We start from the raw sequence: 57,671 nt of genomic DNA on the forward strand, positions 1-57,671 counted from the left end.
GATTGGCCTTTCACCCCTAGCCACAAGTCATCCGCTAATTTTTCAACATTAGTCGGTTCGGTCCTCCAGTAAGTGTTACCTCACCTTCAACCTGCCCATGGCTAGATCACCTGGTTTCGGGTCTAATCCTAGCAACTGTACGCCCAGTTAAGACTCGGTTTCCCTACGGCTCCCCTAATCGGTTAACCTTGCTACTAAAATTAAGTCGCTGACCCATTATACAAAAGGTACGCAGTCACCCCATCACTAAGCCACCTCTGCTTGATTTTGTGTGTTGATCAACGCTACGCGTTGTTAACCACAGTCAAACTGAAGTACTTGTTACCACTAAACGACAATAGCTTAGTGATGGGGCTCCTACTGCTTGTACGTACACGGTTTCAGGTTCTATTTCACTCCCCTCACAGGGGTTCTTTTCGCCTTTCCCTCACGGTACTGGTTCACTATCGGTCAGTCAGGAGTATTTAGCCTTGGAGGATGGTCCCCCCATGTTCAGACAGGATATCACGTGTCCCGTCCTACTCGATTTCACGGTAAAAGCGTTGTCGGCTACGGGGCTATCACCCTGTTCCGCTGTGCTTTCCAGCACATTCACCTGACGCTAATGCCGCTTAAGGGCTAATCCGGGGTCGCTCGCCGCTACTGCCGGAATCTCAATTGATTTCTCTTCCTCGGGGTACTTAGATGTTTCAGTTCCCCCGGTTCGCCTCGCTACGCTATGTATTCACGYAGCGATAACTGCTTATGCAGCTGGGTTTCCCCATTCGGAAATCGCAGACTCAAGTGGCTTTTACTGCCTAATCTACGCTTATCGCAAGTTAATACGTCCTTCATCGCCTCTGACTGCCAAGGCATCCACCGTGTACGCTTAGTCACTTAACCATACAACCCCAAGAGGTTTCGTATGGCAACAACCAAGGTTTCTCTCTAAAAGAGAGGATTTGTTTTCGCCGGACTCTACACAAGACACTTGAATGTGTTTGTTTTGAGAACTCGTTTTTTATCCCTTCTTTAAATAAGAAGTCATAAAAAACATTTGTAATTGAATTCGAAAATTCAATTTACTAGTCAGCTTTCCAGATTGTTAAAGAGCATAACGCAAAAAGCGTTAATCAATAACCGAGGTCATTCATTAGCGCTTTCGCKATTTCTTTTACATTTTAACCAAGCAATCTGTGTGGACACTGCATAAAACARRMAGTCTTTAGGTAAGGAGGTGATCCAGCCCCAGGTTCCCCTAGGGCTACCTTGTTACGACTTCACCCCAGTCATGAACCACACCGTGGTAAACGCCCTCCCGAAGGTTAAGCTATCTACTTCTGGTGCAGCCCACTCCCATGGTGTGACGGGCGGTGTGTACAAGGCCCGGGAACGTATTCACCGTGACATTCTGATTCACGATTACTAGCGATTCCGACTTCACGGAGTCGAGTTGCAGACTCCGATCCGGACTACGACGTACTTTGTGGGATTCGCTCACCATCGCTGGTTGGCAGCCCTCTGTATACGCCATTGTAGCACGTGTGTAGCCCTACTCGTAAGGGCCATGATGACTTGACGTCGTCCCCACCTTCCTCCGGTTTATCACCGGCAGTCTCCCTGGAGTTCCCACCATTACGTGCTGGCAAACAAGGATAAGGGTTGCGCTCGTTGCGGGACTTAACCCAACATTTCACAACACGAGCTGACGACAGCCATGCAGCACCTGTCTCAGAGYTCCCGAAGGCACACCTGCGTCTCCGCTGGCTTCTCTGGATGTCAAGAGTAGGTAAGGTTCTTCGCGTTGCATCGAATTAAACCACATGCTCCACCGCTTGTGCGGGCCCCCGTCAATTCATTTGAGTTTTAATCTTGCGACCGTACTCCCCAGGCGGTCTACTTAACGCGTTAGCTCCGAAAGCCACGGCTCAAGGCCACAACCTCCAAGTAGACATCGTTTACGGCGTGGACTACCAGGGTATCTAATCCTGTTTGCTCCCCACGCTTTCGCATCTGAGCGTCAGTCTTTGTCCAGGGGGCCGCCTTCGCCACCGGTATTCCTTCAGATCTCTACGCATTTCACCGCTACACCTGAAATTCTACCCCCCTCTACAAGACTCTAGTTAGCCAGTTCGAAATGCTGTTCCGAGGTTGAGCCCCGGGCTTTCACATCTCGCTTAACTAACCGCCTGCATGCGCTTTACGCCCAGTAATTCCGATTAACGCTCGCACCCTCCGTATTACCGCGGCTGCTGGCACGGAGTTAGCCGGTGCTTCTTCTGTCGCTAACGTCAAGATGRACAGCTATTAACTATCCACCCTTCCTCACGACTGAAAGTACTTTACAACCCGAAGGCCTTCTTCATACACGCGGCATGGCTGCATCAGGGTTTCCCCCATTGTGCAATATTCCCCACTGCTGCCTCCCGTAGGAGTCTGGACCGTGTCTCAGTTCCAGTGTGGCTGATCATCCTCTCAGACCAGCTAGGGATCGTTGCCTTGGTGAGCCTTTACCCCACCAACTAGCTAATCCCACCTGGGCTAATCTTGACGCGAGAGGCCCGAAGGTCCCCCTCTTTGGTCCGAAGACGTTATGCGGTATTAGCTATCGTTTCCAATAGTTATCCCCCACATCAAGGCATATTCCCAGGCATTACTCACCCGTCCGCCGCTCGTCAGCAAAGAAGCAAGCTTCTYYCTGTTACCGCTCGACTTGCATGTGTTAGGCCTGCCGCCAGCGTTCAATCTGAGCCATGATCAAACTCTTCAATTAAAGTTTTGTTGTTCCTTTCGGAACGGCTCAATGATTTTTACTGATTTTCTTGTTTCGTTACTTCTAAAAGAAGTAATGAAGCATAAATTGACTGTGTCATCTTGCGATGATTAAGGTCACTCAGTTCATTGATAAATCTTTCGACGAATCATTTYACGAGTGCCCACACAGATTGCATGGTCAAATTGTTAAAGAACATTGACTCAACACCTTGTGTTGGTCAGGCTGCGTATCTTACGCAGCTTTACTTTTAAGTCAAGAAGTTTTTAATTTAATTAAAACCGCTTCCTGACTGACTTCGACAATGCAAAAGGTTAATTTTTAACGCTTTCGTCTTACTCATCAAAGAGGCTGGCCATTCTATGCAATTAAAACCTGGTGTCAAGCACCTATTTTTGATAGCTTTCTTTGCCAAACCACTTACCTACAAGTTATGCACAGCTTATATATAACTTGCTAAGCTCGCCCACTCCCTGCTGGTGTGGCGGCATTATAGGGAGCCAGTCCAGCATGGCAACTCTTTTTTGTTATTTATATCCTACTTGATGATATTTCCAGCCAAACAGGCCAAAATCAACAAAAAACCATCAAAGTTAGAGTCAGGTGTCCTGGAGCTCAGGACAATCGTCGTTAATACCCGATTTAACTACGTGGATTATGGTACCCAAGCTCAGAACAGCACTTAAGCTTAGTCTATTATCGGCAGGTTGTTTCTTAATAAAGAGACATGCAAGAAGAAGTAGTAGTCAGAAAGTTTTCTGACTACCTAAAGAAGATCAGTCAATGGCGACAATAAAGTAAGGATTCAGTAAATCTTCGCGCTGATAGTATAGCGGCTCACCCGTTAATTGATTAACAGTCGCTCCCGCACTTTCAGCCACGCATTGGCCCGCAGCGGTATCCCACATCATTGTTGGACCTAAACGAGGGTAGTATTGAGCTCGACCTTCAGCAACCAGACAGAATTTCAATGATGAACCGACTTCTGTCATTTTGTGTTCACCCAGTTGTTCTAGATAGCTTGCCATATCCGGACTTGGGTGAGAGCGGCTACCCACGACCGTTGGTACTGTTGCTGGCCGTACTTTAATCTGATCTCGACCCGCTTTAGTTTGGAGCCATGCCTTGTCACCATCGGCCAACCAACTCTTGTCTAGCGCTGGAGCATGAACAACCGCCAGAACCGGCTTACCTTCTTTTATTAAGGCAATATTAACGGTGAACTCACCATTCTGACGTAAGAACTCTTTTGTGCCATCTAATGGATCCACCAACCAGAATGACGACCAGTGTTGCCTTTCCGGCCAAGGAGTATGCGCTGACTCTTCTGATAATATAGGGATCTCAGGGGTTAGCGACATTAGTCGCTCTACTATAATAGTATTGGCCGCAATATCAGCTTCAGTCACTGGACTGCTATCCGCTTTTTCTTCAACCTGAACATTTGCATGGTAACGATCCATAATCGCTTTGCCTGCATCTAAAGCAATGTCATAGATAGATTCGAGTAGTGCACTCACCAGCGGCTCCTTTTATTAGCGGATAATTTGACGTTCTTTCAATGAACACAAGGACAATTCAACCAACTCTGCTACCGATTTATCACCCGCCTGCAAATGAATTTCCGGATGTTCTGGTGCCTGATATTCAGAATCAATCCCCGTGAACTGCTTAATTTCACCTGCTCGGGCTTTTTTATACAAGCCTTTGGGATCACGCTTCTCACATTCACCTAATGGAGTATCAACAAAGACTTCAAGAAACTCCCCTTCAGGTAGTAATTCACGCACTAACTGACGCTCTTCTCTATGAGGTGAAATAAAAGCGGTCAGTACAATCAATCCCGCATCAGCCATTAATTTAGCGACTTCGCCAATCCGGCGGATATTTTCACGGCGATCTTCCGATGAGAATCCGAGATCACGGCACAAACCATGACGTACATTATCACCGTCTAATAGATAGGTATGATAACCCAACTCAGCTAAACGGCTCTCTAACGCTCCGGCAACAGTCGACTTACCGGCACCGCTTAAACCGGTAAACCACATCACACAGGGTTTCTGTTTTTTCTGTTCAGAACGATATGCTTTATCAATATTATGGCTGTGCCACACCACATTTTCATTGTCTTGAGGTTGAATAATGGCGGTCATAACAAACTCCGTTCCATGATGTTGTATTTAAAAATAGAATTTAAAAAGGAAATAACAGTGGGATTAACGTGAGAACAACCACGGAGTACACCACTGAAATCGGAAAACCAATACGCAGATAATCTTTCAGTTTGTAATTCCCGACACTGTAAACCAGCAAGTTCGTCTGATAACCATAAGGAGAAATAAAGCTCGCACTGGCACCAAATAAAACAGCCATAATAAAAGGCATCGGATCTGCACCGTACCCCATCGCCAGACTGTAACTAATTGGAAATGACAATGCAGCTGCTGCATTGTTAGTGACCAGCTCAGTTAATACCAGCGTCAACAGATAGACGGCAATTAAAGCCCCATACATCCCCCAGCCATTAAATGAAGTCATCAGCATGTTACCCATACGTTCAGATAACCCACTGGAAATCATTAACTGCGCCAGCGATAACGCAGATCCGACAATAACGACTATATCAATAGGGAATTGACGTCTTAGCTCAGTAAAAGAGATAACACCTGTTGCTAATAAAAGTAAGATGTAAGCTGTCAGGCCTTTAATGATTGGAAGTACATCTGATAAAGCAGCAAGGATCACTGCCATAAACCCTGCCAGCACAGCCAGGCTTTTCGTACTATCAAGCCGTGCACTGGAATCTAAACCGTTAACCAGAACGAACTCACGATTCAGCTTTTGCCTTTTCTCATCAAAGCTCTTTCCCGGCACGATAATTAACGTATCGCCAGCATGTAATTCAATATTTCCCAAACCACCAGCCAGACGTTCATGACCACGGCGAATGGCCACTACGACCGCATCAAACCGTTCTCGAAACTTAACATTCTTTAACGTCTTACCCCGGATGCCAGCAGAATGACTGACTATCACTTCCATCATGGTTTGACCATTAAGGTGGTGCTGACCGAATAATTGCAGTCCATTGATTTCTTGCAATGTTGTCACGCTTTCCACATCACCGCAAAACAACAAAGTATCACCAGCCTGAAGCTTGGTATCCGGACAAACCGGTGCAATCGTCTTCCCGTCTCGCAGTAATTCAGCCAGAAACAGACGACGTAGTGCCCGTAAGCCATTTTCGGTGACGGTTTTACCCACTAATGGGGATCCCCCTTCAACTCTGGCTTCCAGAAAGTAAGGTAATTCATCCTGGGAACTATCATCATAGTTGGGTAAAAAATGGCTGAGTGGGATTAAGATAGCCAACCCAACAACTAATACTGCCAGGCCAATGCCAGTAGGGGCAAAGAACCCTAGGCTTGGTAATCCGACATCTTCTACAAAGCTATTTATGATGAGGTTGGTTGATGTACCAATCAGGGTCAGAGTGCCACCTAAAATAGCGGCATAAGAAAGCGGGATCAGCAACTTAGACGGAGCATGACGCTGATTGCGTTTAACCGCACCAATTAACGACACAACAACGGCGGTATTATTGGTAAACGACGAAAGCAAAGCCGTAGATAAACCTAATTTCGCCACCACCGATGAATGCCCGCCCTCTGAAATCTGCCGCCCGACCCAGCTGATCAGGCGTGTTTTTTCAAGAGCAATGGAAGCAAGGATCAGTAATACCAGCGTTAACAGTGACGAATTTGTAAAATTGCCTGCCAGCGCCGGCAGATCAATCATCCCGGTCTGGAATCCAATAAACGCCGCACCCGCAAACAAATATGCCGGTTTGATCCGTGTGGTTAGTAGACAGGTTACTATCACCATCAACATGGCGAGAACCATCCCTTGCTCCCAGCCCATATTCATTATCCCAGTAATTTACTGATATCGTTCGCATTCCAATGAGGGAAATGCTTACGAATCAAGGCATTAAATTCTAGTTCGAAAGCACTAAAATCACCTTGCTGAGCAGTTGATTCAGCTAATGCTTCACGTACCATGCCAGCACCAACCGTCACATTCGTTAAACGGTCAATAATAATAAATCCGCCGGTATCAATGCAGCTCTTATAAGCATCAACAGCAATGGCTTCATTAAGGACAACTTCACACAAGCCGATACCATTTAACGGTAAAGCCTCAACCGCAAAGGTCTCAAGATTGTTGATATCCACCTGATGGCGAATAGCCTGTACCGATCCTACCGTTTTCTTGCCAGCCACTTTTATATCGTACTGACGTCCGGTTTCTAATGGCGCTTCAGCCATCCAGACAATATCGGCTAACAGATGATTACTCAGCGGTACATCATCATTAACAGCAACGATGGTATCGCCACGACTGATATCAATTTCATCATTCAACGTAAGCGTCACCGCCTGACCAGGATGTGCTTCAGGCAGATCGCCATCAAAAGTAACAATACGATTGATAGTGGATGTTTTTCCTGACGGCAGCGCTTTAATCTCATCACCCACTTTCACCACGCCGGATGCAACAGTGCCAGCAAAACCACGGAAATCTAAGTTAGGACGATTGACATATTGCACAGGGAAACGGAAATCACCGGATTCACGTTCCTGACCGAAATCCACATCTTCTAATAGGGTCAGTAGTGAATCACCTTCGTACCAAGGTGTTTTATCACTCAGGTTTACCACATTGTCGCCATCGAGTGCTGAAAGCGGCACGAATTCAATATCAAGGTCGGCATTAAGCTTATCGGCAAATGCCAGGTATTCCTCTCGGATCTGCTCATAGCGAACCTGATCAAAGCCAACCAGATCCATTTTGTTAATCGCAACAACAAAATGACGGATCCCCAGCAAACTGGCGATATAGGAATGGCGGCGTGTCTGATCCAATACCCCTTTACGCGCATCAATTAAGATCACGGCAACATCACAAGTCGATGCACCCGTTGCCATGTTACGGGTGTACTGCTCATGCCCTGGCGTGTCGGCAATAATGAATTTACGTTTTTTGGTCGAAAAATAACGATAGGCAACATCAATGGTGATGCCCTGCTCGCGCTCCGCCTGTAAGCCATCGACCAGCAAAGCCAGATCCGGCTTATCGCCCGTTGTACCTACTTTCTGGCTGTCCGTATGAATTGCCGCTAACTGATCTTCATAAATTTGATGAGAATCATGCAGCAGACGACCAATCAGGGTGCTTTTACCGTCATCGACTGAGCCACAGGTTAAAAATCTAAGTAGAGATTTGTTATGGTGCTGGTCAAGATAAGCTTCAATGCCTAACTCAGCCACTTGCTGTTCTATAGTACTGTTCATTTGTCTTTCCTTAGAAATAACCCTGACGCTTTTTCAATTCCATCGACCCTGACTGATCATGGTCAATCGCCCGTCCTTGACGCTCACTCGATGTCGCCACCAGCATTTCTTCAATAATGCCCGGTAAGGTCTTCGCTTCTGACTCGATAGCGCCGGTTAGCGGATAACACCCCAGTGTTCTGAAACGAACACTTTTATGCTCTATTTTCTCGCCAGGCTGCAGTGTCATGCGATCATCATCAGCCATGATTAACATGCCATCACGATCGACCACCGGACGCACAGCCGACAAATAAAGCGGTACGATTTCAATACCTTCTAAATAGATGTATTGCCAGATATCCAGCTCGGTCCAGTTCGATAGTGGGAAAACACGAATGCTTTCACCTTTATTGATCTGGCCGTTATAGGTTTTCCATAGCTCCGGACGCTGGTTTTTCGGATCCCAGGAATGATTCTTATCGCGGAAAGAATACACCCGCTCTTTGGCACGAGATTTCTCTTCATCACGACGGGCACCACCAAATGCCGCATCAAAACCATATTTGTCCAGAGCTTGCTTCAACCCCTGGGTTTTCATGATATCGGTATGCTTCGAAGAGCCGTGCTCAAAGGGGCTGATCCCCATTGCCATACCTTCCGGGTTTTTGTGAACCAGCAAGTCAAAGCCATACTTCTTGGCGGCGTAATCGCGAAACTCAATCATTTCGCGAAATTTCCAGTCAGTATCAACATGCAGCAAAGGAAATGGGATCTTCCCCGGATAGAATGCCTTTCGCGCTAAGTGCAACATGACCGATGAGTCTTTCCCGATGGAATACATCATCACAGGGTTATCAAACTCAGCAGCCACTTCACGGATAATATGAATACTTTCCGCTTCAAGTTGCTTGAGGTGAGTTAATCGTTTTGGATCCATTACTCTCTCCATGCTATGCCAACCTCACTACTGCTGATTGCTGTAGTTGCTGTTCCTGCTTTCCGAACCAATGTAATTTTTCTGATAAATTAACCACTTCACCCACAACAATAAGCGCAGGTGATGCGGCATTCTGTGCCAGCTGTTCAAGTTCACTCAGCTGACCTTTGAGGACTTTCTGCGTTTTCTGCGTCCCCCTTTCGATAATCGCAACAGGCGTATCACCGCCCCGGCCATGTTCAAGTAACTGTTGCTGGATATGCCCGGATTTCATCAGCCCCATATAAATGACTAAAGTCTGTTTGCCACGAGCTAACGTCGACCAGTCAAGCTGATCGCTATCAGGTTTAAGATGCCCGGTTATGAACATCGCGGTCTGAGCATGATCACGATGAGTCAGCGGAATACCTGCATATGCTGTCGCTCCGGCTGCAGCAGTAATGCCAGGCACCACCTGGAAAGGAATTCCAGCGTCAAACAACACTTCAAGCTCTTCGCCACCGCGGCCAAAAACAAAAGGATCACCGCCTTTCAGCCGCACAACACGTTTGCCTTGCTGGGCATACTGAACAATCAATTGATTGGTTTCTTCTTGCGGCACACTGTGAAAGCCGGCTTTTTTTCCGACACATACCTGTTCCGCATCACGACGCACTAAGTCCATCACTTCGTCAGAAACTAAGTAGTCGTAAAGCACGACATCTGCCTGCTGCATCAGTTGCAGTGCGCGTAGCGTTAGCAAACTTGCGTCACCGGGACCAGCACCAATCAGTGCCACCTGGCCTTGAGGAGAAGCCGACTGCGAAAGATCAACTAATTCCTGCTCGGCTTCTTGTTCTTGTCCCGCAGCCACTAACTCTGAAAAACGACCATCAAAGGCTTTTTCCCAGAACTGTCTGCGAGCAGAGAAAGAGGTAACGGTCTTAGCGAGTTGGTCACGAAAACGTCCGGCAATGGTTGCCATCTTGCCTAGGTGCTGCGGCAGTAAGGCTTCAAGCTTTTCGCGAATTAAACGCGCAAGCACGGGGGCTTTTCCTGATGAAGAGATCGCCACAATAATGGGCGAACGATCAACAATGGACGGAATAATAAAACTGCAGCGCTGAGTATCGTCCACCACGTTAACTAACACTTGGCGCTGATTGGCCGATTGATAGACCAATGCATTGACCGATTTACGTTCAGTCGCCGCAATAGCCAAAAAAATGCCATCAAGGTGTGACGGTTCAAATTCATCGGCAACGTGGGTAATTTGTTGTTCATCAATAGCTTGCTGAAACTGGCAATTCAATACCGGCGCAATTACGCGAACATCGGCTCCCGCTTTCAATAACATTCGGGTTTTACGCCATGCCACATCATTACCACCTACAACGAGGCAGGGACGACGCTTCAAATCCGCAAAAATTGGCAAGTAATCCATTTCCAGTGCTCTCAATTTATCGACTTAACTGCACTATAGACGGGACTGGATATTACCTGAAATTCTAAAATATCATTTTTTATTCCAAAAAGTTTGAACGCTTGAAAAGTCAGTCAATTGTGAAGGAGGAAAATGAATGGATAGAGAAAATAAGCCAGAATAGCGACTATCGCAGCAGAATGCGGTAAAGGCATAAAATGAACCAGGCTCATCAGGATGAACTCATACGCTGTTCGTTTTAATACCGACAACATCATTGTGTAAATACCCATCAATAACGAATTAAATACAGCTTATGAGCCTAAATACGCGATTTAAAGCACAATAAATTAAGAAGTTACCGCCACTAACCGCATATTTTTGATACCTTGAGCACACTTTCCTGTGTCTATTTCCCCTGGAGAAAATCATGAAATTATCTGCCAAGCCACTGTCGATTGCAGTACTGGGTGGTCTGCTAGCACTGGCGGGTCCGGCCACTGCAGAAACCATCAAACTACGCATTTTAGAAACCACCGATATCCATACCAATGTGATGGATTATGACTACTACAAAAACAAGCCAACGCAAAAAACAGGTCTTGTCCGTACTGCAACGTTAGTAAAAGAAGCCCGAGCGGAAGTTACTAACAGCGTATTAGTAGATAACGGTGATCTGCTCCAGGGTAGTCCGATGGGCGATTACATGGCAGATAAAGGGATCAAGCCAGGTGAGGTTCATCCTGTTTATAAAGCGATGAACTTATTAAACTACGAAGTCGGTAACCTGGGTAACCACGAGTTCAACTATGGTCTGGATTTCTTAAAAGAATCCCTTAATGACGCTGCATTTCCTTACATCAATGCGAACGTGATTGACCTGAAAACAGGCAAAAACATGTTCACGCCTTACATCATCAAACCTCATGCCTTTAAAGACACTGATGGGGTGGAACATGAAGTAAAAATCGGTTATATCGGTTTTGTTCCTCCGCAAATCCTGATTTGGGATAAGAAAAACCTGGAAGGCAAAGTAGAAGCCAGAGATATCAAACAAACGGCTGAGAAATTTGTTCCGCAAATGAAAGCTGAAGGGGCTGATGTCATCATCGCTATTCCGCATTCAGGCGTATCCGCAGACCCATACAAAGTCATGGCCGAAAACTCCGTGTATTACCTCACAGAAGTTGAAGGTATTGATGCCATTGCCTTTGGCCACTCCCACGCCGTATTCCCGAGTAAAAGCTTCGCGAAACTACCCAATGCCGACATTGAAAAAGGCACGATCAATGGTGTAGCCGCCGTCATGCCGGGTCGCTGGGGCGATCATCTGGGTGTGATGGATCTGGTACTGGATAAGCAAGGTGACACTTGGGCGGTAACCAATGCTCAAACTGAAGCTCGTCCTATCTATGATAAATTTGAGAAAAAGCCATTAGTTGAAGCTGATGAAGCGCTGGTTAAAGCGGTAAGCGATGAGCACGCTGCAACCCGTACATTCGTTAATCAGCCAATTGGTAAAGCCAGCGATGTTATGTACAGCTTCCTGGCGCTGGTTCAAGACGATCCAACAGTTCAGATTGTTAACCTTGCACAAAAAGATTATGTAGAACGCTTTATTCAAGGCGATCCTGATCTGGACGGTACTCCGGTACTGTCTGCTGCTGCACCGTTTAAAGCTGGCGGTCGAGGGAACGATCCAAGCAACTTTACTGAAGTAGAAGCAGGTCAGCTGACTTTCCGTAATGCCGCAGATCTCTACCTTTATCCGAATACCTTAGTGGCAATGAAAGTCACCGGTAAAGAAGTGAAAGAATGGCTGGAATGCTCTGCCGCCCAATTTAATCAAATCGACCTGACCAGCACAGCCCAGCAAGGCCTTATTAACTGGGAAGGTTTCCGTACCTACAACTTCGATGTCATGGAGGGAGTTGAGTATGGGATTGATGTCTCACAACCCGCACGTTATGACGGCAACTGTAAGCTCATTAATGGTCAGGCAGAGCGGATCAAAAGCTTAACTTATAACGGTAAGCCCGTTGATCCTAAGCAGCCATTTATCATTGCAACCAACAACTACCGTGCTTATAGCGGTAAGTTTGCAGGTACTGGTGAGCAGTTTGTTGCTTTTGCATCTCCTGATGAAAACCGCACGGTCGTTGCTGATTACATTAGCCGAATCAGCAAAGAGAAAGGTCAGGTTGTACCAAATGCTGATAACAACTGGCACTTCACTCCACTGAAGAGTGATCAGAAGCTGAACATCACTTTTGAAACCTCTCCGAGTGAAAAAGCGGCTAAGTTCATCAAAGAAAAAAGCCTGTATCCAATGGTACAAACCGGTACCGATAAAGTTGGCTTTGCTGTTTATCAACTCGATCTGCAAGCAAAATAACGTTTCATTAGCCTGATAATGAACTGATAAAATACCGCAGCCTAGACTGCGGTATTTTTTTGCTATGATGCCAGTAAGACTAATTAACCAGATATCCAAGATGAAAGACGTACTGAATCATTTTCTGCAGCAGTTAGGGGCCACCAGCGATGTCGCCCAGAGAGTCGTGGATCAAGCCAAATTGCTCGAACTGCCGACTCGTCACATACTACTCAATCAAGGCGAACCCCCCAGCGACTGTTATTTTTTATTAGAGGGTGTTTGTCATGCCTGCTATCTCACTGAGGATGGACGTCAGTACAGCAAGGAATTTTACTGGGATCAGGATGTGCTGCTTGGCTTTGAAAGTCTGATAACCGGCCAGCCTTCCCCCTATTTATTGGAAACACTGTCTGCCTGCCAGCTACTGGCACTCCCTATTGAGTTGCTGCAACAATGGCGCGAGCAGGGGGATCCTCTCTATATCAAATTACTGGAACGTCAGCTGCTACACAAAGAACAAAAAGAACGTTTCATGCTAATGCATTCACCAGAAGAGCGTTTTCAGTTATTTAGCGAAAGTTTTCCCGACTTGCTCAAACGCGTGGCTGATTACCAGGTAGCTTCTTATCTTGGCATTACCCCCATTAGCTTAAGCAGGATCAAAAAACGACTCGGTGAAGAGTAAGATCATCCTTTCTTAACAATGGTTAAGGCGTCCTTCTCTTCGAGCCGTTATTTTAGGCCCAATTATACGAATTGGTTTATACCAAACCCAAGGAGCGATACATCATGCAGTGGCTATGCCTTCCTTTCAGTCAGTTATCAACAGACCAGCTCTACGACCTAATGAAATTGCGTGTCGATATTTTTGTGGTCGAGCAAAACTGCCCGTACCACGAATTGGATAACCATGATCGAAAAGACGGGGTTCATCACCTCTTAGGTTATAAAGACGATAAGCTGACAGCCTATTTACGCCTGTTACCTGCTGGTACGACTTACGATAATGTGAGTCTTGGCCGCGTAGTGATAGCGCCATCAGCCAGAAGCCTTGGTATTGGCCACAGCCTGTTACAACAAGCTTTACAGCAAGCTGAGTTGTTCTGGCCAGGGAAAACGATTGATATTGGCGCGCAGGAGTACTTGCAGGATTATTACAGGCAATATGGCTTTACAGCGATCTCAGAGACCTACCTCGAAGATGACATTCCTCATGTTGATATGCGCTTAACCAAAAGCGTACCGTGAAAAAGATCACACCACTACTCATCGGCGTTATGTTATACCAATCGGGATAACCGTCCCGATTGGCACCACTCAGCAAAAACTGCATATCGAAAAGCAATAAGGCCGCATGATGCGGCCTTATATAAATTTGACTGAAGTCATGAACGCCCGTTACTGGCCACGAGCAAAACTGCCGTCTGATCGGCGGAAGAACATCACCGGATCACCAGAGCTGCTCTCAATCTGCAGGGCATCCAGCTTACCATTCGCGGTTTGCTTATAGCGTAACCACTGGCCTGATTTTATCCGGCTCAACGGCTTCCCTTTTCCTTCAATCGCCGCGACTGCATACAGATCTGACAATGGCAGTGCTTTCTCGCGGAAAATATGCGCTAGCGTTTCCCCCTTCTGCACCTGGTACTTGTACCATTTTTCAGCAGCAACCGCTTTGACCTCAGTCGCTGTCGACTCTGGCTCTGGCTTTGCCGCTGTAACAGGCTTACTCGGGCGCTTCGGAGACATCGGCTCAGCACGCTCCTCTACCGGTTCCGGCGTATTATCAAGATTCAGCTCAATATCACGGCGTACCGTCTGTTCCGGTATCGCGCTATCCGTCTTCTCACTGGCGGGAAGTAACACTAATACCAGCATCAAAGGGATCAGTACCGTCAGAGCACGACGATGTAATTTCGGCAGGTGCTGCCACTTGGCTCTCAATGGTGACAATTTTTCCAGCCATGCTTCCTTACTGATAATAAAGCGGATTTTATTAAAGGAAAAACCCGGCAGTTTAAATCCTTTCTTCTTATTTGAACGGCGTTTGGCCTGTCCCATACACAACACTCCAGAGCTTTTCAAGTCACGCAATCAAGGAATACTATTTACAAAAGTTTACCCCTTGGGGTCGAAACTGTTATCCTGCCTGCTTTAATTCACTCTACATTAAGAGATGACAAAAATGTCTGACGTTAAACTAGATACAGTTGAAACTAAAGCAAGCTACGGTATTGGTCTACAAATGGGCCAACAACTAGCACAAAGCGGTCTTGAAGGCCTAAACGTTGCTGCTATTGCTAAAGGTATCGCAACTTCTCTAACTGGTGACATGCCAGAAATCGAAGTTGATGACATCAACAATGCACTTCGTGAACTTCACACAACTGCTGATGCTGCTCGTCAAGAGCAGGCTAAAGTTGCAGCTGCTGACGGTGAAGCTTTCCTAAAAGATAACGCACTACGTTCAGAAATTACAGTAACTGAATCAGGTCTTCAGTACGAAGTACTTGTTGAAGGTAACGGCGAAATTCCTACTTCTGACAAGCAAGTACGTGTTCACTACCACGGTGAGCTAACTGACGGTACGGTATTCGACAGCTCAGTATCTCGCGGTCAGCCAGCTGAATTCCCAGTAACTGGCGTAATCGCTGGTTGGGTTGAAGCACTACAGATGATGCCTGTTGGTTCTAAGTGGAAACTGTACATCCCTCAGGATCTTGCTTATGGTGAGCGTGGCGCAGGTGCTGCTATCCCTCCATACGCAGCACTAGTCTTCGAAGTAGAACTTCTAGACATCCTGTAAGTTACCTTTAGGTAACTAAAGAAGGCGAAACGGTGCAATCGCGCTGTTTTGCCTTCCTGAAATAACGCTCACACACCGCGCAGTTAATCACATTTCTTCAATTTTATTTGCTACTTACACCACATTCTCCACTACGCTTTATAAACGCATAAAAGGAGAATGACATGGATAAAGTTCAACTAACCCGCCGTTTTTTCAGCCTCTTCACCCTCTTCTGTATCCTAGCAGCCAGCCCTTCAAGTTTCGCCTTCAGTTTTTCAGATCTTTTTGGTGGTGGTGATGATGAGAAAGCGGCAACGGCAACCTCAATCGCAGCCAATCCGCTCACTGATTTACTCAGTGGCCAGCTAGGCGTCTCCCCGGAACAAGCCGCAGGCGGAGCGGGGGCTTTACTGTCTATGGCGACCAGCCAGCTCTCGGGCGATCAAGCCAGTGAGTTAACCAAAATGATCCCAGGCGGAGATGCGTTAACGAATGCGATCCCCCCCGGACTCGGTGGCATGCTTAACACCATGGATGGACTCAATCAGGTCTTCACCGCGCTGGGAATGGATGCCAGCATGGTCAGCCAGTTTATTCCTGTTGTGATGCAATATTTAGGTGATCAGGGAGCCAGTGCCGGATTAATGGAAACATTAGGCCAGGTGTGGAACTCGACAAGCTAAGCTAATCTAATCGGCAACCTCAATGTTGCGGCAAAAGAATACAGGGTAGCCCGTGCTACCCTGTCAGCGTAAGGTAAATTAATGAAAATAATAAAAAAGCCTTATCTTCATCACCCTTGCAGGCCAGATAAGGCTTTCATCTTTTTACGCCACATTGGATACGTTATTTAAGCATTAGATACCGGAACCACCGGACTCGACATCATCTTCATGCAAACCACATTCGCGTTTAAGACCAAAGAAACGGGTTTCTTCTTCCTTCATTCCGGGTTCCCACTTACGTGTGGTATGGGTATCGCCAACGGATAAATAACCTTCTTCCCGTAATGGGTGATAAGGCAATGTATGCTGGGTCAGGTAGTGGTGAATGTCCTTATCACTCCAGTCAATCAGAGGCAAAAATTTGAACACACCATTTTGAATCGCCAGTACCGGCAGCGATGCACGTGAACTCGACTGCTCGCGACGTAAACCCGAGAACCATGCGTTCACATTCAGCTCATCCAGCGCCCGACGCATCGGTTCGACTTTATTGAGCCGGTTATATTGCTTAATACCGTCGACGCCCTGATCCCATAACTGACCATAGCGGGCTTCCTGCCATGCCGCACTGGTTTGTGCACGGTAGACATGCAGATTCAGCGATAAGCGCTCTGTCAGCTGATCGATAAACTGATAGGTTTCCTTAAACAGGTAGCCGGTATCAGTCAGGATCACCGGAACATTGGGCGCTTCCTGAGTCACCAGGTGCAACATCACAGCAGATTGGATACCAAAACTTGATGCAAGAGCAAATTCGCCGCCAAGGTTTTCCAGTGCCCAGCGAACCCTGTCCGGTGCAGAAAGTGCCTCTAAGTCAGCATTAATCTCAGCCAATTGAAGGATCTGCTCAACCTTCGTTTTTTGCAGCAAATCCGCTAATGCATAATTAGGCATAAAAATCCCTCTTTGATACGAGAACAGGTTCAATGATGCCGGCTCGGATAGTGAAATCACCAAAGTCTTCACCGTCTTCACGCTCAGTGGCCCAGCGGCCTACCAGCAGATCGATCTCATCCATAATTTGTGGCACCGTGATATTTTCCCGGTACATTTTCGGTACACGGGTACCATTACGGTTACCGCCTAAATGGACGTTATAACGACCCGGTGCTTTACCGACTAATCCGATTTCGGCCAACATTGCGCGTCCACAACCATTAGGGCAACCCGTTACCCGCAGAATGATATTCTCATCTTTCGTTAAGCCGTGTTTTTCCAGTACCGCCTCAACATCAGTCACAAACTGAGGCAGAAAACGTTCCGCTTCAGCCATTGCCAGAGGGCAGGTCGGGAAAGCGACGCAGGCCATCGAGTTTTTACGTTGCTCGCTGACGCCATCGTCGATCAAGCCATGATCGCGTGCGATCTGCTCGATCCGAGCTTTGTCCTCAGCCGGTACCCCCGCCACAATCAGATTTTGATTGGCGGTCATACGGAAATCGCCTTTATGGACTTTGGCTATCTCAGCGACACCGGTTTTGAGTGGTTTGCCCGGATAATCCAGCAAACGACCATTTTCAATGAACAACGCTAAGTGGTGCTTGCCATCAATGCCTGCAACCCAACCAATACGATCGCCCCTTTCGGTAAATTCGTAAGGGCGGCTTGCTTCAAATTGCACTCCGGCACGGTTTTCAACTTCCGCCTTAAAGACATCAACACCGACACGATCCAGGGTGTATTTCGTTTTAGCATTCTTACGATTAGAGCGGTTACCCCAATCACGCTGCGTAGTAACCACCGCAGCCGCCACATCCAGCGTTTTGTCTAATGGGATAAAACCAAAGTCATCAGCCTTGCGCGGATAGGTCGATGTATCACCATGGGTCATCGCCAGACCACCACCCACCAGCACATTAAAACCAATTAATTTACCGTTGTCAGCAATGGCGACAAAGTTCAGATCATTGGCATGAACATCGATATCGTTCTGTGGCGGAATAACCACCGTGGTTTTAAATTTCCGTGGCAGATAAGTACTGCCTAGAATTGGCTCTTCATCGCCGCCTTCAACCTTTTCACCATCAAGCCAAATTTCAGCATAAGCGCGGGTTTTCGGCAGCAGATGTTCACTGATCTTTTTCGCCCACTCATAGGCTTCCTGGTGCAGCTCTGACTCTACCGGATTGGAGGTACACAGCACGTTACGGTTTACATCACCCGCAGTGGCAATTGAATCAATACCAATCTTATTTAACGTCTGGTGCATCAGTTTAATATCAGGCTTCAACACCCCATGGAATTGAAAAGTCTGACGGGTGGTCAAGCGAATGCTACCGTACAGGCTGTGTTCTTCGGCAAACTTGTCGATCGCCAACCACTGCTTCGGAGTAATAATACCCCCTGGCATACGGGCACGAAGCATCACATTGTGTAAGGGCTCCAGCTTTTGCTTAGCACGCTCGGCACGGATATCACGATCATCCTGCTGGTACATACCATGGAAGCGAATTAACTGGAAATTATCGGCAGTAAACCCCCCGGTTGTACGATCTTGCAAGTCCTTTGCGATCGTACCCCGTAGAAAATTACTTTCGCGCTTCAGGCGTTCGTTATCTGATAATTTTTGCTCAGTCATTAGTACACATCCCTCTGATAACGCTTATTCTTTCGCAGATCATTAAGATACTGCTCTGCCTGTTCCCGGTCTTGGTTACCTTGTTGTTCAATTACAGAGATCAAGGCTTCATGGACATCTTTCGCCATATGGGTGGCATCACCACACACATAGACATGCGCCCCGTCCTGCAACCACTGCCAGACTTGCTCAGCCTGCTCCAGCACCCGATGCTGAACATACACTTTTTCTTTCTGATCGCGACTGAATGCGACATCGAGCTGATTAACCACTCCCGATTTCAGGTACTTCTGCCATTCCACCTGATAGAGAAAATCTTCAGTAAAGGTGCGATCACCAAAGAACAGCCAGTTTTTACCTTCTGCGTCGCGATTTTCACGCTCTTGAATAAAAGCACGGAATGGTGCAATACCGGTACCCGGGCCAATCATGATCACCGGAGTATTATCATCAGCCGGTAATTTAAAGTGATTATTGGATTCAACAAACACCTTGACGCTATCACCTTCTGCAAGGCGATGAGATAAGAAGCTAGATGCGCCACCCAAGCGGCTTTCACCCCCTTTTTCATACTCAACCACACCCACGGTCAGATGAACTTCTTCCCCCACTTCTTCCTGACTGGAAGCAATAGAATACAAGCGTGGCGTCAGGCGACGGAGTAAACCGGTAAGTTGCTCTGCACTGAGCTGAGTTTTCTTTTCTGCCAGCACATCAACAAGCTGAGTATTACCCGCATATTCACGTAACTTGTCTTTGTCTGCGACCAGCTTCTCCAGCTTTTTACTGCCAGACAGTTGAGCAAACTTGGTGACCAACTGCGGATTGGCTGCCGTAATTTCATAATTACTGATCAGGGCTTGCTTTAAGCTCAGCTTGTCACCATCGACTTCTACCGTTTCCTCTCCGCTCAAGCCAGCTTTAGCCAGGATAGCAGCCGCCAAAGCGGCATCATTTTCATACCAAACGCCCAGCGCATCGCCTGGTTGGTAGGTTAAGCCGGAATCTTCCAGATCAATTTCAATATGACGCACATCTTTTCCCGAACGACGACCCGTAATTTTCTGGCTAGTCAGTAAGGTGGCCGCATACGGTTTTTGCTTGGAATAGTGTGATGGAGCCTGCTGAGCCTGGCCAACCGGCAGTTGCACCACTTCAGCATCACCGCTCGATAGCGTTTCCTGAATTTTATCCAGTGCCTTCGCACGCCATTCAGCGACAGGCGCGTCATAGTCAACGTCACAGTCAAGGCGATCTAACATTGGCTTAGCGCCAAGCTTACTCAGGAAACCATCGAAATCTTTTGCAGTCTGGCAAAAGTACTCATAGCTCGAATCACCCAGCCCAATCACTGCATACTGCAGATCAGACAGTTTAGGGGCTTTCTTAGACTGTAAGAATTCGTGCAATTCGATTGCATCATCCGGGGCTTCCCCCTCGCCGTGCGTTGAAGCAACAATGATGACATGGGTGGCTTTCGCCAGATTCTTACCTTTGTAATCACCCGCCGAGAACAGCTCAACTGCAATACCTGCCGTTGTCGCTTCTTCTTTCAGCGTTTCTGCTACCCCTTTGGCATTGCCCGTCTGTGAAGCATAGATAATGGTTAACTTACCAGCAGGGTGTGCAGCAACTGATGTTCCTGGTTGTGTAACAGGCTGAAGATGACCAGCCGTCTGAGTTTGGCTTAACCCCCAGAAGTAACCACTGATCCACGCGAGTTGCTGCGGTGATGATTCAGCGGCTGCTTGCTGTAGTTGATCGATTTGTTGATCATTGAGGGGGCTGGCTATAGCCGAGAGTTCCTTAAGTAACATGACACGACGATCCCTATATATTGCGTCATATTAGATTAGCGACTCAAGGCCATAACAAGAAAGAATAGATAAGAATGTTTTATAACTTTTAGTATGATTGAAGCGCGGGGATGGCTGACCTAACAGACTATTAAGTCAGAAAACAACCATATCAACAGCAAAGTTAACATTAGAAAGTATCGGCGATACGCACCTGATGAAAGCCGACTTCAAATGCCCTTTCAGTGGCAGTATCAATATCGTGATAGCACTTTTCACTGCCGGCACCATCCGTTAAAGGTACCAGCCCGCCACGGCGATGGCGAAATTCAACAATCCATCCATTCGCCTGGATCGAAGGCTCAATGACAGCTTCAACTAAATCGCTGGCAGCATATAAGCGTTGTAATTCAGTTAATGTCATAAGCCCGCTTCCTGATAAATACCTTACTTATTAAAAATGGTACAAAAGCAGGAAAACAGGCAACAAAAAAGCCACGAAAAATCGTGGCTTGTTTGAATACATCGCTCTCGCAGAAGCTTAGATGTCGATTTCGATACCCGCAAACCAACCATCTAGCTTAACTTTGCCATCACTGTTTTTAATGAAGTCAAAGTCATAATCCATCACACGATAGCCTGCACGCAGGTTAAGATCGGCGGCAATTAAAGGCAGTGTCCACTTAACGCCGGCCTGGCCATCAACAGTGCTTGTACTGTCGTAGCTACCAAAGTTCAGATCACCAAACACAGATACAGGCGTCATCGGAAGGCCCACCTCAACATTTCCGTACAGGCTTGGCTGCCACTCGCTGAAGCTCTCGCCTTCAAATTTACCCGCATTGAATTTTGACACTGTCAAACCGATATCAAAAGCGACGGCGTCATTGTCCAAAATTTCATAGTATGCGGTGTAGTCTGTCTGGCCGAACGCGACTGAACCCGTATCAATATCGTTATAACGAATACGTAGATTCGGCACTAGTGGGATAAAATGCTCGACAGCAACGTACAGTGAGGCCGCAGTATCATCGCCATTGTTTACGTTGTTCACTTTTGCATCTGTAAACCATGCATCTGCTCCGACTTTAGCCCCTAACAGGGTTGCTGCTTGCGCAGGAACAGCAAAAGCTACAGCAACCGCTGCAGCGGAAAGAATGAGTTTTTTCATGCCGAGTCTCCGCTCTCATTAGTATTTTAAAAATTGGCGAAGACTATACCAGATGCGATATAAGAAAACCGCACCTCATTCGCATTGCTGAAATATTAAGCACAAAAAAATCAATGCTGTATGTCAACAATGCAACATTGGTACCATTAATAACGGCGTCTGCAACGCGGCTGCGTGCGGTGACACGGTTCTGTTTTTCGTTTCCGGTAAAACCAGACCACAACGGCAATCAAAATGATCCAGGGCAACAACTTAATCACCACACCGATCATGCCTGCCACCGCCATAATGGCAAAGCCGGCCATTACTGCCAACACGACACCCAACATACTGATACCGGTAAAGACCAGCACCACTGCAAAAACGATTAGAAATAGAAACTCAATCATACCCTTTCCTTTATATTGTCAACTCTCTGAGATATTTGCACAAAGCAGGCCAGAAATATAAAACACTCAAATTCCATGTAAATCAGACAGATACAAAAAAAGCGCAACCCTTTATTAAGATCACGCTTCACTTTGTTAGTCAAATTCACCATCCCGAATGGTGTACCAGGCCACTACCACTTACAGTTAGTGCTCTCTGTCAGACATCTAAATGCGCAGGGATTTTATCCATAGCCTGCTGCAGCACTTCTAACCCTGCGCCAGGCTTGTGGGCATTTTCGCTAATATGGCGACGCCATTGGCGGGCACCCGGCATATTCTGGAACAGACCCAGCATATGACGGGAAATGTGATTGAGGTAAGAGCCGTTCGCCAGCTGACGCTCAATATACGGATACATGGCTTCCACCACTTCACGACGTTTTTTCACTGGCTTATTACCGCCAAACAAACGCTGATCAAGCTCGGCCATCATGTATGGGTTCTGATAGGCTTCGCGACCAACCATCACCCCATCAAGATGCTCCAGATGAGCTTCAATCTCTGCCAGTGTTTTTACGCCACCATTAACGGCCATGGTCAGGTGGGGGAAATCTCGCTTGAGCTGATAAACGCGTGGATAGTCCAGCGGTGGGATTTCACGGTTCTCTTTCGGACTCAGGCCCTTCAGCCAAGCTTTACGGGCATGGATGGTGAAATCATCACAACCGCCTTTTTCGCTGACCGTACCGATGAAGTCGGTCAGGAACTGGTAAGAATCCTGCTCGTCAATACCAATACGGGTTTTCACCGTAACAGGAATATCAACCACTTCGCGCATTGCTGACACACACAGAGCCACCAGCTCCGCTTCGCCCATCAGGCAAGCGCCAAAACGGCCGTTCTGTACACGATCAGACGGGCAACCGACATTCAGGTTAACTTCATCATAGCCACGTTGTTGCGCCAGTTTGGCACAATGTGCAAGATCCGCCGGATTAGAGCCACCCAGCTGCAGTGCCAGCGGATGCTCTTCGTCGTTATACGCCAGATAATCCCCTTTACCGTGAATGATCGCGCCGGTTGTCACCATCTCTGTATAAAGCAGCGCGTGCTCACTCAGCAGACGATGAAAATAACGGCAATGGCGATCCGTCCAATCGAGCATTGGAGCGACGGAAAAACGACATGAGGGAAACTCACCCTTAAGTGTTTGTTCTGATTGTAAATCGTCGCAATTTGCAACAGCACTATTTGGCATCGAAAACCTCATTTTGACCCGTTTTACCTATTTGTGACCCCTTGGGCTCACAAAAGTGCCCCAAAAAATCTTCCGTCAGCATCCTATTAAGCGCCGATAATCGTCGCTTAAATCCGCCGAATAACCACCCACCGGTGGTTAACTTTTATCAAAGAGAGCGGATTCTACCCCATTACGGACACAAGCCCAAATAAGGAGAGCAACATAGGGGCAATGACGATGACACATATAAGCATTGAAAATGCATATGAGCAAAACAACGGGAAAACCACATTACACATGTCAAGCGCTCACAAAACGAACAGCGGCAAAGAGTAAAAAGAACATCACCATCTTTTTGCTTTATAACTTAACACGTTGTTATTTAGGTGCTTTTTACATCACCCTTTCCATCCGTACAGCATTTACAGCTTTTGGTCACCAATAGGCCAAAAGCTGATCATTCGATTTAAAATGTAAAAATTCAATACGTTAGAGGTATGACTATGGAGAAGCCATCGATGCCGGGAAGCTTTTAGGTGAATATGGCATCAAAAGATGTACAGGAAGGCTTGTTTGCATATCCGGCCAGCATCACGCACTAACTGTGCCTTTATTATGCAAATATCAAATTTCAACAGAGCTTCAACGACTCATACTAAACTAATTGCGTGATCTAACACTCGAAATGCCCGCCATGTCTTCGTAGAATTTATCGAACCGAGATACGTTTATTGAATGCTATGGTAAACTACTGGACTTACCACCGTTTTTTGAGGTTTTATGACAAATCAAACGCAACTGCTGGATAAAGCGCGACAGCTTTGCGAGCAACGAGGAGTTAGGCTTACCCCTCAGAGGCTAAAAGTACTTGAGCTAATTATTGAACACCACTGCTCTATCAGTGCTTACGAGTTGTTAGATTTGCTCAGAGTCACAGAACCGCAAGCAAAGCCACCAACGGTATATCGCGCACTGGATTTTCTCTTGACCCAAGGGTTTATTCATAAAGTAGAATCAACTAACAGCTATATTGCCTGTTGTGTTTTAGGCCATGCGGATCACTGTTCACAGCTGCTTATCTGCGATGAATGCAGTACTGTAGAAGAGTGCCATGACGATGATTTGGCAAAATTGCTTCGCCAGAAGGCGGAAAAATACGGCTTCAGCATTAATCATCATGTCGTAGAAAGTCACGGTATTTGCCACAAGTGTCAAAACAGCAAATAATCATTTTTTAAATATTCAGATACAGTCATAAAGTAACTATGCGAGCAGAATTCGTAAACCCTTTCTTAGCTTCACTCCTGAATGTACTAAAGACCATGGCGTCTATGGAGTTAGCCCCCCAAAAACCACGCATCAAGAAAGATGAAGTGGCCCGCGGCGACGTATCGGGCTTAATTGGCCTGATTGGACCTCAAACCAAAGGTTCTATGTCGATCACCTTTGATGAGCGCTTAGCGCTGGAAATTATGCAGCGTATGCTGGGTGAACGTCCGAATGGCATCAATGAGGAAGTCACCGATATGGTGGGTGAAATTACCAATATGGTCACCGGTGGAGCGAAACGCACTCTGGCCGATAAAGGTTATGATTTTGACATGGCAACACCCGCAGTTGTTTCTGGCCGGGGCCACACCATCACACATAAATGCGATGGAGCCATCATTATCATGCCTTTCGATTCAGAATACGGTAAAGCATTTATCGAAATCTGTTTCGATTAATACTTTTCTTCATTTCTCTTTGTTATTGCCCCAGTCAGAGTTTCTTCTGACTGGCAATTAATCCTCTTTGCATTCCCCCCTCAGAAGTACCGCTGCAATTTATCACGTCAATAATACCGATCGAGATAAGGTCTACCGACATCAAAAAACGCCAATAAAACACTTCTAACTGTCATATTTTCGATCTAGACTCGATATACGAAATAAGCATCAGCACACTTATGGTTGATTCTTTTTCCGCACCTGATTTTGCTTTTCCACCGGGTAAAGCAAGGATATCCCCTCATTCAAAGGAAAGAACGTAGCATGAGCAAACTGACTGGAACCGTAAAATGGTTTAACGACGACAAAGGCTTTGGTTTTATCTCTGCGGCTAATGGCAAAGATGTTTTTGTTCACTTCAGTGCAATTCAGGCTCAGGGCCGTCGCACTTTACGTGAAGGCCAAAGTGTCGAGTTTATCGTTACTGATGGTCAGAAAGGCCCGCAAGCCACTGAAGTGGTCGCCCTGTCTTAATTCACTATTGCGAAACAAAAATGGTGATGAAAAAAACGCCGCATAGTGCGGCGTTTTTATGCTCTCAGTCACGAAGACTTAGCTGCGCCACTGTTTAAACGCATTGATCAGGCCATTGGTAGAGCTGTCATGGCTTGAAATACCTTCCGCATTATTAAGCTCAGGTAAAATCTGGTTCGCCAGTTGCTTGCCTAGCTCAACGCCCCACTGATCAAAACTGAAGATATTCCAGATAACGCCTTGAGTGAAAATCTTCTGCTCGTACAGTGCAATCAATGAACCCAGTACGTTTGGCGTCACTTGCTTGATCAGGATTGAGTTCGTTGGACGGTTACCGTCAAAGACCTTGAATGGTACAAGCTCTTTCACTTCATCCTGTGACTTACCAGCCGCAACAAATTCCGCTTCCACTTGCTCTTTGGTTTTACCAAATGCCAGTGCTTCAGTCTGCGCAAAGAAGTTCGCCATCAGTTTCGAATGATGATCGCTCAGTGGATTGTGGCTAACAGCCGGTGCAATAAAATCGCAAGGGATCAGCTTAGTACCCTGGTGGATAAGCTGATAGAAAGCGTGCTGACCATTAGTACCAGGCTCACCCCAGATAATAGGACCGGTCTGATAATCAATTGGGTTACCGCCACGGTCAACACACTTACCGTTTGATTCCATATTGCCCTGCTGGAAGTAAGCAGCAAAACGGTGCAGATACTGATCGTAAGGTAAAATAGCTTCTGACTCTGCACCATGGAAGTTGTTGTACCAAATACCGATCAACGCAAGGATGACCGGCAGGTTCTCTTCAAGTGGTGCTTGTGCAAAGTGCTGATCCATTGCGTGTGCACCATCCAGTAGCTCAACAAAGTTGTCGAAACCAACTGACAGGCAAATAGACAGACCGATTGCTGAACATAGCGAATAACGACCACCGACCCAGTCCCAGAACTCGAACATGTTGTCAGTATCAATGCCAAACTCTGACACTGAACCCGCATTAGTTGAAAGCGCAGCAAAGTGCTTAGCTACATGTGCCGGATCTTCGGCTGTCGCCAGGAACCAGTCACGCGCAGAATGTGCATTGGTCATTGTTTCCTGAGTCGTGAACGTCTTCGATGCGATCAGGAACAATGTTGTTTCCGGGTTCAGATCTTTTAGCGTTTCAGCAATGTGCGTACCATCAACGTTCGACACAAAGTGCATGTTAAGGCGTGTTTTATACGCAGCCAATGCTTCAGAGACCATGTAGGGACCAAGATCAGAACCACCAATACCTATGTTCACCACATCCGTAATTTCTTTACCGGTGTAACCTTTCCAGTCGCCATCCACAATGCGTGCAGTGAAGCCTTTCATCTTCTCCAGTACGGCATTGATTTTAGGCATGACATCTTCACCATCAACCATGACGGGTGCGTTGCTGCGATTACGTAGCGCCGAATGCAAAACTGCGCGGCCTTCAGTCTGGTTGATTTTCTCACCACTGAACAGATCAGCAATCGCCGCTTTAAGCTCGGTTTGCTCAGCAAGCGCGAATAACTTGGTTAAGGTTTCTTCAGTGATAAGGTTTTTTGAATAATCAAGCAGGATGTCAGAACCGAATTTAGCAGAGAACTTAGCAAAACGGTCGCTGTCATTGGCAAACAGATCGCTCAGTTGCAGATCTTGTGCTTCTTCATAGTGTGCAGTCAGTGCTTTCCACGCTTGAGTATGCGTTGGGTTGATGTTTTTCAACATGGTGAAGTTCCTGATTTTTTAGATTTTCAATCCATTAAGCGTAGCTTGAGCTACTGCCCAATGGATCCCCGATATTCGAATGTTGTTAATTCGTATGCAGTCTGTTTAGCCAGACCTTTTTTTTGTAATTTTACAACTTATGACAGATTATGACTTGAAGCCACCTCTACCTTCATTGCGTCAGGTCACGAAAACCAAGAGTAAATAATAGACGCTATTATCACTAATGATTACAGTAACTCCCTCTGATTGCAGCAGAGCTTAAACCAAGAGGCAAGCACTATGTGGTATCAAAAGACAATTCAGCTAAAAGCCAGGTCGCGAGGGTTTCATCTTATAACCGATGAAATTGAACAACAAATCCCTGAAATATACTCGTTCTCGGTGGGCTTGGTTCATCTTTTTATCCAACACACTTCAGCCAGTCTGACCATTAATGAGAATGCCGACCCGACGGTTCGCTGCGATATGGAGGCACACTTTAATCATTATGTCCCAGAGTGTGCGCCATATTATCAACATACCTATGAAGGTGATGATGATATGCCTGCTCATATTAAAGCATCGACACTTGGCAGCAGTATCAGCATTCCCATTTCAGAGGGCACACTGGCATTAGGCACCTGGCAAGGCATTTACTTAGGGGAACACAGAGATGCCGGCGGAAGCCGCCGAATCGTGGTGACGATACAAGGGGAATAAAAATATGTTTGGAGGGACGAGTATCGAGTCACTAGACTCTCGACACTCGCCTCTAATTTAGAACGGCTGGTTTATCATCACCCGGAACAGGCTATCTTCGCTGCCCCAGGCCATTTCAGCACGGACTACGATACCTTCAACCTGGAAACGAATCGCCCCGCCCGCACTCCATTTCATGTCTTGGTGCAGCTCGGCCAGGTTATATTCATCGGCAACCCGGCCAACATCAGCAAAAGCCACCCACTGCCACCAAGGCACGTCATACCAATTGAATACCGGCCAGTCACTCAGCGGCTGCCAGTCAGGCAGGATCCGGTATTCCATGCTGTAGCTCAGTGCGGCCCGATCGACATAACGGCCACTCTGGAAGCTACGCAGACGATACAGCCCCCCTAACCGGGTACCGGCATAATCCGGCGGACGACGGAACATCTCGTTACCATTCACAGTTTCCGTGCTGTTCCAGCTTGGGGTATCACCAGTATAGAAGTTAAAAGCAAGCACTTGCTGATCGATCAGCTCCCCCATGGCTCCGATATCCCAGAACCAACTCTGGCTGAGATCCCACTTCCACCAGCTTGCATGATCGGAACTGCCCGGATCATAGGTGACACTGAACTGGCTCCGGCTGCCCTCTGTCGGATTTCGACTATTGTTACGGTTATCCCAGTCAAATCGGGTTTCCAGCCCCCATATACTGTCAGCTTCGCTGAACTCCTTCTGTTGCAGCTGCGCTGCATCATCGAATTCACGGCTTTGATAAAACGGGCGAAATTCCAACGAGGATATTCCGCTGGTCCACGGGGAATGCCCGGTCACTTTTCTATTTGGTTTTAAAGCGGCTGGCAGCCCTTGCGATCCAGCGGCACCCAACGGCAAAATATAACGGGCTGACACCCGGTATTGTGCTTCCCGGGCATCAGCAACGGTCGCATCCTCTGCGCTGGAATCATTCGCGGTTGCCTCCCCGAGATAATAATCGAACTGTTTAAATTCTGCCGAATACAGCTCTGCACCAAATAGCCAACGACTGTCTGTGGCAAGGGTATAATTACTCGCGCCCAGGTAAGTCAACCATGTACCCTTATCGGACAGTAACCCCGCCCCCAGCACCGAAGCTTGCGGCTGTCCGGCCCCTTTAAGCAGTCCGGCGGCACCAACGGCAAACCCCATCGAATCGGAAGAAAAGGCAAATGGCACGGCGGCCGTTTCTGGCTCCCAGCTCGGCCAGCCATCAGCATACAGCGGGGCTGAATATGATAAAGCCGCAGCAATGGCTACGGCTTTCAAATTATGATGCTTACTCAAAATAAATCGTTTCTACTTAATTTTATATACGTCTAATTACAAGTAGGCCATGGCAACACGCGAGGTCAGCTTGGTCACTAATTCATAAGCGATCGTACCGATATGTTCAGCCACCACTTCTGCTGGCAGCCCCTTACCCCACAAAATCACTTCATCACCGACTTTATCCGCAGCATCCGGGCCAAGATCGACAGTCAGCATATCCATCGATACGCGACCAGCCATCGGCACAATACGTCCGTTCAGTAATACCGGTGTACCATTGGGTGCGGTTCGGGGATAACCATCACCATAACCAATGGCGATCACCCCCACCTTGGTATCGCGCTCGCTGGTCCAGATCCCGCCGTAGCCGACCGTTTCCCCTTTTTTTACATCACGTACTGCAATGAGACTGGAGGTTAGCGTCATCACCGGTTGCATGTTAAAGGCTTCAGCTGATCGCTCGGCATTGGTAAACGGTGATACGCCGTACATGATAATGCCGGGACGGATCCACTCTAGCTGACTCTCTGGCCAAGCTAAAATACCGGCAGAGGCCGCTAATGAACGCTCACCGCGACAGCCTTCCGTCAGCGCCAGAAACGTATTGATTTGTTGACGGGTCACCTCACTGTCGAGTTCATCAGCACAGCCGAAGTGACTCATATAACGCAGTGGTTTGGCAACATTGGCACAGGCATGAAGACGCTGTACAAAATCAGAGAGCTGCTCAGGACGTACCCCTAAGCGGTGCATGCCGGTATCAATCTTTAACCAGACAACCGCCTGATTATCTAACTGAGCCTGCTCTAACGCTTCCAGCTGTTCAACGGAATGTACGACCGTATGAATATTATTGGTTACCAGAACGGGCAGATCCGATGCGCCATAGAAGCCTTCTAACAACAAGATCGGTTTAACCACCCCGCCGGCACGTAACGTCAGGGCTTCTTCAATTCGGGCCACACCAAAGGCATCGGCATCAGGCAAACTTTGTGCTACATGTAACAGGCCATGGCCGTAGCCATTCGCCTTCACCACCGCCAGAAGTTTACTGTTTGGAGCCTGTAAACGGAGCTGACGAATGTTATGTGTAAGAGCTTCAGTATTGATATAAGCTGTCGCCGCTTTCATCAAAAATCCCTAGTTATTATGCTTAAAATCACTCTTCGTCGAATGCAGGGCCGGCGTAGTTATCAAAACGCGAGAACTGGCCTTGGAAAGTCAAGCGGACCGAACCGATAGGGCCATTACGCTGCTTACCAATAATGATTTCTGCAATCCCTTTCAGCGCACTTTCTTCGTTATACACTTCGTCCCGGTAGATGAACATGATCAAGTCGGCATCCTGCTCGATCGCTCCCGATTCACGCAAATCTGAGTTGATAGGGCGTTTATCAGCACGCTGTTCCAAGGAACGGTTGAGCTGAGAAAGCGCCACCACCGGCACATTCAGCTCTTTGGCCAGTGCTTTCAGTGAGCGGGAGATCTCCGAAATTTCCTGAGTACGGTTATCCTGCATTCCTGGTACCCGCATCAGCTGAAGGTAGTCGATCATGATCATACTCAGGCCACCGTTATCACGAGCGATACGGCGGGCACGGGAACGGACATCGGTCGGCGTCAGGCCGGAGCTGTCATCGATGAACATATTCTTCTTCTGCATCAGAATACCCATCGTTGACGAAATACGCGCCCAGTCTTCATCATCCAGCTGGCCGGTACGGATTTTAGTCTGATCGACCCGCGATAGTGATGCCAGCATACGCATCATGATCTGTTCGGCGGGCATCTCCAGCGAGAAGATAAGTACCGGTTTTTCCTGATCCATCGCAGCGTTTTCGCATAAGTTCATCGCAAAGGTGGTTTTACCCATCGAAGGACGGGCCGCGACGATAATCAAATCAGAGCCTTGCAGACCCGCGGTTTTCTTATTCAAGTCACTGAAGCCGGTTGAAACCCCGGTCACCCCGTCTTGCGGCGATTGATACAGGAGCTCAATTCTTTCTAAGGTTTTTTCCAGAATGGTATCAACATTCTGCGGACCTTCGTTTTCATCAGAACGCTGCTCAGCAATGGCGAAAACTTTACTCTCTGCCATATCGAGCAGATCTTCACTGGTTCGCCCTTGCGGATCATACCCCGCATCAGCAATTTCATTGGCAACACCAATCATATCGCGGATCAGGGCACGCTCACGCACAATCTCGGCATAAGCAGAAATATTCGCCGCTGATGGTGTATTTTTCGCAAGCTCTGCCAGATAAGCAAATCCCCCGACACCTTCAAGCTTATCGGCACGTTCCAGATGCTCAGATAACGTGATCAGATCGAGCGGCTGGCCACCATCGAGTAAAAACGACGTCGCTTCAAAAATAATGCGGTGGGGACGGCTGTAAAAGTCTTTCGCGACCACTTTGCCTGCTACGGTATCCCACTTTTCATTATCCAGCATCAAGCCACCCAACACGGACTGCTCGGCTTCCAATGAATGCGGAGGCATTTTGATGGCTTCCATCTGGGTATCTCTGGGTTTACTCGGTTTGCTGTTATGTGCCATAGGAATTGCGTGATTGCCGGAAACTAAGCCGTCTAGTATACCTTATTCATGCCACATCTACTTATCGATAAATAAAAAGATGGGGCTTTCACTCATGGGGTTATTATGGCGATTTTTCTGGCAGCAAGACGTACGTCTCAGCGATTCCTGACCAAACGCTGACAATATTAAGGTAAACTGCGAGGCCAGAAATATGTCGAACTATTAACCATCAGCTATGTCCCGAACAAAAGGAAAACTCTTGGCAAGATATTTACTCGCCCTGCTACTGCTTGCCAATACTGCCGCCTATGCTGATGAAGAGGACGATGCACCAAGCCTCCCTCCCTCCCCTTTATCAACCGAAGTCGAACTGGGTTATCAGTCTCTATCAGGCAACTCTGACTCGCAATCACTGAACAGCCGTTTAGGGCTGACTTATGTCAAGAATCAATATCGTTACCAGGGCGAGGCGAAATACCTGCTGGTTGATAAGGATGGCGAGGAAGATAAACGCAAAGGTGAGTTAGAGCTGCAAAGCGATATGAAGATCAATGAGCGGGCCTACATCTTGGGCAACGCCAATTATGTTGATGATAAGTACGGCCCGTACTTTACCGATTTTACCCTTGCAACCGGTTTGGGTTACCAGTTATTGCGACGTGAGACTTTTTTGCTCGAAGTGGAAGCCGGCCCGGGTTACCGCCATCAGGAACCGAACATTGATGAGATTGACGATGACGATATCATCGTACCTGAAACAGTCGATGAACCGATCATCAGGGGCAGTACAAAATTCACCTGGAAGCCAGCCAAAAACATCGAAGTGAATGCCCGCTTCACCGGGATTGCCGGCAATAGTAACAGCACGCTGGAAAGTGAAATAAACCTGACCAGTTCGATCACTGAACATATCGCGATCAAATTCAGTAATACTCAGAAATTAAACAGCTGGGTGCCTGAGGGACTGGAAAAACGCGATTCAACCATGACTATCAATTTGCTGTTTAAGATCTAATGCCGAAAAGTCCAGATTACAGACATAAAAAAACCAGCCCGAAGGCTGGTTTTTTCTATTAACGCTAAACGCTATTACTCTGCAGCAACGATGTTTAGGTTAACAATTGCGAATACATCAGAGTGTAGCTGAATGCTAACTTCGAATTCGCCAGTAGTACGTAGTGCGCCTTCAGGTAGACGAACTTCGCTCTTCACTACTGCAACACCTGCCGCTGTTACAGCGTCAGCGATGTCGCGAGTACCGATAGAACCGAATAGTTTACCTTCGTCACCGGCTTTAGAAGCGATAACTACTGCTTCTAGAGCGCTTACTGTCTCAGCACGTGCTTGTGCAGCAGTAAGTTGCTCAGCAACTTTAGCTTCTAGCTCTGCACGACGAACTTCGAACATTTCTACGTTAGATTTAGTTGCCATAACAGCCTTACCCTGTGGGATAAGGAAGTTACGAGCGTAACCAGACTTAACGTTTACCTGATCGCCTAGGCCACCAAGGTTACCGATTTTATCAAGTAGAATAACTTGCATTATCTTGTCCTCTATATAAGTCTAAAAACTGCTACTGCTTACAGATGCTTATCTGTGTACGGTAGAAGTGCTAGGTAACGAGAACGCTTGATAGCGCGAGCTAGCTGACGCTGGTATTTAGCGCGAGTACCAGTGATACGGCTAGGTACAATTTTACCAGCTTCAGTAATGTAGTTTTTTAGAGTAACTACGTCTTTGTAGTCAATCTCTTGTACGTCTTCTGCAGTGAAACGGCAGAATTTACGACGACGGAAGAAACGTGCCATGGGCTAATCTCCTGAACAAAATATTTCAATGTGGTCGGCATGCAACACTAATTTACCGATACCATTTCGGCCGGTTTGGTATGAGATAAATCCCGCTACCTTAATGTGACTGCCAACAGCTAAATCTTGAGTGAGCATTTGTTGACCTTTACCACTGACGACTACGTTGATGTAACAATACACCTGTCGCGGTAAGTCAGCTTCCCGCTGGTAAGAACGATGCTCAAGCACAAAGTGACAATGAGGTACGCCTGCCGGGGATTGGCTCCGTTTGGGGTCTTTGGCAATAACGCCAGATAACTCCAGACGATTGGTCATATTACAAATTACTCAGCTGCAGCTTCACCTTCAGCTTTCGCTGGAGCTTCTGCACGTGGCGCTTCTGAACGATCTGAACGCTCTTCGCGGTCGTCACGTTTAGTGAAACGCTCTTCTTTAGCCTTCATCATTGGAGATGGCTCAGTAACAGCGTTTTTCATGCGCATGATCATGTTACGGATCACTGCATCGTTGAAACGGAAAGTAGACTCAAGCTCGTCAACTACAGACTGCTCAGCTTCAACGTTCATAAGAACGTAGTGTGCTTTGTGCAGTTTGTTGATTGGGTAAGCCATTTGACGGCGGCCCCAATCTTCTAGACGGTGAATCTGACCACCAGAATCTTTGATTGAACTAGTGTAACGTTCGATCATGCCTGCAACCTGTTCGCTTTGATCAGGGTGCACCATGAATACGATTTCGTAATGACGCATTGGTTGCTCCTTACGGATTATTCAGCTTCCTGAGTTGGCTCGGTTATCCAGAGGAAGCAAGGAACTAAAAAAAGAACCGAGAATTTGGACGCTGAATAGTACAGAGAATGGCCAATCGACGCAAGGGATTTTTATGGTTCGGCGGGAAGTTATGAGGTTGGAGTTGCGAGCTAGGTAAGAAAGGAGACTTTTGGCGGCTGGGTCCAGCAGGTAGGATAGACTTGGATAAGTAAGAGCCGGCCAATACACCAGCAAAAATAAAAAAGCAGAAGCGTCATGAAAACTCCGCTTCTGCTCTTTCTAGGGCCTAGGATCTGCCTTTCCTAGTCTCTGCTGTTAAGCGTTCTGACGCTGGCGTACAGCTTCAAACAGACAAATACCCGTTGCGACCGATACGTTCAGACTCGATACTGAGCCTGCCATCGGAATTTTGATCAGATCATCACAGGTTTCGCGAGTCAGGCGACGCATACCTTCGCCTTCAGCCCCCATCACAATCGCCAGCGGACCGGTCAACTTGCTGTGATAAACGTCATGGGTCGCTTCACCTGCGGTACCTACCACCCAAACACCCTGCTCTTGCAGTGCACGTAAAGTCCGGGCCAGGTTAGTCACCCGTACCAACGGCACCACTTCTGCGGCGCCACAAGCCACTTTACTGGCTGTTGCATTCAACTGTGCAGAGCGGTCTTTCGGCACAATCACCGCCACCGCACCGGCGGCATCGGCATTACGCAGACAGGCACCCAAATTATGCGGATCCGTTACCCCGTCCAGTACCAGCAGCAGTGGATTCTCTTTACCCGCTAACAGGGTATCCAGATCATTTTCATTGTATTGCTTACCCTGCTTCACCCGTGCAATGATGCCCTGATGAGACGCCCCATTGGCTTTATCATCCAACGCTTTCCGTCCTGCCTGCTGAATAGTAATACCCAACGTTTGCAATTCAGTGAGCACTGGCATTAAGCGATCGTCTTGACGTCCTTTCAGCACGAAAACTTCAATAAAGCGTGCAGGATCTGACGCTAACACAGCTTTAACGGCGTGAATGCCGAAAATCATTTCATTACTCATTACTTAGTCTTCTTTTCTGCCCGTTCTTTTTTGCCAGCACGCTGTTTAGTCTTGCGAGCCTTAGAAGGTTTCTTTCTCGTTTTCTTTGGCTTGTCATCTGTCTTATCAGACGTTGGCGCTTTATCGCCTTCAAGCTTCGGTACCGCTCCTGCCTTCAGCTTCTGACGGATTGAAGAGCGTCCTTTTTTGGACTTCGCACGATGCTCTTTTTTCGCTTCACCATCTTCAACTTTGAACACTTGCTTCGGTGGACGAGCCATGCCTTCCGCTTTACGCATCCGTTGTTGATTCTCACGCTGCTTGGCGGTTTTACCCGCACCACGCGGTTTGCGATCACTGCCGACAATATCAAAATCAATTTGACGATCATTGAGATTAATCGATGCCACTTTCACATGCACCGTATCGCCTAAACGATAAATCTGACCGGAGCTGTCGCCGATCAAACGCTGGCCAATCGCATCGTACTGATAGTAATCATTGGCTAAGTTGGAAATATGCACCAAGCCATCAATATTCAGTTCTTTCAAACGAACGAAGAAACCAAAGCCAGTGACATTGGCAATCACCCCTTCAAAGTCATCACCGACATGATCTTGCATGTATTCACACTTTAGCCAGTCAGCAACATCCCGGGTGGCATCATCGGCACGGCGTTCCGTCATTGAGCATTGATCGCCGATAGTATCAATATCGTCATACGAGTAGTGATAGCCACCAGTCGTTGTCCAGCGATCCGTATTTTTCCCTTCCCGCTTGGCGATTAAATACTTCAACGCACGGTGCAACGTCAGATCGGGATAACGGCGGATTGGCGAAGTGAAATGCGCATACTGCTTCAGCGCCAAGCCAAAGTGACCGCCGTTGTCTGCCTGATAGAGAGCTTGCTTCATCGAACGCAAGAGCATGGTCTGGATCAGTTCTTTATCCGGACGAGTGTGAATAGCATGTGCTAAATCGGCATAGTCACGTGGCGACGGTTCAAGACCACCACTCAGATTCAATCCCAGCTCACCCAAGAAATCGCGGAAACCCGTTAAGCGCTCTTCTCCCGGAACATCATGTACACGGTATAACGCGGGTTCTTTCATCTTCTCGACAAAACGTGCAGAGGCAACATTGGCCATGATCATACATTCTTCAATGATCTTATGGGCATCGTTACGCTCAGCCGGCTCAATACGATCGATTTTTCGGTCAGCATTAAAGATAAACTTGGTTTCGATGGTTTCAAATTCAATCGCACCGCGCTTATCGCGTGAGTCTTTAAGCACCTTGTACATCGCATACAATTCTTCCAGATGCGGTACCAGTGGCTTATATCGTTCACGCAGCTCTTCATCACCATCCAGCATTTTGCTGACTTTGGTGTAAGTCAAACGGGCATGAGAGTTCATTACCGCTTCATAATGCTTGTAGCCCGAAAGGTTACCAGAATCAGAAACGGTCATTTCACACACCATACACAGGCGATCAACCTGCGGGTTCAGTGAACATAAGCCGTTCGACAGTACTTCCGGCAACATCGGGATCACCTGAGAAGGGAAATACACCGAGTTACCACGCTTGACCGCCTCTGTATCTAATGCTGAATCAGCGCGTACATAGTGGCTCACATCGGCGATTGCGACCCATAAACGCCAGCCACCGGATTTCTTGCGTTCACAATAGACAGCATCATCAAAGTCACGCGCATCTTCACCATCGATAGTCACCAATGGCAAGTCACGAAGATCGACACGACCCTGCTTAGCGTCTTCCGGGACTTCTTCAGCCAGACCTTTGATCTGGTTTTCGACTTCGACTGGCCACTCATTAGGAATGTTATGAGTACGCAGCGCAATTTCGATTTCCATGCCCGGTGCCATGTTTTCACCCAGCACTTCGACCACTTTACCCACAGCATTATGCTGACGAGTTGCGCGTTGATTAATTTCAACAACAACCACATTGCCCATACGTGCACCCATACGCAGATCGTTAGGGACCACAATATCTTGAGAAATGCGGGAATCATCAGGGACGACATAGCCCATGCCATCTTCAATAAAGAAACGACCGACAATCTGTCCGGTATACTCTTGTAAAACACGTACCACACGGCCTTCACGACGACCGCGCTTATCGACACCAGCAACCTGGGCAATAATATAGTCACCATGGATCACACCACGCATCTGGTGGTGCGGTAACATTAAATCTTCTTTCGTTCCCACGCCTTCAGGGCGGACAAAGCCAAAGCCATCACGATGGCCAATAACATGGCCTTTGATCAAATCTAGGCGTTCTGGCAGGGCATAACACTGGCGACGAGTGAAAATAAGTTGGCCGTCACGCTCCATCGCACGCAGGCGACGACGCAAGCCTTCATATTGATCGTCCCCTTTTAGCTGTAGCTCAGTAAATAACTGGTCACGGCTAACCGGGGCAGTAAAGCCTCGAATGACTTCCAGTAGAAGTTCGCGGCTTGGAATAGGGTTTTCGTAGTTTGATGCTTCGCGATCGCGGAAAGGATCGACCGGTAAATCGGTAGTACCTTTGGACATAAACAGATCCATATTGGCAGGAACATAGCTTAATTATATCAATTAAGTAGGTTCCGGCCATTGGTGAACAGATGGGAGCAGAGAATAACGTCCTCTGCTCCGCTAATTAGGTTGGAGGTTATTGGCTTTACGGATTATTCCGTTACCGGACTGTCAAGCAACACACGTAACGGTGGATTATCATCAATCAGGCTCGTTAATGTATGCTGGTCTAACTCAGCTAAGAACGCACTTCTTGCCGCGCTTAAAATACCTTTCAAACGACAAGCTGGCGTAATATGACAAAAGCTTTCACTACAATCAATAATCTGAAGCGGCTCTATCGCTCGCACCACATCGCCTAAAATTATTTTATCGGCAGGCATACCTAAACGAATACCACCGTTTTTACCCCGTACCGTTTCAACGTAACCCAGCTGACCTAATTTATTGATGATCTTAACCATATGGTTACGCGACACACTATAAACATCAGTGACTTTACTGATGCTGGCTAATTCGCCTTCAGGTAAGGTGGCAAGGTATATCAAGGCACGCAGGCCATAATCGGTAAAACTAGTTAACTGCACAATAACTCCTCCTGTCGCTATTTTAATCTTGTTATTGACTAAAAGATATAGATCAGATAGCAGTTGTAAGCTGCATTATAAATACAACTTAATGGAAAGAGCCATGAACCGTCAACCAACTATTGATATTATCACCGAGGGCAAGCCTTACCGCCCCTCCACTAACAGCGCACGTCTATGTGCACATGTTCACCTACCCATCTGAACTCAAAGGTGTTTTTAATTTTGTTACTGAATAAGATCATTGAGCCGGGTATGACAGAAAATCGTCATCATGGTAAATGCGTGCCAGGTGTTATGAGTCGAAAAAGATATTATCAATCAAAGGAAAGAAATTGGGTAATTTAGAAGCTCAGCAAACACGTTGCGCTTTTTTTGCGGAAGAAAAGACAGGCGAAACTCTATTTACCAGAATGTATCCCGGCGTTTCGCGCGCGCAATCACATTGGCTGGCATCCGTCGTTCAAGCCCCACTCTTAAGCGAGTAATTTTACTATGGGTATTTTTACTGGCTGTCACGGTATTGTATAACCAGCGATAGGCTTCTTCAAAATCAAGCGGACTGCCATAGTTGCTCAGTAAGAGTTCCGCTAACTGAATTCGTGCATCGACATTTCCCATCGATGCCGCTTCACGCAAATAGGGAACCGCTCGTTCCCGATCTTGCTGTACCAGCGTGCCTTTGGCGTAATAACGGCCAAGCTGTTCTAACGCAGCGGGCGATCCCTGGTGGGCTGCCGACTGCATGTAATAAACGCCAAGCTCGACATCACGCTCAACACAGACACCCCATGCCAGCATGTCACCATAGAGGAATTGATAAGAGGGTGACTCCACTCGGCGTGCACGCGCTTCAATATCCTGAACTAACTGACAATCATCAGCTTTCACTTGTTGCAAGTGGGTATTGGTTTCAAATAGCTTGATCAGCTCTGAATCGGAATATACCGGAACGGCCTCACCTGCACTTTCCAATGCATAGGCAGGAGTTACAACCAGCAATGTCGAAAGCAGTAAGGTACGCAGATCCATGAACTAATCTCTATTAAACCGTAGATAGCATATCGGCTAAGACGTTCCAGACTTTAGGGGATTTAAGAAAAAACGGCAATTATTTGCCGCACAGATCCATCACGCGAAAAGGAGTTTGACACAATATTTTTGCATCAGTTTGAAGCAAGTCACATTTAATAACTTAGAAAGCAATTACATAAGAAACATATAAACAGCAGCAATAAAAAAGCCAACCGAGCGGTTGGCTTTTTTCTATCAATAACTCACTGTAGAGGGCAATGACTCACCATACAGGGGCAATTATTCACCGTATGGGTGAACCTTAATGATAGTTTCATTACGGTCAGGACCCGTCGAAACGATGTCGATTGGCACACCCGTAAGCTCTTCGATACGAGCAATATAGTCTAATGCCGTTTGTGGAAGCGCATCCAGTGACTTGGCACCAAATGTGTTCTCAGACCAACCAGGCATTGTTTCATAAATCAGCTCAATGTTCTCGTAAGCATCAGCCGCCATTGGAGATACTTCAAGTACTGTACCGTCAGCCTTTTTGTAGCCAGTACAAATCTTGATTTCTTTCAGGCCATCCATCACGTCTAGCTTGGTCAGGCAGAAACCAGAGATTGAGTTGATCTGTACCGCACGGCGCATAGCAACTGCATCGAACCAGCCACAACGGCGCTTACGGCCCGTCGTTGCACCAAACTCGTTACCTTTAACGCCAAGGTGTTCACCTACAGCATCATCAAGTTCCGTTGGGAATGGACCCGCACCAACGCGAGTACAGTAGGCTTTCGCGATACCCAGGATATAACCCAGGTGACGAGGACCAAAACCAGAACCCGCAGCAACACCACCAGCAGTGGTATTTGAAGACGTTACATATGGGTAAGTACCGTGGTCGATATCCAGCAGCGTACCTTGTGCACCTTCGAACATGATCTTATCGCCACGCTTACGCGCGTCATCAAGTTCTTGAGTTACATCGATAACCATAGAAATCAGAACATCAGACTGAGCCATGATGTTTTCCAGAACTTCTTCGTAGCTTACTGGTTCTGCATTGTAGTAATGCTCAAGCTGGAAGTTATGGTAAGCCATAACTTCTTTCAGCTTCTCGGCAAATGCTTCTTTATCGAATAGATCGCCAACACGCAGGCCGCGACGAGCAACTTTATCTTCGTAGGCCGGACCGATACCACGACCCGTCGTACCAATTGCTTTTTTACCACGAGCGATTTCACGCGCTTGGTCAAGAGCGATGTGATACGGAAGAATTAGCGGACAAGCTTCTGACAGGAACAGACGTTCACGAACTGGGATACCACGCTCTTCTAGCGGGCCCATTTCTTTCATCAGTGCATCTGGAGAAAGTACAACACCGTTACCGATGATGCATTTAACGTTGTCACGCAGGATACCTGATGGGATCAGGTGAAGGACAGTTTTTTCACCGTCAATGACAAGAGTGTGACCTGCATTGTGGCCACCTTGGTAGCGCACTACGTATTTTGCATCTTCGGTCAGCAGATCAACGATCTTACCCTTGCCTTCGTCACCCCATTGGGTGCCAAGAACGACTACATTATTTGCCATCTTTCTTCGTCTATCAGTAGTTAAAAAAGGATTCTAGCACCTTACAGAACCGCTTGCAGTCATTTTTTGACCATACGGTATTATTCTGCAAGAAGAGTGTCACGATACTCAGCTAGCGCGATTTACATACTATTGTACATCATGTAGGCAATAATGCTGCCTGCCACCACCAGACATCCGCCGATCCGGCGCAAAGCGTTGTCATTCTGCTGACTTAGCTGACTCACCATTTCACGCCAGCCGCGAGGTGCCAATAACGGGCCTAATCCTTCAACCACCAGCACAAGGCCGATGGCCATCCAAACTGCTTTATTCATGCGTATCCCCGTAATACCAAACTGAGTAATACCAAATCCATTAATTATTTCCCACCGACAAAAAAAAAGACAAGGCCTTCAGGCCTTGTCTTTCGATTTTCAATCCAGCTGGCTTATTTTACGCCATTGGCTTCTTTCATGTACCGGAAGAAGTCACTGCTAGGGTCGACAACGAGAATATCGTTTTTCGAGTTAAAGCTATTTTCATATGCTTTTAATGAACGTAAGAAGCGATAAAACTCCGGATTCTGGTTAAAGGCATCAGCATAAATTTCAGCCGCTTTTGCATCTGCGCTACCGCGAACAACCCGTGCTTCACGATCGGCTCCAGCCAAAATCTTCGCCACTTCTAGCTCTGATTGAGCACGAATAACTTCCGCTTTTTCTCGACCTTGCGAACGGTGCTTACGCGCAACAGACTCACGCTCGGCACGCATACGGCGATAGATAGACTCACTGATTTCATCGGGCAAGTTGATTTTCTTCATCCGGAAATCAACAACTTCAATACCCAAATCTTTCGCGCTAATCTGCGTCTCAGCCAATACATCGGCCATGATCTTATCACGCTGGCCTTCCACTTCTTTACGAGGTGCTACTTCGGCAATAATATCTTCCACAACCGCAGTACCATTCGCATCAGCCTCAGCGACAACTGGGGCACTACGATCAGAGCCAGGTCCAGAAACGATCTGCTTGATTTCTTTCGAACCGATTTCAGCTCGTAGACTATCAATTACTTTTCGCTTCAACAGGCCTTCAGCAGTGGCAATATTGCCGCCGCCGGTCGTCAAATAGTACTGGCCAAAGTCAGCGATACGCCATTTTACATAGGTATCGATGATAACGTCTTTTTTCTCAGCGGTTACGAAGCGATCGGCTTGATCATCCATGGTCTGGATACGTGCATCAAGAGTACGTACACGGTCAAACAGAGGCACTTTAAAGTGCAAGCCCGGCTCATAGATGTGAACAACTTCGGTATTGGTATCTTTCAGAATACGTCCAAAGCGGATCACAATACCACGGTCACCTTCACGCACCACAAAGACCGACATCAGCAGTAGAGCAATAAAAATGACAACAACTGGGATCATTAACTTACGCATAATTAATATCTCCCTTCGCGGCCAGTATCACCACGAGGTGATGTGGATACGGGTGTTGGAGTTTCAGTTTTTTCAAGCTCAATACCATAAGAACTACTTGAAGTTGTAGGCTTTGTACTTGTTGCTTGAGACTGATTGATAAGCTTATCAAGCGGCAGATACATTAAATTACCACTGGACGTCGAATCAATTAACACCTTACTGGTGCTGCTATAAACTCGTTCCATCGTATCAAGATACAAACGATCACGTGTTACTTCTTTAGCAGCCAGATACTGAGGAAGTAATTTCTCAAACTGAGAAACTTCACCCAAGGCACCATTAATGATTTTTTCTGAATAACCTTCGGCTTCTTTCTTCAGACGCTCAGAACGACCCGTTGCTTTTGGCAAAATGTCATTACTGTAAGCTTCTGCTTCACGCACGAAACGCTCTTCATCTTCTCGCGCAGCAATCGCATCATCAAAAGCATTTTTAACCGCTTCTGGTGGACGTGCTGACTGGAAGTTCACATCGACAACTAAGATACCCATATCGTAATTCTGGATAATCTTATCGATCGCTTCTTGGGTATTCGCTCGAATCACTTGACGCCCGGTAGTGAGCGCCTGATCCATGGTCGAATCACCAATCACTGCACGCAGTGCAGAATCTGTTGCCTGACGCAGGCTATCATCAGCATTAGTCACACTAAACAGATAATTTTTTGCATCAAATACACGATATTGTACGCCCATCTCAACTTTCAATACGTTTTCGTCTTTAGTCAGCATTAGACCAGAACTACGTAGTGAACGAATTGCTTGAACGTTTACCGGTTGAACTTCATCAATAAAGGTTGGTTTCCAGTTCAGACCAGGATCGACCATTTCATGAAACTTGCCAAAACGTAATACCACGCCTCGTTCCGCTTCACCAATGGTATAGAAACCAGAAAAACCCCAAACTGCAGCAGCCAGTACTGCAATTACCCCTAAACCGATAGCACTGCCACCGGTTGACGGGCCTTTTTTATTCCCAAAAATACCACCAAATTTACGACTCAGCTTTGAAAAAACCTCATCGAGATCTGGCGGCCCTTGTTCACGTCCACCGCGATTTTTATTACCCCAAGGGTCTTTATCACGGCCGCCGTTGTTTCCAGGCTCATTCCACGCCATTATAGAACTCCATCAACATGATATGACGACAGTTTTAATTACACTAGCAGTCCATTAAGCAACGATAAAGTCATCTAACGAAGTACTTTCTCTTTTTTGTAACCGTGACCAGTCTGCCAACGGTAACCGAATATCAATAACCAAACTGCCATCTGATTCATATTCTTCACACAAAATACAGCCAAGCTGATAAAACTTACTGCGATACCGGCCAATCAATTGCGGCGGTAAACGCAAGGTATGCTTCACCATGGTACCAGACAAACGTGCCGTTAAGGCTTCGAACAGCAGGTCAATGCCTAGCCCTTCGATTGCCGATACCCAAACTCGTACCGGCATTCCATCATCGTCACGTTCGATACGAGGCTCACACCCGTCCAGATTGTCGATTTTATTCATCACAATCAGAGTCGGTACCTCATTGGCCTCGATCTCTTCCAGCACCGTATCAACTGCATCAATATTTTCACGGTAGCGCTCATCACTGGCATCGACCACATGAAGCAATAAGCTCGCTTCCTGGGTTTCTTTCAGTGTTGCTTTAAATGCCGCGACCAAATCATGAGGCAGATGACGAATAAATCCGACCGTATCGGCCAGAATCGATGTTCCGACATCGGCCACCTCAATCTTACGCAATGTAGGATCCAAGGTCGCAAACAACTGATCAGCGGCATACACTCCGGCATTGGTAATTCGGTTAAACAGAGTCGACTTGCCGGCATTGGTATAACCGACCAGTGAGATTGTAGGTATATCTGCGCGATTTCTCGCCCGACGTCCCTGATCCCGCTGTTTTGCAACCTTCTCTAACCTTCGCAAAATGGTTTTTATGCGATCACGCAATAAACGCCGATCCGTTTCCAGCTGAGTTTCACCCGGTCCCCGCAGGCCAATACCACCTTTTTGACGTTCAAGGTGAGTCCAGCCACGGATCAATCGAGTGGAAAGATGACGTAACTGAGCTAACTCAACCTGGAGCTTCCCTTCATGGGTACGCGCACGCTGAGCAAAGATATCGAGAATTAATCCCGTTCTGTCTACTACCCGACACTTGCACAAATGCTCCAGATTACGCTCTTGCGCTGGAAAAAGAGAGTGGTTAAATATTACGATCTCGGCCCCTTCGGCCCGAACCGCATCGGCAATTTCCTGTGCTTTACCTTCGCCCACGTAATACTTGGGGTGGGGAGTCTTACGGCTACCTGTCACGACACGTAGCGTGTTGACTCCCGCAGAGGAGACCAGCATTTCACATTCGCTGAGATCTTCCCATTCCCCTTCTTGCGTGAAGTTGATATGAACAAGAATCGCCTGCTCACCGGCTTCATAACGGTCAAACAAGCAATCGACTCCTTATTGAAGAATCTTATTCTTCGGTTTGTTCTTGGGTACGCTCAGCCCCAGCCGGACGATCACTCGCATGGTGATGATTCACCGGGCGAGCAGGAACGACTGTAGAAATAGCATGCTTATAAACCATCTGGTTGACGGTGTTTTTAAGTAAGATCACGAACTGATCAAATGATTCAATCTGACCTTGAAGTTTAATGCCGTTCACCAGGTAAATAGAGACCGGAATTCTTTCACGACGCAGCGCATTCAAAAACGGGTCTTGCAGAGATTGCCCCTTAGCCATTATTTCTTTTCCTTATTTGTTTGTAGTTGTATTTAGCAACGAACAAAAACTAAAAAATACGCAAAACAGTTCAGAGTATACACCTTATTCAAACATCACAACTAACTGAGTTTGTGACTGTTTGTAACGCTGTATCCCCGTTACTGCTATCTAACCACGTCAAATCTTTCCAGCTACGTAACCAGGTGATTTGACGCTTCGCCAATTGACGGGTTGCACAGATACCACGGAAGACCGCTTCATCTAAATCACAATTCCCGTCCAAGTAGTCCCACATCTGTCGATAACCGACACAACGGATTGATGGAAGATCGGGATGTAAATCACCCCGCTCGTATAAAGCACGCACTTCCTGCTCAAAACCGGCATCGATCATTTTCTCGAAACGTTGCTCAATTCTTTGATGTAGAACAGCCCTATCCTTGGGTGCTATTGCAAATTGATGGACATTGTACGGCAATGATTCACCCTGAGTTTTCGTCAACTCGGTTAACGTTTTACCCGAAATGCGAAAAACTTCCAACGCACGAGATAAACGCTGTGGATCATTAGGATGGATACGAGCCCCGGAAACCGGATCGATCCGCACTAATTCCTCATGCAAAACTTGCCAGCCTTTCTCTTGTGCTTCTTGCTCTATCTCAGCACGGATCTCAGGATCCGCGGCTGGTAATGGCGACAAACCTTCAAGTAAAGCTTTGTAGTACAACATAGTACCACCAACTAACAAGGGGATGCGCCCAGCTGCAACTATATCAGCCATTTCTTTCAGTGCATCAGCACGGAAGTCTGCAGCCGAATAACTTTGCGCTGGATCACGAATATCAATAAGACGGTGGGGAGCTAATGCTAGTTCCCGAGCATCTGGTTTTGCAGTACCGATATCCATCCCTTTATAAATAAGGGCGGAATCGACACTAATCAACTCTACAGGTAACTGTTCTCGCAAACGGATAGCAAGATCTGTTTTTCCCGATGCTGTTGGCCCCATTAAAAAAATGGCCTGAGGTAATGGCTTACTCATATTCAAATGCTTCTATTGCTGCGCAAACATCTACGGGACGCAACAAGTATTGATAATATTGTTCAAGATCGTCGGCCCATAGTTGCTCGACTTCTGTCACTAATTGGATCGCCTGAGACAAACTAAAGGCATCCGCAGGCACCGTACACTCCGATGACAGCCAATCCAGTAACTTACTCCAGCCCTGAGCTTCAGGATCGTCGGCGACTGATGCCAGATAGGTTAACAAATTTGGGATAAGCTGTTGTAAGTTTTGCTGCCTTAACGGCATACAAACCGACAAAATGATCAATCCCGTCTTGCCTTTGGCCTTTAAATTAATCCCCAGCTGTTTTAATAGCTGAGCATGCTGCTCGGCACACGCGATCAGCTCAGGCTCGACCGGAACGGAATGCGGGATCAGTAATGGCTGCGGTTTTAAGCCTTCAGTGGCTGCCAGACGTAATTGCCCTTTGTGACGTAAACCCTGAGCATAATCGAGTGACAGTACATAAATACCGTCATTTCGGCTAAGTAACAAAAAGCGCTCGCTAACCAAACTGAGTGCTTTACCTAATCCAACACCAGGCTTGGCATCAATCGCATTTTGTCGTGTTGGTTGAACCGGCTTATTGTCTTGCCAAGATGGTGGGGCATTGTTGCTATCCGCCTTAATGGCATTGCTAGAATCATTATACCGATGAGACTGATTTACAACGGAACCATCCCTTGAACGAGAAGGTTCTGGCGGCGTTTGCATTAAACGCTGATAAGCGGCGACTTCCTGTCTGGATGCGCTTTCACTACCGAACTGCCGCTGAGCGCGATTCGCCCCACCGGATGAGGAATGGCGACTTGAATCACTTGGCGTGTAACCGGTATCTCTGCCGCTCTTCAGATTGTGAGTACTTGCTCCGCTTGGGCCCGTTTGACGATAATCATCACGACCCTGCGATTCATTCTCTTGGCAAGCATGGTCATAACCATGGCTTGGTGCTGGGATTTCTTCATCGGCAAGCGGTGTTTGTGCGTGTAGCCACTCTGCAGGTTGTGCTTTGTTCGGATAATCAGGCGTACGTGCTATCGCATTCATCACAGGTGGCGGTTCTGCTACATGATGTGATGTATTCTCTGTTGATGTTGTTGCCGAACCCGCATAAGGAGCAGCAATCGCACTGGCTCGCTGTGGGGCGCTATAGATCTGTTCGTCTTCAATGGCACTTTGCTGCAATGCACTCTGAATACCCTGATAAATGAAATCGTGAACCAGGCGTGCCTGATGAAAACGCACCTCATGCTTAGCCGGATGCACATTCACATCGACCTGATGCGGGTCGACTTCAATAAACAGGACATAAGCCGCATATTGAGCGGCTGCAAGGCTGGACTCATAAGCCTGACGGATCGCATGATTGATCAGCTTATCTTTCATCATACGGCCGTTGACATAACAATATTGAATGTCATTTTGCGCCCGAGCACCTTGCGGGCTACAAATCCAGCCCGACAATTTCAAATCACCATGCTCAAGCTCAACCGCTAATGCATGTTGCAAAAAGCCCTGACCACAAGCAGAAGCAAGTCGGCGCTCTTTCTGGATCTGAGTTTGTGAGCTGCGATACTGACGAATGATTTTGCTGTTATGACGCAAAGTGATCGACACATCGAACCGGCTAAGTGCAATCCGCTTTAGCAGTTCATCTATGTGACTGAATTCTGTTTTTTCGGTACGAAGGAATTTACGGCGAGCCGGGGTATTAAAGAATAAATCGAGCACTTCAACCGTGGTACCGACAGGGTGTGCTGCCGGCTTAAGCTGCACGTCCATATCCCGCCCTTCAGCATACGCAGACCAGGCTTCCTCCTGCCCTTCAGTACGCGATGTCAGGGTCAGACGGGAGACTGAACTGACACTTGCCAGCGCTTCACCGCGAAACCCCAGACTGACAATGGCTTCTAAATCATCCAACGAAGATATTTTGGACGTGGCATGACGGCTAAGCGCCAGGCCAAGCTCTTCTTTTACGATGCCTTTACCGTTATCACGAATACGGATCGTTCGGCTGCCCCCTTTATCGATATCAATATCAATTCGGGTTGCTCCGGCATCAAGGCTATTTTCGACCAGCTCTTTAACAACAGAGGCAGGACGTTCAACTACTTCACCGGCAGCAATCTGGTTAGCCAGCCGAGCGGGTAAAATCTGAATCGGCATAATTAACTTCTGGGTATGGTTAAAGTCTGGCCAATGGCCAATTTATCTGAGCTTAGCTTATTCGTAGTTCGGATGCTATCAACACTCACCCCATAATGCGCGGCAATCTTACCAAGAAACTCTCCACGCTTAACGGTATGTTTTTTGGCTGCTGGCACTCTCACCTCTATTTTCAGCTTTTGCCCGACGGCCAGATTATCTGAACGTAACTTATTCACTTTTCGGATACTATCAATCGTCACGCCATAGCGTGCGGCAATTTTGCCCAAAAACTCACTGCGCTGTACCTTATGCACAACGGTTTGAGTAACGGTTGCATTTGAGGTTGATGCTTTAGGCTTAAACGCTGGTATTGACGTCGATGCTATCTTGTTTGCATCAGCCTTGTTTGTAACTGCCTTGTTTGTACCAGCCCGACTCGTAACGGCGATAGGCGCAGAGCCCGGAACAACCAGAACCTGACCAATTTTCAGCGAACTCGATGTTAAATTGTTGGCTGATTTAATGGCTGATATCGAGGTACCGTATTTCTTGGCAATCACACTCAACGACTGGCCAGATGTGACTTTATGCTTAATGCCATTTTTTCTGGCGGCAAATAGCGTCCCTTCCGGCGGGTTACCGTCAAAATAGGCCAGGACGCCTTTATAGATAGCACCTGCTAACTTGTTTTGGTGAGAACGGGAATTCAGCAGCCGCTCTTCTTTAGGGTTAGTGATAAACCCGGTCTCCACCAGTAATGACGGAATATCCGGTGATTTTAAAACGGCTAAGCTGGCATGTTCGGGCTTGCTTTTGTGCAGAGTCGTGACTTTGCTGATCTCTCTCAGCACTTTCAATGCCACTTCGTAGCCTTCTTTCTGGGAGTGACTGAATTGCAGATCTAACACGGCCATACTGAGGTATTGATCGTCGTTGTCACCAGACAAGACATCTCCGCCGCCCAACAATTCAGATTGCTTTTCGTGTTGCTCCAGCCAGCGACCAATTTCGCTATTGGCGCGGCGGGTATTCAGAACCCAGACAGACGCCCCTCGCGGCTGCGGTTTATGAAAACCATCAGCATGAATAGAAACGAGCAGATGCGCTTTATTCCGACGGGCAATTTCAGAACGTTTATTAAGATTGACAAAGTAGTCACTATGACGGGTCATCACTGCTTTCAGACCTGGAGTCGCATCAATTTTTGCTGCCACTTTTTTCGCGACTGCCAACGTCACATTCTTTTCGTACTTTTTAGCTGGCCCGATAGAGCCGGGATCTTCCCCGCCATGTCCGGCATCTATTGCGATAATGATATCGTCACGGCCCGACGGCAACTGCGCTTGTTGGTTAGTGGTTACTTTCCCTTGAAACTGCGTTTTTGTGACCACCCCACTCTTTTTACTATGCGGTAAATCTAACACCAAACGGTGGCTGTGATGCCCGTCAGGCGTCGGCGCTAAGGTAAATATCTTAGGGCTGGTTCTCGCTTTAGTTTCAAAGACTAACCGAAAAGAGCCTTTTTCAGGCGCACTGCTACTGCGGATTTTCTTCAACACGGCACTGCGACTCACCCCAATCGGAAGTTTGGTCTTGAGTGTCGTTTGTTTTAAGTCCACCACTAAACGATCAGGCTTGGTAAGGGTAAAATAACTGTAAGTCGCCTTATCTTTTAGATCTAAGACGACTCGGGTTTCGTCTGGCGCCGGCCAGACACGAACCCCTTTTAGCTCATTGGCAATCACCACAGAACTAAATAACCCAATCCCTAAAACAAGAATATTAAAAAAAGCCCGTAAAGACATTCTGATCAACACAGCTCCAAACTTTTGATCAACGCCATACCATAATCATTATTGGCAGTGATCGTAACCTTACGCTGCTCACCGTGATAGCGCATTTCTAATACCAGATCCGGAGCAGGCAGCAAACCTTCTCCCCTTTCCGGCCATTCCACCAAACAAATCGCATCGTCAGTGAAATAATCACGGATCCCCATAAATTCTAATTCTTCTGGATCAGCCAAACGGTATAAATCAAAGTGATACACCTGCCAGGGTGGCAAGTCATATGGTTCAACCAATGTATAAGTTGGGCTTTTTACATTCCCCTGATGCCCTAATGCACGGATAAAACCACGGCTAAACGTCGTTTTTCCTGCCCCAAGATCACCATGAAGATAAATTGTAGTCTGGTGCTTACAGGCTGTCGCAAGTCGAAGGCCTAAATCTACTGTTGCTTGCTCATCGGCAAGTATGGTTTCAAATGTTTGCATTATTATCTTTATCTTGGGTTTACTAATTGTCGAATATACGGAAACAAATCACTCGCCAGCATACCACGCTCTCCATCCCTGGCGCACAAATCGGCTGCTTTACTGTGAATCCAAACACCCGCGCAGGCTGCATCAGGTAAGGATAAGCCTTGCCCTAACAGGGCGCCAATAATGCCAGACAGCACATCGCCCATTCCGCCGGTTGCCATTCCAGGATTACCTTCAGAGCAGATCCAAAGCTGTTGTCCGTCATAAATCAGGGTTCCCGCCCCTTTCAATACCGCAACACCGCCATATTTTTGCTGCAGTGATCGCACGGCACGAAACCGATCCGCTTCTACCTCTTTCACGGTCGTCCCTAGCAAGCGGGCCGCTTCGCCCGGGTGTGGGGTAATTATACGATTATTTTTATAGTCTGGTGAAAATGATAATAAGTTCAATCCATCGGCATCAATAACCGTCTTTTTTTCACAGCCGTGAAGATAAAAGAACAGCGCCTGACTCCAGTCGCTCTGTCCAAGCCCCGGCCCAATCACCACCACATCAGCCCAATCCAGTCGCTGACTGATCTCATGGGCTTTTTCCTGCCAGCCTTGCACCATTATCTCTGGTCGGGCTGTGACAATTGACAAGACATTGCCAGGCTGTGTGATAACAGCCGTTAACCCTGCGCCGGTACGTGCACTCGCTTCCGCCGCTAAACGGATAGCACCAGCCATACCTAAATCGCCACCCACACATAATACCCGGCCATGATCACCTTTATGTGCCGCACGATCACGTACCGGCAGGTGAGGTAAGATCTGACGTTCATCGATTCTGACACTAGCAGGTTCTGTGAGCTGCTGAAATGCTTCTGCGACCTCTAAGCCTGCAAACTGAATTTCACCACAATAACGAGCCGCCAGGCCAGTGCATAACCCTTGCTTAACACCAATAAAAGTGACGGTAATATCAGCCTGTACAGCCAGGCCGGAATGAGTGCCTGTATCGGCGCATAAACCCGATGGTACATCAACGGCAATAACAGGACAGATTGCTCGATTGATTGTCTTAATCAAGGTTGCACAATCAGGACGTACTGAGCCCTTAAGCCCGGTACCCAATAGCGCGTCAATGATCACCTCAACCGATTCAGGGGCTTCGGCCTGCGGAACTCCGATCTCACCACCGGCAGCTAACCAGGCATCACGCGCTATTGCGGCATCACCGGTTAGTTGAGAGGCATTCCCCAAATGCCATAACTGAACGTTCAAGCCATGCTCTCTGGCAAGACGGGCTACCACATACCCGTCGCCCCCATTATTCCCACCGCCGCAACATACCAGCACGGAATCCGTATCAGGGTACTTACCGATCAGCGCAGAAAACACTGCCTGACCAGCTCTTTCCATCAGCTGATACATTTCAAGTTGCATCACTTGTGCAGCAGCCCTTTCACCTTCTCTAACCTGCTCTGCCCGATATAAAGAAGTTGGCAACGGTGACATAACCATACTCATTCCTTACTGTATTGTCTGGCTAATAAAGAGCGTAACATATTGAAAAAACCTTCCGGTGCTTTTTTCCTTATTACTCACTACGACGTCGACTATTGTCCCTCCGGTTATGTGGTACACTTCGCCCCCCATAATTCAACGGCCCCCATTTGACACCATGAGCATTGATTACACTGCACTCACCCAGAAGATTAAACAATGGGGAAAAGAGCTAGGATTCCAACATGTTGGGATCTGCGATATCGATCTCAAGCAGCATGAAGCCCAATTACAGCGCTGGTTAGACGCAGGGTATCATGGTGATATGGATTGGATGGCTCGCCATGGCATGATGCGTGCGCGACCAGCAGAGCTGCAACCGGGCACAATTAGGGTGATCAGTGTCAGAATGAATTATCTGCCACTTGATGCTGGTTTTGCCCAAACCCTTAAGCAACCGCTGAAAGCCTACATTAGCCGCTATTCGCTGGGCCGTGACTACCACAAGCTCATTCGCAATCGCTTAAAACGTTTAGGCCAACTGATTGAAGCTGAAGTGGGTCAATTTGGCCATCGTCCTTTTGTCGATTCAGCACCGATCCTGGAACGCCCATTAGCCGAAAAGGCCGGACTTGGCTGGACGGGGAAACATTCACTGAACCTCAGTGATAATGGTGGTTCATGGTTTTTTCTTGGCGAGTTACTTATCGACCTTCCGCTCCCCGTTGATACCCCGGTAGAAAATCAATGTGGCAAATGTGTCGCTTGCATAACCAGCTGCCCGACTGGCGCTATTGTCGAAGAAGGTGTCATTGACGCCAGGCGTTGTATTTCATACCTGACAATTGAATTTTCCGGGGTCATTCCCGAAGAGTTTCGAGAAAAAATTGGTAACCGTATCTACGGTTGTGATGATTGCCAACTGGTTTGCCCATTCAATCGTTTCTCTGAGCTGACAGAAGAAACAGATTACCACTGCCGTGATACGCTATATCAGCAAGATCTGCTGACACTTTTCCAATGGGATGAAAAATCGTTCCTGAAATACACTGAAGGCTCTGCGATTCGACGTATCGGCCATATCCAATGGTTACGCAACCTGGCGATTGCCATCGGCAATGCACCTTATGATGCAGAGCTTCTCGATGCCTTATCTAAACGCTCAGGGCTTAATGAGCTCTTAGACATCCACATCTTCTGGGCAATGACAAAACAACAAGAAAAACGTGCCGAACTTGTTATTGATGTACTACCATCTAAGACGAAAAGGCTCATTCGCATTGTTGAAAAAGGCCTTCCTCGCGACGCCTGATCCCCCTGAATACGGCAGCGTTCAAGCATACAAAATGAGAGCTAAGTCCGTATTCTATATGAATGTGGAAAACATTTTCAGTGCTTCGATTTCATACCTCAACACAAAACATTAAACACAGGTGGTGGATAACAGAGTTAAGATGTTTATCCAGTTAAACCACATATTGATCAAACTGTATATAAACACTGAATAAACTAATAAAACAAATTAAAAGCAATGACTTAAGGCTAAGTGGGGATTGTGTGGATAAAGTGAGATCAGCTGATTATTTCGTGAAATATAAAGTTATTCACACCGTACTGGCACACGTAATCAACTGACTTACCCACAACGAGCAGTATGTGGATAACTCTGTGAACTAAGAGCATATTTTTGATTGGCAACATGGCTACAAAGCCTGAAAACACAAGCTTTCATGCTGTTTCAAGATCGGGATAAAAGAGAGCAGATACGGATCATAAGCATTCAGTCGCTGGCAGGTATAAATAACGCTACCGATTGACTATCACAGCGAACTTAACAACGCTTACGTCGTAGTATGACGCCAATACTTCACAGCATTGGTATTCAAGCTACCAGGCCGTTACAGAGCATCTCATTTACTTTTTCATAAGACAAAAAAGCCCACCCTAAGGAAGGTTGTCTGAGTAAACATTAAGATGATGTATCGAAGCTGATTGCTTCAAATGACCCTTTAAAACCAACGTTATAAAGGTACTTTGAGGCAACACACTAGATTGTCGTTAATCGATAAACCCAGGAATGCTGCATTGAGACTATTACTTCACAGTAGTAGGTTTGCTTCACTAGCAGAGCTAGCATCGCATGCTTGTATCTCAACAAGTAAATTGGTTGCGGGAGCTGGATTTGAACCAACGACCTTCGGGTTATGAGCCCGACGAGCTACCAAACTGCTCCATCCCGCGTCCGATTTATATCTCACCGTTAAAGTACGGTAACAACTACTGTTTCATCGCCTGAGCAATAAAACTCTCTTTTCATAGAAAAGAGTGGAGCGACACACGAGGCTCCCGATCTTCAAGGAACTGGCGTGACCTCAACCTTGGCAAGGTTGCGCTCTACCAGCTGAGCTAGTGTCGCATYTCTGGTGCTTGTATCTCAACAAGTAAATTGGTTGCGGGAGCTGGATTTGAACCAACGACCTTCGGGTTATGAGCCCGACGAGCTACCAAACTGCTCCATCCCGCGTCCGATTTATATCTCACCGTTAAAGTACGGTAACAACTACTGTTCTCTCAGTCAGTGACTGAAAAAACTAATTTGGAGCGACACACGAGGCTCGAACTCGTGACCTCAACCTTGGCAAGGTTGCGCTCTACCAGCTGAGCTAGTGTCGCATYTCTGGTSCTTGTATCTCAACAAGTAAATTGGTTGCGGGAGCTGGATTTGAACCAACGACCTTCGGGTTATGAGCCCGACGAGCTACCAAACTGCTCCATCCCGCGTCCGATTTATATCTCACCGTTAAGTACGGTAACAACTATCGTTTCACAGTCATCGACTATAAAACCAATTTGGAGCGACACACGAGGCTCGAACTCGTGACCTCAACCTTGGCAAGGTTGCGCTCTACCAGCTGAGCTAGTGTCGCATCTCTGGTGCTTGTATCTCAACAAGTAAATTGGTTGCGGGAGCTGGATTTGAACCAACGACCTTCGGGTTATGAGCCCGACGAGCTACCATACTGCTCCATCCCGCGTCCGATTTATATCTCACCGTTAAGTACGGTAACAACTATCGTTTCACAGTCATCGACTATAAAACCAATTTGGAGCGACACACGAGGCTCGAACTCGTGACCTCAACCTTGGCAAGGTTGCGCTCTACCAGCTGAGCTAGTGTCGCAGAGCTTGTATCTCAACAAGTAAATTGGTTGCGGGAGCTGGATTTGAACCAACGACCTTCGGGTTATGAGCCCGACGAGCTACCAAACTGCTCCATCCCGCGTCCGATTTATATCTCACCGTTAAAGTACGGTAACAACTAYTGTTTCATCGCCTRAGCAATRAAACYAATTTGGAGCGACACACGAGGCTCGAACTCGTGACCTCAACCTTGGCAAGGTTGCGCTCTACCAGCTGAGCTAGTGTCGCATCTCTGGTCCTTGTATCTCAACAAGTAAATTGGTTGCGGGAGCTGGATTTGAACCAACGACCTTCGGGTTATGAGCCCGACGAGCTACCAAACTGCTCCATCCCGCGTCCGATTTATATCTCACCGTTAAAGTACGGTAACAACTATCATTCTCTCAGTCAGTGACTGAAAAAACGCTCTTTCGTAAAAAAGAGTGGAGCGACACACGAGGCTCGAACTCGTGACCTCAACCTTGGCAAGGTTGCGCTCTACCAGCTGAGCTAGTGTCGCATACTTGACTTAACAAGTAAGTTGGTTGCGGGAGCTGGATTTGAACCAACGACCTTCGGGTTATGAGCCCGACGAGCTACCAAACTGCTCCATCCCGCGTCCGAAACAATCAAAAGGAAACAAACTCGTTATTGCCTTTCGAGGCTGCGCATTATACGAGGAAAAATGACGGATGCAACAGTTCTAAAAAAAAATCCGTACTTTTTCCTCTAAATGCTTATTTTACCGTCAAATAGTGAAAATATGCTCACGATAGTAGCGTAACTCAGTAATTGAATCACGGATATCATCCAGCGCCAGGTGGCTACCTTTCTTGGTAAAGCCTGCTAGCAATTCAGGCTGCCAGCGACGGGTTAACTCTTTAATCGTGCTGACATCAAGATAACGGTAGTGGAAATACTGTTCCAACTCCGGCATATGTTTGTAAAGAAAACGTCGATCCTGACCAATACTGTTACCACAAATAGGTGATGCACCTTTCGGTACCCATTTTTCCAGGAAAGCGATCGTCTGGCGTACCGCTTCCTCTTCATCAATGGTACTTTGACGAATACGTTCAACCAGACCACTATTGGTATGTGTATTCGTACACCAGTCATCCATTTTAGCTAATTCAGCTTCTGGCTGATGGATCGCCAAAACCGGACCTTCAGCTAAAATATTCAATTGGGCATCGGTCACGATAGTTGCAATTTCAATGATTTGATGGGTTTCTGGATCTAAACCAGTCATTTCCAAATCAACCCAAATAAGATTCTGATCGCTGATTGTCATTCGATATTGCCTATTTTATGACTAAACCATGTATCATACTTGGCTTATACCGAAAGCCAACCAAACTGACGATATTCTTGTGGCAAAAAAGAAAAAGCTGACTAAAGGCCAGAGCCGTCGCGTACGCTCTAACCAAAATAAACGACTAAATCGCGAAAAAGCGGACGTCCAATGGGATGAAACGCTACTGGAATCAGCCCGTGAAGGCTTGGTTATCACCCGCTTCGGTCAACATGCTGACGTTGAAGATCCTGAAACAGGAGTGATTCATCGTTGCAACCTGCGCCGAAGTATTCAGAGCTTAGTCTCTGGCGACCGTGTCGTCTGGCGTCCAGGTGTTGAAGCGCTACATGGCATTTCTGGTGTTGTCGAAGCCGTTCACGAGCGTGAATCAATGCTGACAAGACCTGACTACTATGATGGTGTAAAAGCAGTTGCCGCGAATGTAAACCGGATCATTATTGTATCTGCCATATTACCGGAACTGTCGCTTAACATTATTGACCGCTACCTTATCGCGGCAGAGACCGTCGGTATTGAACCTCTGATTGTATTAAACAAGATTGATTTGTTAGAGGCAGATGTTCGCAAGCAAGTGGAGAAAACACTCTCTCTTTACCAGAAAATTGGTTACGAACTGCGTTTCGTCAGCTCTGAAACCGGCGAAGGA

General features: G+C 47.1%; 50 protein-coding genes, 13 tRNA genes and 2 rRNA genes (1 of these 65 running past the window's edge). 12 read left to right on the forward strand and 53 right to left on the reverse strand.

The genetic code is table 11. The features are described from left to right. From L4D76_RS05655 to cysG, 8 genes are all read right to left on the reverse strand, one after another. Nucleotides 1–882: ribosomal RNA gene (locus L4D76_RS05655) — 23S ribosomal RNA — on the reverse strand; the annotation flags it as partial. Between the two features lie 327 nt (nt 883–1,209). Beyond that, nucleotides 1,210–2,752: ribosomal RNA gene (locus tag L4D76_RS05660) — 16S ribosomal RNA — on the reverse strand. Nucleotides 2,753–3,528: 776 nt separating this feature from the next. Next, nucleotides 3,529–4,272 (reverse strand): 3'(2'),5'-bisphosphate nucleotidase CysQ, encoded by a 744-nt coding sequence (cysQ, locus tag L4D76_RS05665; RefSeq protein WP_428439964.1) that lies wholly within the window; start codon nt 4,270–4,272, stop codon nt 3,529–3,531. 15 nt (nt 4,273–4,287) lie between these two features. Next, nucleotides 4,288–4,908, reverse strand: a complete 621-nt coding sequence (gene cysC, locus L4D76_RS05670) for an adenylyl-sulfate kinase (RefSeq protein WP_428439965.1) — start codon at nt 4,906–4,908, stop codon at nt 4,288–4,290. Between the two features lie 40 nt (nt 4,909–4,948). Continuing rightward, nucleotides 4,949–6,676, reverse strand: coding sequence for an SLC13 family permease (locus L4D76_RS05675; protein WP_428439966.1), 1,728 nt, complete (start codon nt 6,674–6,676; stop codon nt 4,949–4,951). Nucleotides 6,677–6,681: 5 nt separating this feature from the next. Next, a complete protein-coding gene (cysN, locus tag L4D76_RS05680) occupies nt 6,682–8,109 on the reverse strand; it encodes a sulfate adenylyltransferase subunit CysN (protein WP_428439967.1) in 1,428 nt (475 codons plus the stop codon). Between the two features lie 10 nt (nt 8,110–8,119). Further along, the gene (gene cysD, locus L4D76_RS05685; RefSeq protein WP_428439968.1) at nt 8,120–9,028 is read right to left on the reverse strand and encodes a sulfate adenylyltransferase subunit CysD; all 909 of its coding nucleotides are present in this window, start codon (nt 9,026–9,028) and stop codon (nt 8,120–8,122) included. A 13-nt stretch (nt 9,029–9,041) separates the two neighbouring features. Further along, on the reverse strand, nt 9,042–10,451 hold the full coding sequence (cysG, locus tag L4D76_RS05690; protein WP_428439969.1) for a siroheme synthase CysG: 1,410 nt from the start codon (nt 10,449–10,451) through the stop codon (nt 9,042–9,044). A gap of 409 nt (nt 10,452–10,860) precedes the next feature. Between cysG and L4D76_RS05695 the strand changes: the two genes are divergently transcribed. From L4D76_RS05695 to L4D76_RS05705, 3 genes are all read left to right on the forward strand, one after another. Beyond that, entirely contained in the window at nt 10,861–12,825 is a 1,965-nt protein-coding gene (locus tag L4D76_RS05695) for a bifunctional 2',3'-cyclic-nucleotide 2'-phosphodiesterase/3'-nucleotidase (protein ID WP_428439970.1), read from the forward strand. A 100-nt stretch (nt 12,826–12,925) separates the two neighbouring features. Then, nucleotides 12,926–13,492, forward strand: coding sequence for a Crp/Fnr family transcriptional regulator (locus L4D76_RS05700; protein WP_428439971.1), 567 nt, complete (start codon nt 12,926–12,928; stop codon nt 13,490–13,492). A gap of 104 nt (nt 13,493–13,596) precedes the next feature. Beyond that, nucleotides 13,597–14,055 (forward strand): GNAT family N-acetyltransferase, encoded by a 459-nt coding sequence (locus tag L4D76_RS05705; protein ID WP_428439972.1) that lies wholly within the window; start codon nt 13,597–13,599, stop codon nt 14,053–14,055. Between the two features lie 150 nt (nt 14,056–14,205). Here the strand turns inward: L4D76_RS05705 and L4D76_RS05710 are convergent, their stop codons facing one another. After that, complete coding sequence (locus L4D76_RS05710) at nt 14,206–14,868, reverse strand: LysM-like peptidoglycan-binding domain-containing protein (protein WP_428439973.1); 663 nt, start codon at nt 14,866–14,868, stop codon at nt 14,206–14,208. A gap of 124 nt (nt 14,869–14,992) precedes the next feature. Between L4D76_RS05710 and bamJ the strand changes: the two genes are divergently transcribed. Then, nucleotides 14,993–15,613: a BamJ family beta-barrel-assembly machinery protein gene (gene bamJ / locus L4D76_RS05715; RefSeq protein WP_428439974.1), complete on the forward strand. Its 621-nt coding sequence runs from the start codon at nt 14,993–14,995 to the stop codon at nt 15,611–15,613. 164 nt (nt 15,614–15,777) lie between these two features. Then, complete coding sequence (locus L4D76_RS05720) at nt 15,778–16,278, forward strand: DUF2780 domain-containing protein (RefSeq protein WP_428439975.1); 501 nt, start codon at nt 15,778–15,780, stop codon at nt 16,276–16,278. A gap of 174 nt (nt 16,279–16,452) precedes the next feature. Here the strand turns inward: L4D76_RS05720 and L4D76_RS05725 are convergent, their stop codons facing one another. The 7 genes from L4D76_RS05725 to dusA form a co-directional block, all read right to left on the reverse strand. Next, nucleotides 16,453–17,214, reverse strand: a complete 762-nt coding sequence (locus tag L4D76_RS05725; RefSeq protein ID WP_428439976.1) for a phosphoadenylyl-sulfate reductase — start codon at nt 17,212–17,214, stop codon at nt 16,453–16,455. Beyond that, nucleotides 17,207–18,898 (reverse strand): assimilatory sulfite reductase (NADPH) hemoprotein subunit, encoded by a 1,692-nt coding sequence (gene cysI, locus L4D76_RS05730; RefSeq protein WP_428439977.1) that lies wholly within the window; start codon nt 18,896–18,898, stop codon nt 17,207–17,209. Before cysI ends, L4D76_RS05725 begins: the two co-directional genes overlap by 8 nt. Beyond that, a complete protein-coding gene (locus L4D76_RS05735; RefSeq protein ID WP_428439978.1) occupies nt 18,898–20,715 on the reverse strand; it encodes an assimilatory sulfite reductase (NADPH) flavoprotein subunit in 1,818 nt (605 codons plus the stop codon). The genes cysI and L4D76_RS05735 overlap by 1 nt, the downstream gene beginning before the upstream one ends. A 169-nt stretch (nt 20,716–20,884) precedes the next feature. Beyond that, nucleotides 20,885–21,118 (reverse strand): thymidylate kinase, encoded by a 234-nt coding sequence (locus tag L4D76_RS05740; RefSeq protein WP_428439979.1) that lies wholly within the window; start codon nt 21,116–21,118, stop codon nt 20,885–20,887. Between the two features lie 117 nt (nt 21,119–21,235). Further along, the gene (locus L4D76_RS05745; RefSeq protein ID WP_428439980.1) at nt 21,236–21,865 is read right to left on the reverse strand and encodes a TIGR04219 family outer membrane beta-barrel protein; all 630 of its coding nucleotides are present in this window, start codon (nt 21,863–21,865) and stop codon (nt 21,236–21,238) included. A gap of 146 nt (nt 21,866–22,011) precedes the next feature. Continuing rightward, complete coding sequence (gene pspG / locus L4D76_RS05750) at nt 22,012–22,254, reverse strand: envelope stress response protein PspG (protein ID WP_428439981.1); 243 nt, start codon at nt 22,252–22,254, stop codon at nt 22,012–22,014. A 199-nt stretch (nt 22,255–22,453) separates the two neighbouring features. After that, on the reverse strand, nt 22,454–23,494 hold the full coding sequence (gene dusA, locus L4D76_RS05755; protein ID WP_428439982.1) for a tRNA dihydrouridine(20/20a) synthase DusA: 1,041 nt from the start codon (nt 23,492–23,494) through the stop codon (nt 22,454–22,456). Between the two features lie 762 nt (nt 23,495–24,256). On the opposite strand from dusA, the gene zur reads away from it, so the two are divergent. The 3 genes from zur (at nt 24,257) to L4D76_RS05770 (ending at nt 25,719) form a co-directional block, all read left to right on the forward strand. Then, nucleotides 24,257–24,703 (forward strand): zinc uptake transcriptional repressor Zur, encoded by a 447-nt coding sequence (gene zur, locus L4D76_RS05760; protein WP_428439983.1) that lies wholly within the window; start codon nt 24,257–24,259, stop codon nt 24,701–24,703. Nucleotides 24,704–24,741: 38 nt separating this feature from the next. After that, nucleotides 24,742–25,203: a chemotaxis protein CheX gene (locus L4D76_RS05765; RefSeq protein ID WP_428439984.1), complete on the forward strand. Its 462-nt coding sequence runs from the start codon at nt 24,742–24,744 to the stop codon at nt 25,201–25,203. A gap of 306 nt (nt 25,204–25,509) precedes the next feature. Then, on the forward strand, nt 25,510–25,719 hold the full coding sequence (locus L4D76_RS05770; RefSeq protein WP_107285297.1) for a cold-shock protein: 210 nt from the start codon (nt 25,510–25,512) through the stop codon (nt 25,717–25,719). Between the two features lie 78 nt (nt 25,720–25,797). On the opposite strand, the gene pgi is transcribed toward L4D76_RS05770, so the two are convergent. Next, entirely contained in the window at nt 25,798–27,450 is a 1,653-nt protein-coding gene (gene pgi, locus L4D76_RS05775) for a glucose-6-phosphate isomerase (protein WP_428439985.1), read from the reverse strand. A 282-nt stretch (nt 27,451–27,732) separates the two neighbouring features. Between pgi and L4D76_RS05780 the strand changes: the two genes are divergently transcribed. Continuing rightward, the gene (locus tag L4D76_RS05780) at nt 27,733–28,152 is read left to right on the forward strand and encodes a secondary thiamine-phosphate synthase enzyme YjbQ (RefSeq protein WP_428439986.1); all 420 of its coding nucleotides are present in this window, start codon (nt 27,733–27,735) and stop codon (nt 28,150–28,152) included. 57 nt (nt 28,153–28,209) lie between these two features. Here L4D76_RS05780 and L4D76_RS05785 read toward each other — a convergent pair whose 3' ends face one another. The 3 genes from L4D76_RS05785 to L4D76_RS05795 all read right to left on the reverse strand — a co-directional run bounded on the left by L4D76_RS05785 (nt 28,210) and on the right by L4D76_RS05795 (nt 32,002). Next, entirely contained in the window at nt 28,210–29,397 is a 1,188-nt protein-coding gene (locus L4D76_RS05785) for a BamA/TamA family outer membrane protein (protein ID WP_428440119.1), read from the reverse strand. 99 nt (nt 29,398–29,496) lie between these two features. Continuing rightward, nucleotides 29,497–30,576 (reverse strand): alanine racemase, encoded by a 1,080-nt coding sequence (gene alr / locus L4D76_RS05790; RefSeq protein ID WP_428439987.1) that lies wholly within the window; start codon nt 30,574–30,576, stop codon nt 29,497–29,499. Nucleotides 30,577–30,604: 28 nt separating this feature from the next. Continuing rightward, complete coding sequence (locus L4D76_RS05795; RefSeq protein ID WP_428439988.1) at nt 30,605–32,002, reverse strand: replicative DNA helicase; 1,398 nt, start codon at nt 32,000–32,002, stop codon at nt 30,605–30,607. A gap of 241 nt (nt 32,003–32,243) precedes the next feature. Between L4D76_RS05795 and L4D76_RS05800 the strand changes: the two genes are divergently transcribed. Further along, nucleotides 32,244–32,999, forward strand: a complete 756-nt coding sequence (locus tag L4D76_RS05800) for a DUF481 domain-containing protein (RefSeq protein WP_428439989.1) — start codon at nt 32,244–32,246, stop codon at nt 32,997–32,999. A gap of 74 nt (nt 33,000–33,073) precedes the next feature. Here the strand turns inward: L4D76_RS05800 and rplI are convergent, their stop codons facing one another. The 19 genes from rplI to L4D76_RS05895 all read right to left on the reverse strand — a co-directional run bounded on the left by rplI (nt 33,074) and on the right by L4D76_RS05895 (nt 52,545). After that, a complete protein-coding gene (rplI, locus tag L4D76_RS05805) occupies nt 33,074–33,526 on the reverse strand; it encodes a 50S ribosomal protein L9 (protein ID WP_428439990.1) in 453 nt (150 codons plus the stop codon). A gap of 38 nt (nt 33,527–33,564) precedes the next feature. Next, nucleotides 33,565–33,792 (reverse strand): 30S ribosomal protein S18, encoded by a 228-nt coding sequence (gene rpsR / locus L4D76_RS05810; protein ID WP_006233798.1) that lies wholly within the window; start codon nt 33,790–33,792, stop codon nt 33,565–33,567. A gap of 3 nt (nt 33,793–33,795) precedes the next feature. Next, nucleotides 33,796–34,110: a primosomal replication protein N gene (gene priB, locus L4D76_RS05815; protein ID WP_428439991.1), complete on the reverse strand. Its 315-nt coding sequence runs from the start codon at nt 34,108–34,110 to the stop codon at nt 33,796–33,798. An 8-nt stretch (nt 34,111–34,118) separates the two neighbouring features. After that, nucleotides 34,119–34,544, reverse strand: coding sequence for a 30S ribosomal protein S6 (rpsF, locus tag L4D76_RS05820; protein WP_428439992.1), 426 nt, complete (start codon nt 34,542–34,544; stop codon nt 34,119–34,121). Nucleotides 34,545–34,880: 336 nt separating this feature from the next. After that, nucleotides 34,881–35,621 (reverse strand): 23S rRNA (guanosine(2251)-2'-O)-methyltransferase RlmB, encoded by a 741-nt coding sequence (gene rlmB / locus L4D76_RS05825; RefSeq protein WP_428439993.1) that lies wholly within the window; start codon nt 35,619–35,621, stop codon nt 34,881–34,883. Next, nucleotides 35,621–38,167, reverse strand: a complete 2,547-nt coding sequence (gene rnr, locus L4D76_RS05830) for a ribonuclease R (RefSeq protein WP_428439994.1) — start codon at nt 38,165–38,167, stop codon at nt 35,621–35,623. The genes rlmB and rnr overlap by 1 nt, the downstream gene beginning before the upstream one ends. A gap of 134 nt (nt 38,168–38,301) precedes the next feature. After that, nucleotides 38,302–38,736 carry a nitric oxide-sensing transcriptional repressor NsrR gene (nsrR, locus tag L4D76_RS05835; RefSeq protein WP_428439995.1) on the reverse strand — a complete coding sequence of 145 codons (435 nt, stop codon included), beginning with the start codon at nt 38,734–38,736 and terminating at the stop codon, nt 38,302–38,304. Between the two features lie 405 nt (nt 38,737–39,141). Continuing rightward, complete coding sequence (gene motX, locus L4D76_RS05840; protein ID WP_428439996.1) at nt 39,142–39,768, reverse strand: flagellar protein MotX; 627 nt, start codon at nt 39,766–39,768, stop codon at nt 39,142–39,144. Nucleotides 39,769–40,050: 282 nt separating this feature from the next. Then, nucleotides 40,051–41,349, reverse strand: a complete 1,299-nt coding sequence (locus L4D76_RS05845) for an adenylosuccinate synthase (RefSeq protein ID WP_428439997.1) — start codon at nt 41,347–41,349, stop codon at nt 40,051–40,053. Nucleotides 41,350–41,471: 122 nt separating this feature from the next. After that, complete coding sequence (locus tag L4D76_RS05850; RefSeq protein ID WP_107285311.1) at nt 41,472–41,666, reverse strand: DUF2065 domain-containing protein; 195 nt, start codon at nt 41,664–41,666, stop codon at nt 41,472–41,474. Between the two features lie 113 nt (nt 41,667–41,779). Further along, the gene (hflC, locus tag L4D76_RS05855; protein WP_428439998.1) at nt 41,780–42,775 is read right to left on the reverse strand and encodes a protease modulator HflC; all 996 of its coding nucleotides are present in this window, start codon (nt 42,773–42,775) and stop codon (nt 41,780–41,782) included. 2 nt (nt 42,776–42,777) lie between these two features. Next, nucleotides 42,778–43,935 (reverse strand): FtsH protease activity modulator HflK, encoded by a 1,158-nt coding sequence (gene hflK, locus L4D76_RS05860; protein ID WP_428439999.1) that lies wholly within the window; start codon nt 43,933–43,935, stop codon nt 42,778–42,780. A 54-nt stretch (nt 43,936–43,989) separates the two neighbouring features. Beyond that, nucleotides 43,990–45,279, reverse strand: a complete 1,290-nt coding sequence (gene hflX, locus L4D76_RS05865) for a ribosome rescue GTPase HflX (RefSeq protein WP_428440000.1) — start codon at nt 45,277–45,279, stop codon at nt 43,990–43,992. A 25-nt stretch (nt 45,280–45,304) separates the two neighbouring features. After that, nucleotides 45,305–45,574, reverse strand: a complete 270-nt coding sequence (hfq, locus tag L4D76_RS05870) for an RNA chaperone Hfq (protein ID WP_318927582.1) — start codon at nt 45,572–45,574, stop codon at nt 45,305–45,307. An 88-nt stretch (nt 45,575–45,662) separates the two neighbouring features. Further along, the gene (miaA, locus tag L4D76_RS05875; RefSeq protein ID WP_428440001.1) at nt 45,663–46,598 is read right to left on the reverse strand and encodes a tRNA (adenosine(37)-N6)-dimethylallyltransferase MiaA; all 936 of its coding nucleotides are present in this window, start codon (nt 46,596–46,598) and stop codon (nt 45,663–45,665) included. After that, nucleotides 46,591–48,792 (reverse strand): DNA mismatch repair endonuclease MutL, encoded by a 2,202-nt coding sequence (gene mutL / locus L4D76_RS05880; RefSeq protein ID WP_428440002.1) that lies wholly within the window; start codon nt 48,790–48,792, stop codon nt 46,591–46,593. Before mutL ends, miaA begins: the two co-directional genes overlap by 8 nt. 2 nt (nt 48,793–48,794) lie before the next feature. Next, nucleotides 48,795–50,579: an N-acetylmuramoyl-L-alanine amidase gene (locus L4D76_RS05885; RefSeq protein WP_428440120.1), complete on the reverse strand. Its 1,785-nt coding sequence runs from the start codon at nt 50,577–50,579 to the stop codon at nt 48,795–48,797. Between the two features lie 5 nt (nt 50,580–50,584). After that, nucleotides 50,585–51,049: a tRNA (adenosine(37)-N6)-threonylcarbamoyltransferase complex ATPase subunit type 1 TsaE gene (tsaE, locus tag L4D76_RS05890; protein WP_428440003.1), complete on the reverse strand. Its 465-nt coding sequence runs from the start codon at nt 51,047–51,049 to the stop codon at nt 50,585–50,587. 8 nt (nt 51,050–51,057) lie between these two features. Next, nucleotides 51,058–52,545, reverse strand: a complete 1,488-nt coding sequence (locus L4D76_RS05895) for an NAD(P)H-hydrate dehydratase (RefSeq protein WP_428440004.1) — start codon at nt 52,543–52,545, stop codon at nt 51,058–51,060. Between the two features lie 160 nt (nt 52,546–52,705). Here L4D76_RS05895 and queG point away from each other — a divergent pair, with 160 nt between their 5' ends. Beyond that, nucleotides 52,706–53,839: a tRNA epoxyqueuosine(34) reductase QueG gene (queG, locus tag L4D76_RS05900; RefSeq protein WP_428440005.1), complete on the forward strand. Its 1,134-nt coding sequence runs from the start codon at nt 52,706–52,708 to the stop codon at nt 53,837–53,839. A gap of 852 nt (nt 53,840–54,691) precedes the next feature. Here queG and L4D76_RS05905 read toward each other — a convergent pair. From L4D76_RS05905 to orn, 14 genes are all read right to left on the reverse strand, one after another. Beyond that, nucleotides 54,692–54,768: transfer RNA gene (locus tag L4D76_RS05905), tRNA-Met, on the reverse strand. Nucleotides 54,769–54,853: 85 nt separating this feature from the next. Further along, nucleotides 54,854–54,943: transfer RNA gene (locus L4D76_RS05910), tRNA-Gly, on the reverse strand. A gap of 31 nt (nt 54,944–54,974) precedes the next feature. After that, nucleotides 54,975–55,051, reverse strand: a tRNA-Met gene (locus L4D76_RS05915). Between the two features lie 73 nt (nt 55,052–55,124). Further along, nucleotides 55,125–55,200 (reverse strand) — tRNA-Gly (locus tag L4D76_RS05920). 31 nt (nt 55,201–55,231) lie between these two features. Further along, nucleotides 55,232–55,308, reverse strand: a tRNA-Met gene (locus tag L4D76_RS05925). 70 nt (nt 55,309–55,378) lie between these two features. Beyond that, nucleotides 55,379–55,454: transfer RNA gene (locus L4D76_RS05930), tRNA-Gly, on the reverse strand. Between the two features lie 31 nt (nt 55,455–55,485). Continuing rightward, nucleotides 55,486–55,562: transfer RNA gene (locus L4D76_RS05935), tRNA-Met, on the reverse strand. Between the two features lie 70 nt (nt 55,563–55,632). After that, a tRNA-Gly gene (locus L4D76_RS05940) sits at nt 55,633–55,708 on the reverse strand. Between the two features lie 25 nt (nt 55,709–55,733). Further along, a tRNA-Met gene (locus tag L4D76_RS05945) sits at nt 55,734–55,810 on the reverse strand. Nucleotides 55,811–55,880: 70 nt separating this feature from the next. Continuing rightward, nucleotides 55,881–55,956, reverse strand: a tRNA-Gly gene (locus L4D76_RS05950). A gap of 31 nt (nt 55,957–55,987) precedes the next feature. Further along, a tRNA-Met gene (locus L4D76_RS05955) sits at nt 55,988–56,064 on the reverse strand. Between the two features lie 87 nt (nt 56,065–56,151). Further along, nucleotides 56,152–56,227 (reverse strand) — tRNA-Gly (locus L4D76_RS05960). 22 nt (nt 56,228–56,249) lie between these two features. Next, nucleotides 56,250–56,326 (reverse strand) — tRNA-Met (locus tag L4D76_RS05965). Nucleotides 56,327–56,455: 129 nt separating this feature from the next. Further along, on the reverse strand, nt 56,456–57,001 hold the full coding sequence (gene orn, locus L4D76_RS05970) for an oligoribonuclease (protein ID WP_428440006.1): 546 nt from the start codon (nt 56,999–57,001) through the stop codon (nt 56,456–56,458). A gap of 79 nt (nt 57,002–57,080) precedes the next feature. Between orn and rsgA the strand changes: the two genes are divergently transcribed. Beyond that, nucleotides 57,081–57,671, forward strand: partial view of a small ribosomal subunit biogenesis GTPase RsgA gene (gene rsgA / locus L4D76_RS05975; protein WP_428440121.1) — the 5' portion only. Its footprint extends 462 nt past the window's final position; only the first 591 of its 1,053 coding nucleotides appear in the window; the start codon lies at nt 57,081–57,083; its stop codon lies beyond the right edge, outside the window.

Origin of the sequence: Photobacterium sagamiensis, assembly GCF_050337085.1 — a bacterium.
Lineage (GTDB): Bacteria > Pseudomonadota > Gammaproteobacteria > Enterobacterales > Vibrionaceae > Photobacterium > Photobacterium sagamiensis.

What these genes read in the sequence shown, in the direction of transcription:
- cysC (WP_428439965.1), bottom strand. Translation starts at nt 4,908, where the DNA reads ATGACCGCCATTATTCAACCTCAAGACAATGAAAATGTGGTGTGGCAC.
- L4D76_RS05675 (WP_428439966.1), bottom strand. Translation starts at nt 6,676, where the DNA reads ATGGGCTGGGAGCAAGGGATGGTTCTCGCCATGTTGATGGTGATAGTA.
- cysN (WP_428439967.1), bottom strand. Translation starts at nt 8,109, where the DNA reads ATGAACAGTACTATAGAACAGCAAGTGGCTGAGTTAGGCATTGAAGCT.
- cysD (WP_428439968.1), bottom strand. Translation starts at nt 9,028, where the DNA reads ATGGATCCAAAACGATTAACTCACCTCAAGCAACTTGAAGCGGAAAGT.
- cysG (WP_428439969.1), bottom strand. Translation starts at nt 10,451, where the DNA reads ATGGATTACTTGCCAATTTTTGCGGATTTGAAGCGTCGTCCCTGCCTC.
- L4D76_RS05695 (WP_428439970.1), top strand. Translation starts at nt 10,861, where the DNA reads ATGAAATTATCTGCCAAGCCACTGTCGATTGCAGTACTGGGTGGTCTG.
- L4D76_RS05700 (WP_428439971.1), top strand. Translation starts at nt 12,926, where the DNA reads ATGAAAGACGTACTGAATCATTTTCTGCAGCAGTTAGGGGCCACCAGC.
- L4D76_RS05705 (WP_428439972.1), top strand. Translation starts at nt 13,597, where the DNA reads ATGCAGTGGCTATGCCTTCCTTTCAGTCAGTTATCAACAGACCAGCTC.
- L4D76_RS05710 (WP_428439973.1), bottom strand. Translation starts at nt 14,868, where the DNA reads ATGGGACAGGCCAAACGCCGTTCAAATAAGAAGAAAGGATTTAAACTG.
- bamJ (WP_428439974.1), top strand. Translation starts at nt 14,993, where the DNA reads ATGTCTGACGTTAAACTAGATACAGTTGAAACTAAAGCAAGCTACGGT.
- L4D76_RS05720 (WP_428439975.1), top strand. Translation starts at nt 15,778, where the DNA reads ATGGATAAAGTTCAACTAACCCGCCGTTTTTTCAGCCTCTTCACCCTC.
- L4D76_RS05725 (WP_428439976.1), bottom strand. Translation starts at nt 17,214, where the DNA reads ATGCCTAATTATGCATTAGCGGATTTGCTGCAAAAAACGAAGGTTGAG.
- cysI (WP_428439977.1), bottom strand. Translation starts at nt 18,898, where the DNA reads ATGACTGAGCAAAAATTATCAGATAACGAACGCCTGAAGCGCGAAAGT.
- L4D76_RS05735 (WP_428439978.1), bottom strand. Translation starts at nt 20,715, where the DNA reads ATGTTACTTAAGGAACTCTCGGCTATAGCCAGCCCCCTCAATGATCAA.
- L4D76_RS05740 (WP_428439979.1), bottom strand. Translation starts at nt 21,118, where the DNA reads ATGACATTAACTGAATTACAACGCTTATATGCTGCCAGCGATTTAGTT.
- L4D76_RS05745 (WP_428439980.1), bottom strand. Translation starts at nt 21,865, where the DNA reads ATGAAAAAACTCATTCTTTCCGCTGCAGCGGTTGCTGTAGCTTTTGCT.
- pspG (WP_428439981.1), bottom strand. Translation starts at nt 22,254, where the DNA reads ATGATTGAGTTTCTATTTCTAATCGTTTTTGCAGTGGTGCTGGTCTTT.
- dusA (WP_428439982.1), bottom strand. Translation starts at nt 23,494, where the DNA reads ATGCCAAATAGTGCTGTTGCAAATTGCGACGATTTACAATCAGAACAA.
- zur (WP_428439983.1), top strand. Translation starts at nt 24,257, where the DNA reads ATGACAAATCAAACGCAACTGCTGGATAAAGCGCGACAGCTTTGCGAG.
- L4D76_RS05765 (WP_428439984.1), top strand. Translation starts at nt 24,742, where the DNA reads ATGCGAGCAGAATTCGTAAACCCTTTCTTAGCTTCACTCCTGAATGTA.
- L4D76_RS05770 (WP_107285297.1), top strand. Translation starts at nt 25,510, where the DNA reads ATGAGCAAACTGACTGGAACCGTAAAATGGTTTAACGACGACAAAGGC.
- pgi (WP_428439985.1), bottom strand. Translation starts at nt 27,450, where the DNA reads ATGTTGAAAAACATCAACCCAACGCATACTCAAGCGTGGAAAGCACTG.
- L4D76_RS05780 (WP_428439986.1), top strand. Translation starts at nt 27,733, where the DNA reads ATGTGGTATCAAAAGACAATTCAGCTAAAAGCCAGGTCGCGAGGGTTT.
- alr (WP_428439987.1), bottom strand. Translation starts at nt 30,576, where the DNA reads ATGAAAGCGGCGACAGCTTATATCAATACTGAAGCTCTTACACATAAC.
- L4D76_RS05795 (WP_428439988.1), bottom strand. Translation starts at nt 32,002, where the DNA reads ATGGCACATAACAGCAAACCGAGTAAACCCAGAGATACCCAGATGGAA.
- rplI (WP_428439990.1), bottom strand. Translation starts at nt 33,526, where the DNA reads ATGCAAGTTATTCTACTTGATAAAATCGGTAACCTTGGTGGCCTAGGC.
- rpsR (WP_006233798.1), bottom strand. Translation starts at nt 33,792, where the DNA reads ATGGCACGTTTCTTCCGTCGTCGTAAATTCTGCCGTTTCACTGCAGAA.
- priB (WP_428439991.1), bottom strand. Translation starts at nt 34,110, where the DNA reads ATGACCAATCGTCTGGAGTTATCTGGCGTTATTGCCAAAGACCCCAAA.
- rpsF (WP_428439992.1), bottom strand. Translation starts at nt 34,544, where the DNA reads ATGCGTCATTACGAAATCGTATTCATGGTGCACCCTGATCAAAGCGAA.
- rlmB (WP_428439993.1), bottom strand. Translation starts at nt 35,621, where the DNA reads ATGAGTAATGAAATGATTTTCGGCATTCACGCCGTTAAAGCTGTGTTA.
- rnr (WP_428439994.1), bottom strand. Translation starts at nt 38,167, where the DNA reads ATGTCCAAAGGTACTACCGATTTACCGGTCGATCCTTTCCGCGATCGC.
- motX (WP_428439996.1), bottom strand. Translation starts at nt 39,768, where the DNA reads ATGGATCTGCGTACCTTACTGCTTTCGACATTGCTGGTTGTAACTCCT.
- L4D76_RS05845 (WP_428439997.1), bottom strand. Translation starts at nt 41,349, where the DNA reads ATGGCAAATAATGTAGTCGTTCTTGGCACCCAATGGGGTGACGAAGGC.
- L4D76_RS05850 (WP_107285311.1), bottom strand. Translation starts at nt 41,666, where the DNA reads ATGAATAAAGCAGTTTGGATGGCCATCGGCCTTGTGCTGGTGGTTGAA.
- hflC (WP_428439998.1), bottom strand. Translation starts at nt 42,775, where the DNA reads ATGCGTAAGTTAATGATCCCAGTTGTTGTCATTTTTATTGCTCTACTG.
- hflK (WP_428439999.1), bottom strand. Translation starts at nt 43,935, where the DNA reads ATGGCGTGGAATGAGCCTGGAAACAACGGCGGCCGTGATAAAGACCCT.
- hfq (WP_318927582.1), bottom strand. Translation starts at nt 45,574, where the DNA reads ATGGCTAAGGGGCAATCTCTGCAAGACCCGTTTTTGAATGCGCTGCGT.
- miaA (WP_428440001.1), bottom strand. Translation starts at nt 46,598, where the DNA reads ATGAGTAAGCCATTACCTCAGGCCATTTTTTTAATGGGGCCAACAGCA.
- mutL (WP_428440002.1), bottom strand. Translation starts at nt 48,792, where the DNA reads ATGCCGATTCAGATTTTACCCGCTCGGCTGGCTAACCAGATTGCTGCC.
- L4D76_RS05885 (WP_428440120.1), bottom strand. Translation starts at nt 50,579, where the DNA reads ATGTCTTTACGGGCTTTTTTTAATATTCTTGTTTTAGGGATTGGGTTA.
- tsaE (WP_428440003.1), bottom strand. Translation starts at nt 51,049, where the DNA reads ATGCAAACATTTGAAACCATACTTGCCGATGAGCAAGCAACAGTAGAT.
- L4D76_RS05895 (WP_428440004.1), bottom strand. Translation starts at nt 52,545, where the DNA reads ATGGTTATGTCACCGTTGCCAACTTCTTTATATCGGGCAGAGCAGGTT.
- queG (WP_428440005.1), top strand. Translation starts at nt 52,706, where the DNA reads ATGAGCATTGATTACACTGCACTCACCCAGAAGATTAAACAATGGGGA.
- orn (WP_428440006.1), bottom strand. Translation starts at nt 57,001, where the DNA reads ATGACAATCAGCGATCAGAATCTTATTTGGGTTGATTTGGAAATGACT.